The 57,671-nt window shown below is 70.9% G+C and carries 46 protein-coding genes (1 of these 46 running past the window's edge); 23 read left to right on the top strand and 23 right to left on the bottom strand.

Translation table 11 applies throughout. From position 1 onward, the window contains the following. The 5 genes from VF647_15315 to VF647_15295 all read right to left on the bottom strand — a co-directional run. Positions 1-1,314 carry the 5' end (the start) of a DUF5916 domain-containing protein gene (locus VF647_15315; GenBank protein ID HEX8453470.1) on the bottom strand. 1,452 nt of this gene lie to the left of the window's left edge, so only the first 1,314 of its 2,766 coding nucleotides appear in the window; it begins with the start codon at positions 1,312-1,314; its stop codon lies beyond the left edge, outside the window. Further along, positions 1,311-1,970: a hypothetical protein gene (locus tag VF647_15310; protein HEX8453469.1), complete on the bottom strand. Its 660-nt coding sequence runs from the start codon at positions 1,968-1,970 to the stop codon at positions 1,311-1,313. Before VF647_15310 ends, VF647_15315 begins: the two co-directional genes overlap by 4 nt. A gap of 138 nt (positions 1,971-2,108) precedes the next feature. Next, on the bottom strand, positions 2,109-4,967 hold the full coding sequence (locus tag VF647_15305; GenBank protein ID HEX8453468.1) for a M56 family metallopeptidase: 2,859 nt from the start codon (positions 4,965-4,967) through the stop codon (positions 2,109-2,111). After that, the gene (locus VF647_15300) at positions 4,964-5,359 is read right to left on the bottom strand and encodes a BlaI/MecI/CopY family transcriptional regulator (GenBank protein HEX8453467.1); all 396 of its coding nucleotides are present in this window, start codon (positions 5,357-5,359) and stop codon (positions 4,964-4,966) included. Before VF647_15300 ends, VF647_15305 begins: the two co-directional genes overlap by 4 nt. A 419-nt stretch (positions 5,360-5,778) precedes the next feature. Beyond that, positions 5,779-6,921, bottom strand: a complete 1,143-nt coding sequence (locus VF647_15295) for an aspartyl protease family protein (protein HEX8453466.1) — start codon at positions 6,919-6,921, stop codon at positions 5,779-5,781. A 139-nt stretch (positions 6,922-7,060) separates the two neighbouring features. On the opposite strand from VF647_15295, the gene VF647_15290 reads away from it, so the two are divergent. The 5 genes from VF647_15290 to VF647_15270 all read left to right on the top strand — a co-directional run bounded on the left by VF647_15290 (position 7,061) and on the right by VF647_15270 (position 12,844). After that, a complete protein-coding gene (locus VF647_15290; GenBank protein ID HEX8453465.1) occupies positions 7,061-7,699 on the top strand; it encodes a TetR/AcrR family transcriptional regulator in 639 nt (212 codons plus the stop codon). 99 nt (positions 7,700-7,798) lie between these two features. Next, positions 7,799-9,700 carry a Xaa-Pro dipeptidyl-peptidase gene (locus tag VF647_15285; GenBank protein HEX8453464.1) on the top strand — a complete coding sequence of 634 codons (1,902 nt, stop codon included), beginning with the start codon at positions 7,799-7,801 and terminating at the stop codon, positions 9,698-9,700. Positions 9,701-9,776: 76 nt separating this feature from the next. Beyond that, on the top strand, positions 9,777-11,459 hold the full coding sequence (gene ettA / locus VF647_15280; GenBank protein HEX8453463.1) for an energy-dependent translational throttle protein EttA: 1,683 nt from the start codon (positions 9,777-9,779) through the stop codon (positions 11,457-11,459). A gap of 304 nt (positions 11,460-11,763) precedes the next feature. Beyond that, on the top strand, positions 11,764-12,627 hold the full coding sequence (locus VF647_15275) for a hypothetical protein (protein HEX8453462.1): 864 nt from the start codon (positions 11,764-11,766) through the stop codon (positions 12,625-12,627). Between the two features lie 10 nt (positions 12,628-12,637). Beyond that, complete coding sequence (locus VF647_15270; protein HEX8453461.1) at positions 12,638-12,844, top strand: hypothetical protein; 207 nt, start codon at positions 12,638-12,640, stop codon at positions 12,842-12,844. Positions 12,845-13,045: 201 nt separating this feature from the next. Here the strand turns inward: VF647_15270 and VF647_15265 are convergent, their stop codons facing one another. Together VF647_15265 and VF647_15260 are read right to left on the bottom strand one after the other, a co-directional pair. Further along, on the bottom strand, positions 13,046-15,190 hold the full coding sequence (locus VF647_15265) for a hypothetical protein (GenBank protein HEX8453460.1): 2,145 nt from the start codon (positions 15,188-15,190) through the stop codon (positions 13,046-13,048). Positions 15,191-15,597: 407 nt separating this feature from the next. Further along, positions 15,598-15,804 (bottom strand): cold-shock protein, encoded by a 207-nt coding sequence (locus tag VF647_15260; protein HEX8453459.1) that lies wholly within the window; start codon positions 15,802-15,804, stop codon positions 15,598-15,600. 398 nt (positions 15,805-16,202) lie between these two features. Here VF647_15260 and VF647_15255 point away from each other — a divergent pair, with 398 nt between their 5' ends. Continuing rightward, the gene (locus VF647_15255; protein HEX8453458.1) at positions 16,203-17,531 is read left to right on the top strand and encodes an amidohydrolase family protein; all 1,329 of its coding nucleotides are present in this window, start codon (positions 16,203-16,205) and stop codon (positions 17,529-17,531) included. 90 nt (positions 17,532-17,621) lie between these two features. On the opposite strand, the gene VF647_15250 is transcribed toward VF647_15255, so the two are convergent. From VF647_15250 to VF647_15215, 8 genes are all read right to left on the bottom strand, one after another. Beyond that, positions 17,622-18,269, bottom strand: a complete 648-nt coding sequence (locus VF647_15250; GenBank protein ID HEX8453457.1) for a TetR/AcrR family transcriptional regulator — start codon at positions 18,267-18,269, stop codon at positions 17,622-17,624. Between the two features lie 367 nt (positions 18,270-18,636). After that, positions 18,637-20,271, bottom strand: a complete 1,635-nt coding sequence (pckA, locus tag VF647_15245; GenBank protein ID HEX8453456.1) for a phosphoenolpyruvate carboxykinase (ATP) — start codon at positions 20,269-20,271, stop codon at positions 18,637-18,639. A 240-nt stretch (positions 20,272-20,511) separates the two neighbouring features. Further along, entirely contained in the window at positions 20,512-21,171 is a 660-nt protein-coding gene (locus tag VF647_15240; GenBank protein ID HEX8453455.1) for a hypothetical protein, read from the bottom strand. 321 nt (positions 21,172-21,492) lie between these two features. Next, complete coding sequence (locus VF647_15235) at positions 21,493-22,608, bottom strand: 3-oxoacyl-[acyl-carrier-protein] synthase III C-terminal domain-containing protein (protein ID HEX8453454.1); 1,116 nt, start codon at positions 22,606-22,608, stop codon at positions 21,493-21,495. 343 nt (positions 22,609-22,951) lie between these two features. Then, positions 22,952-23,743, bottom strand: a complete 792-nt coding sequence (locus VF647_15230; GenBank protein ID HEX8453453.1) for a glucose 1-dehydrogenase — start codon at positions 23,741-23,743, stop codon at positions 22,952-22,954. 224 nt (positions 23,744-23,967) lie between these two features. Beyond that, positions 23,968-25,599, bottom strand: coding sequence for an NAD(P)/FAD-dependent oxidoreductase (locus VF647_15225; protein HEX8453452.1), 1,632 nt, complete (start codon positions 25,597-25,599; stop codon positions 23,968-23,970). 25 nt (positions 25,600-25,624) lie between these two features. Then, the gene (locus VF647_15220; protein ID HEX8453451.1) at positions 25,625-25,870 is read right to left on the bottom strand and encodes a type II toxin-antitoxin system HicA family toxin; all 246 of its coding nucleotides are present in this window, start codon (positions 25,868-25,870) and stop codon (positions 25,625-25,627) included. After that, entirely contained in the window at positions 25,867-26,076 is a 210-nt protein-coding gene (locus VF647_15215) for a hypothetical protein (GenBank protein HEX8453450.1), read from the bottom strand. Before VF647_15215 ends, VF647_15220 begins: the two co-directional genes overlap by 4 nt. A gap of 329 nt (positions 26,077-26,405) precedes the next feature. On the opposite strand from VF647_15215, the gene VF647_15210 reads away from it, so the two are divergent. Together VF647_15210 and VF647_15205 are read left to right on the top strand one after the other, a co-directional pair. Next, positions 26,406-31,970, top strand: a complete 5,565-nt coding sequence (locus tag VF647_15210) for a PAS domain S-box protein (GenBank protein HEX8453449.1) — start codon at positions 26,406-26,408, stop codon at positions 31,968-31,970. Continuing rightward, a complete protein-coding gene (locus VF647_15205) occupies positions 31,967-33,622 on the top strand; it encodes an ATP-binding protein (protein HEX8453448.1) in 1,656 nt (551 codons plus the stop codon). The genes VF647_15210 and VF647_15205 overlap by 4 nt, the downstream gene beginning before the upstream one ends. A 238-nt stretch (positions 33,623-33,860) precedes the next feature. On the opposite strand, the gene VF647_15200 is transcribed toward VF647_15205, so the two are convergent. Beyond that, on the bottom strand, positions 33,861-34,367 hold the full coding sequence (locus VF647_15200) for a molybdenum cofactor biosynthesis protein B (GenBank protein ID HEX8453447.1): 507 nt from the start codon (positions 34,365-34,367) through the stop codon (positions 33,861-33,863). Positions 34,368-34,496: 129 nt separating this feature from the next. Here VF647_15200 and VF647_15195 point away from each other — a divergent pair, with 129 nt between their 5' ends. From VF647_15195 to VF647_15145, 11 genes are all read left to right on the top strand, one after another. Continuing rightward, on the top strand, positions 34,497-35,264 hold the full coding sequence (locus VF647_15195) for a VTT domain-containing protein (protein ID HEX8453446.1): 768 nt from the start codon (positions 34,497-34,499) through the stop codon (positions 35,262-35,264). A gap of 137 nt (positions 35,265-35,401) precedes the next feature. Next, the gene (locus VF647_15190; GenBank protein HEX8453445.1) at positions 35,402-36,169 is read left to right on the top strand and encodes a DUF1499 domain-containing protein; all 768 of its coding nucleotides are present in this window, start codon (positions 35,402-35,404) and stop codon (positions 36,167-36,169) included. Beyond that, positions 36,169-36,654 carry a DUF2721 domain-containing protein gene (locus VF647_15185; GenBank protein HEX8453444.1) on the top strand — a complete coding sequence of 162 codons (486 nt, stop codon included), beginning with the start codon at positions 36,169-36,171 and terminating at the stop codon, positions 36,652-36,654. The genes VF647_15190 and VF647_15185 overlap by 1 nt, the downstream gene beginning before the upstream one ends. Before the next feature lie 3 nt (positions 36,655-36,657). Then, the gene (locus VF647_15180; protein ID HEX8453443.1) at positions 36,658-37,143 is read left to right on the top strand and encodes a hypothetical protein; all 486 of its coding nucleotides are present in this window, start codon (positions 36,658-36,660) and stop codon (positions 37,141-37,143) included. Positions 37,144-37,282: 139 nt separating this feature from the next. Beyond that, the gene (locus VF647_15175; protein ID HEX8453442.1) at positions 37,283-37,627 is read left to right on the top strand and encodes an arsenosugar biosynthesis-associated peroxidase-like protein; all 345 of its coding nucleotides are present in this window, start codon (positions 37,283-37,285) and stop codon (positions 37,625-37,627) included. 113 nt (positions 37,628-37,740) lie between these two features. Continuing rightward, positions 37,741-38,787 (top strand): arsenosugar biosynthesis radical SAM (seleno)protein ArsS, encoded by a 1,047-nt coding sequence (arsS, locus tag VF647_15170; protein ID HEX8453441.1) that lies wholly within the window; start codon positions 37,741-37,743, stop codon positions 38,785-38,787. A 426-nt stretch (positions 38,788-39,213) separates the two neighbouring features. Further along, the gene (locus VF647_15165; protein ID HEX8453440.1) at positions 39,214-40,419 is read left to right on the top strand and encodes a serine hydrolase domain-containing protein; all 1,206 of its coding nucleotides are present in this window, start codon (positions 39,214-39,216) and stop codon (positions 40,417-40,419) included. 140 nt (positions 40,420-40,559) lie between these two features. Continuing rightward, on the top strand, positions 40,560-41,513 hold the full coding sequence (locus VF647_15160; GenBank protein ID HEX8453439.1) for a multicopper oxidase domain-containing protein: 954 nt from the start codon (positions 40,560-40,562) through the stop codon (positions 41,511-41,513). Positions 41,514-41,519: 6 nt separating this feature from the next. Further along, a complete protein-coding gene (locus VF647_15155; protein HEX8453438.1) occupies positions 41,520-42,647 on the top strand; it encodes a hypothetical protein in 1,128 nt (375 codons plus the stop codon). A 193-nt stretch (positions 42,648-42,840) separates the two neighbouring features. Next, the gene (locus tag VF647_15150; protein ID HEX8453437.1) at positions 42,841-43,980 is read left to right on the top strand and encodes a sensor histidine kinase; all 1,140 of its coding nucleotides are present in this window, start codon (positions 42,841-42,843) and stop codon (positions 43,978-43,980) included. A gap of 55 nt (positions 43,981-44,035) precedes the next feature. Further along, the gene (locus VF647_15145; protein ID HEX8453436.1) at positions 44,036-44,305 is read left to right on the top strand and encodes a hypothetical protein; all 270 of its coding nucleotides are present in this window, start codon (positions 44,036-44,038) and stop codon (positions 44,303-44,305) included. A 109-nt stretch (positions 44,306-44,414) separates the two neighbouring features. Here the strand turns inward: VF647_15145 and VF647_15140 are convergent, their stop codons facing one another. Then, a complete protein-coding gene (locus VF647_15140; GenBank protein HEX8453435.1) occupies positions 44,415-45,035 on the bottom strand; it encodes a LysE family translocator in 621 nt (206 codons plus the stop codon). Positions 45,036-45,164: 129 nt separating this feature from the next. Between VF647_15140 and VF647_15135 the strand changes: the two genes are divergently transcribed. Next, on the top strand, positions 45,165-45,842 hold the full coding sequence (locus tag VF647_15135) for a class I SAM-dependent methyltransferase (GenBank protein HEX8453434.1): 678 nt from the start codon (positions 45,165-45,167) through the stop codon (positions 45,840-45,842). 299 nt (positions 45,843-46,141) lie between these two features. Here the strand turns inward: VF647_15135 and VF647_15130 are convergent, their stop codons facing one another. After that, positions 46,142-48,583, bottom strand: a complete 2,442-nt coding sequence (locus VF647_15130; protein HEX8453433.1) for an ABC transporter permease — start codon at positions 48,581-48,583, stop codon at positions 46,142-46,144. Positions 48,584-48,848: 265 nt separating this feature from the next. On the opposite strand from VF647_15130, the gene VF647_15125 reads away from it, so the two are divergent. After that, entirely contained in the window at positions 48,849-49,310 is a 462-nt protein-coding gene (locus VF647_15125; protein HEX8453432.1) for a hypothetical protein, read from the top strand. Here VF647_15125 and VF647_15120 read toward each other — a convergent pair. Continuing rightward, entirely contained in the window at positions 49,277-50,008 is a 732-nt protein-coding gene (locus VF647_15120; protein ID HEX8453431.1) for a hypothetical protein, read from the bottom strand. The genes VF647_15125 and VF647_15120 overlap by 34 nt on opposite strands. Before the next feature lie 717 nt (positions 50,009-50,725). Here VF647_15120 and VF647_15115 point away from each other — a divergent pair. Next, positions 50,726-51,082, top strand: coding sequence for an energy transducer TonB (locus VF647_15115; protein HEX8453430.1), 357 nt, complete (start codon positions 50,726-50,728; stop codon positions 51,080-51,082). 118 nt (positions 51,083-51,200) lie between these two features. Here VF647_15115 and VF647_15110 read toward each other — a convergent pair whose 3' ends face one another. Next, a complete protein-coding gene (locus VF647_15110; GenBank protein ID HEX8453429.1) occupies positions 51,201-51,350 on the bottom strand; it encodes a hypothetical protein in 150 nt (49 codons plus the stop codon). A 132-nt stretch (positions 51,351-51,482) separates the two neighbouring features. Here VF647_15110 and VF647_15105 point away from each other — a divergent pair, with 132 nt between their 5' ends. Then, a complete protein-coding gene (locus tag VF647_15105) occupies positions 51,483-52,046 on the top strand; it encodes a hypothetical protein (GenBank protein ID HEX8453428.1) in 564 nt (187 codons plus the stop codon). A 111-nt stretch (positions 52,047-52,157) separates the two neighbouring features. Here VF647_15105 and VF647_15100 read toward each other — a convergent pair whose 3' ends face one another. From VF647_15100 to VF647_15090, 3 genes are all read right to left on the bottom strand, one after another. Continuing rightward, on the bottom strand, positions 52,158-54,770 hold the full coding sequence (locus VF647_15100; GenBank protein HEX8453427.1) for a DUF5916 domain-containing protein: 2,613 nt from the start codon (positions 54,768-54,770) through the stop codon (positions 52,158-52,160). 233 nt (positions 54,771-55,003) lie between these two features. Beyond that, positions 55,004-57,043, bottom strand: a complete 2,040-nt coding sequence (locus VF647_15095) for a M56 family metallopeptidase (protein ID HEX8453426.1) — start codon at positions 57,041-57,043, stop codon at positions 55,004-55,006. Then, positions 57,040-57,435: a BlaI/MecI/CopY family transcriptional regulator gene (locus tag VF647_15090; protein ID HEX8453425.1), complete on the bottom strand. Its 396-nt coding sequence runs from the start codon at positions 57,433-57,435 to the stop codon at positions 57,040-57,042. Before VF647_15090 ends, VF647_15095 begins: the two co-directional genes overlap by 4 nt. Positions 57,436-57,671: the final 236 nt, after the last annotated feature.

Genomic DNA, 57,671 nt, shown 5'->3' with positions numbered 1-57,671 from the left:
ACCCAGCACCGTGTCACCGTCCACGATGCGCCGGCCGAGATAGGTGGCCTTCTCGCCCGTGGTGACCGCGTCCAGAATGCCGACGGACCAGCCGCCCCGCGTGCGCCCGCTCAGCTTGGCCGCCGCGGCGATCGTCGTCTGCTCCGGGGCGTCGGAAAAGAGCACCTCGTCCTCGCCGATCCGCCCTCCCAGCGAACGCTGCGGCCGCCGCCCGATGCGGCGCGAGTAGAACGGCTGCGTGAAGCCGTAGTTGTTGAAGGAGTTGGTGGGATGGCCGAAGCGGAAGATGTCGGTGCCCTCGGTGAAGAAGGGGCGCCGCTCCGGGAACTGCACCTCGAACGCGCTCAGGTTCACCACCGCCGGGTCCACCTCCACCTGGCCGAAGTCGGGGTTGACGGTCGCGGTCAGCGTGAGGCCGGAGGGGAGCCCGTATTTGACGTCGACGCCGGCAGACGCGGTCATGTCGTTGGCGCGGAAGAAGGGATTCGCCGGGTCCCCCTGCGGCGAGCGGTCCACGCGGGCGCTGGTGTACGGCTGGATCTCCAGGCGGCGCGGGGTGCGCAGTCCCTCCAGCCCCGCCAGGTCGCCGAAGCGCGACACGAAGCCGCCGTCGCTCTGCGTCCACGGCGACCACGAGGTGCGCTCCTCGCGCCGCGCTACGTCGCGCTGCACCTGCACGCCCCACACGCGCCCGCTGGCCGGCTCGCGCGAGCCGTAGCGGAGCTGGGACAGCGGGATGCGGTACTCGGCCGTCCACCCCGCCGAGTCCACCTGCGTCGCCACCTCCCACACGGCATCCCAGCTCAGATCCTCGTTGGTGTCGTCGAAGTGGAAGGAGTCCTTTTTCACCCCGCGCGGGTTCACGGCGAAGCGGAAGCCGGTGCGCCGGTCGTGATAGGTGTCCAGCATCACGTGCACCCAGTCCGAGTAGATCCCGGTGGCGTCGCGCCGCGCCAGCTGGGCCGCGATGGAGTCGGGGCGCGAGTCGTACATCCGCACGCCCACGTACACGGCCGCGTCGTCGAAGAGGATACGGGCCTCGGTGCGCTCCCGCGCCGCCGCGCGCGGGTTGGGATAGCTTTCGGTGAAGGCGTCCGCCACGCCGGCCGCCGCCCACGCGGCCTCGTCCAGCTTGCCGTCGATGCGCAGCGTTCCGCTCACCCGCGCGGCGCGGATGGCGCGCGTGGCGGCGCGGGCGGAGTCGGCGGGCACCTGGGCGGCGGCGGCGGGCGCGCAGGCGAGGATCAGGAGAAGCGTGAGGTGGATGCGGCGCATGGCGGCCTCGGTGGGTCTGTGATGGGTGGCGGCGCTCATCGTGCGCGGGCCAGGATCGATTCGAAGAGGTCCAGCGCCCGCGGAGTGCCGTCCTTGCCCAGCAGCTGCAGCGCGGCGCGGCGGCGTGCCGGGTCCGCGTCGCGCGTGGCGATGACGAGCCATTCCGCCTCGCCGCCGTTCTTCTTGGATAGCTCCGTGTCTGCCTGGTGCCCGCGGTCGCCGCCCGCGATGGTGGCCGCCGCGCGCCGCCCGAGCTCCTTGGATGCCATGCTCCGCGCCTCAAGCGCGCGCGCCGACCGCGCCACCCGCAGCAGCCCGCGCCACACGCCGTCGCCATCGAGCAGGAAGACGGGCACCAGCGCTCCCCGCGCGACCTGTCCATCGCTCCGCATCGCCACGTCGAGGAGGAACGCGCTCGCATCGGCCGGTGCCACCCACACCGCGGGTGTCTGTGGTGCGGGGCCAGCCGTGGCGCGCACCGAAGCCACCCGCCCGCCAGCCCCCCCCAGCGCCCCCCCCACCGGTCCGGGCCGGCATGCCGCCTCCGCATCCGCGGGGAGATGCGTCAGGTTGGGGACGAAGAGCGCCACCCCGCCGCCTGCCAGCCGCCGCCCGATCACCGCCCGCCCATCGCCGCACGCCCCCGGCGCCGCGGCGAAGTGGATCTGCACCGTGCCGTCGCGGACTGACGCCACGTGCTGTGCGATGGTCTGTGCGTCCGATGTGGTCGCGATGACGGACGCAAGTCCGGTAAGGAGCGCCAGGGCGGCGTTCCTGTGCGAAATTTTTAGCATGATGAAGCGCTTTCGGTTGAGGGATCCGGTGCGCGGGGGCTACCCGCGCGCCCGTGAGCTTCGAAGGTGGGCGATGGCGGGTTCCGCGGCGCCGCGGACGGCCATGTGCGGATCGCGCAGCAGCGGCTCCAGCATCGCGATGGCGCGCGCGTCGCCGAGGGCGGCGAGGGCGTCGACGGCGCCGGCGCGTACCTGCCAGGCGGGGTCGCCCAGCACGGAGCCGAGCGCCGTCACCGCGCGTGCGTCCGGCACCTGCGCCAGCGACGAAGCGGCGTTGGCGCGCACCCGCCAGTTCGGGTCGCGCAGGGCGCCGGCGAGCGCATCCACCGCCCTGCGCTCCCCCGCGACGCCCAGCGCCCAGGCGGCGTAGGCGCGCACCCGCCAGTCCGCGTCGCCCAGCGCGCTCACGAGCGGGCGGATGAGCTCGCCGCCGCGCACCTGCGTGAGCGCCCAGGTGGCGCGGTCCTGCACCAGGTCCACCGGGCTCGTGGCTGCGCGGTCGAGCGCGGGGCGCAGGCGGCGGATGGCGGCCGCATCCGCACCCGACGCGCCCGCAGCGTTGCGCAGCGCCAGCTCGCGCGCGCCGGGCGCCAGCGGAACCCGCTCCCCGGTCGCGGGCACTGCCTGCGACATCTCGCGCGGCGCGTCGCCCGTCTCGGCGCGCGCCCGGGCGCGCACGCTGGGCACGGGGTGCGTGCGCGCGATCTCGCGGAGGGCGGCGCGTACCACACCGCGCGCCGTGCTGGAGACGTCGTCGCGCCCCAGGATGCCGGCCAGCGCCTCCACCGCCTCGCCCTGCACGGTGGGATCGCGATCGTACGCCACCATCCGGCGCAACGCAGCGATGGCTTCGTCGCAGGCGAGCATCCCCAGCCCTTCCGCGGCCTCGCGGCGCGCCTCCTCGCCGGGATGCGCGCGGGCGATCTTGAGCAGCCCCTGCAACCCCGCCTCGCCCGGCAACCCCGCGAGCGACTCGGCGGCCTCGCGCTGCACCTCGGGGTCCGTCTCCTGGAAGGCGAGCCGCTCCAGCGCCACTGCGGCGGTTTCGGGGGGCGCGTTGCGGGCGAGCGCCTCGACCGACGCGCGCCGCTCCTCACCGGTGCCGGTGAGGTAGGCGAAGCCGTTGCCGCCGGAGCGGGCGCGCGCGGGCTTCTTCCACTCCTTGGTCAACGTGCAGGTCCCGGCGGTGCAGTCCAGCTCCATCTCCGTTTCCGGATCGGAGACCACGTGCACGCGCTGCCCGTTCGGCGCGGGGCTCGCTTCGTCATCGCCGTCACCGGTCTCGATGCGTCCGCGCACCACGGCGGCGCCGTTGCTCACGACGTTCAGCCCACCGGTCACGCGGTCCAGAAGCGCGCCCGCGCCGCGAGTGCGGATCTCGCCGTCCAGCCGCGACCGCGCGACCATCAGCCCGCCGCCCTCGGTGGCGAAGTCCACCGTGCCGCGCACCCGGTCCAGGTGCAGCCCGTCGCCGCCGGAGGTCCCGGTGAAGCGGCCCTCCACCTCGCGGATCGACAGCCCGCCGCCCGTGGAGCGCACCGCCACGTCGAAGCGCCGCGGCACCCAGATGCGCAGCTTGTCGTGGCGCCCGGCCCCACCGGGGCGCCGCTCCGTCACGCGCACCCCGCCCGCGGACGCGACGGCATCCAACCGCCCCTCGCGCGCGCGCGCGCCGGTGAACTCGGCGTGCACGAAGACGGTTTCGCGCTCCCACCCGACCACCTCGACGCCGGCCTCATCCTCCATCACCAGATCCAGCCGCCCGCCCGCCCGTGCCGCGACGGTGCGCTCCACCACGTGCTCCTGCTGACCGGCCTCGGCCGACATCCGGGGCAGCACCTTGGCAACCGCCGGATGCACCGCCGCCATCAGCCCGGAGACGACGAGCGCGACCCCGGCCGCCACGGCGCTCGTCCGCCGCGACGGAGTGCGGCGGCTGCGCACGGCGTCGAGCACCGCCAGCATACGCCCTTCGAGCTGCGACGGGCGCGCCATGCTCACCGCCACCGGCGACGCTCCGCCGGCCGGGCGAAAGGCGCGCGCGACCTCCAGCAGGTGCGCGGCGTAGCTGCGCGCGCGGGTGCCGGCCGCAAGCACGCGATCGTCGCACGCCAGCTCGCGCTCGGCGCGCATCCGTCGCGCCGCGTACCACACGCCCGGATGCACCCAGTAGAAGGCGCACGCCAGCGCCGCCAGTGTCTGCATCAGGCAGTCGCGCCGCGCCACGTGGGCGAGCTCGTGCAACAGCACCACGCGCCGCCGGTCGGCCGACCATCCGTCCGCCGCCGCGGGAAGGAGCACGATCGGGTGCCGCGTCCCCCACGTCATCGGCATCGTGGCGAGGTCGCTACGCAGCAGGCGCACGGGGCGCTCGACCTCCGCCACCCACATCAGGTCGCGCAGCATGTCCCGCCACTCGGGCGAGTCCAGCGGAGTCGCGCTCTTCGCCAGGCGCGCCACGCTCCACCGCCCCACCGCCACCCTCGCCAGCAGCCCCAGCGCGACCGCCGCGTACAGCCCGGCCAGCAGCCACTCCACGCGGATGGGCGCGGGCACCTCCGCCGGCGCCGCGGTGGAGGGAGCGGCATCCTCCGGCGCCACATCCGCCACCACCGGCCCCGCCGACAGCGGATCGGCGGGAGCGGAGAACGAGGCGGGGATCGGCTCCGTCTCGGTCAGCACGGCCACCCGCCACCCCGGCAGGAGCATCGTGAGCACCGGCAGCGACAGCACGGCGCCGATGGCGAGCGCCCAGACCATGTGGCGCGTGGCGGCCGATGCGCCGCGGTGCACCAGGCAGGCGGCCGCCAGCCCGGCGACGGCCACCACGAGCGTGGCCTTGGCCAGCAGGCCGAGCACGGCGAGCGCTTCGGCGGCGGAGATGGGAGGCGGGTTCATTCGTCCTCTGCGGGGTCGCGGGCTTCGTCCAGCAGGCGTGAGAGCCGGTGGTACTCGTCTTCGGAAAGCGGCTGGTCCGGCAGCTCCAGCAGCGCCGCCACCGCCGACTCGCGCGAGTTGCCGAAGAAGGTCTGCAGGAGGTGCTGGAGCGCGGTCTGGCTCACCTCGCCAGGCGCGGCGGTGGGGAGGTAGACGTAGCGGGGGCCGTCCTGCTCGTGGCGCAGGTAGCCCTTCTCTTCCAGCAGGCGCAGCATCCCGCGCACCGCGGAGTAGCTGGGCGCATCGGGGAGCGCCCCGTGCACCTCGGCCCCCGTGGCCCTACCCAGCCTGAACACCACATCCATGATCTGGCGCTCGCGGCGCCCGAGATCGAACTGCGAGGGAGCGGACATGCACACCTTCTATGCTAGTGTATTGACATTCTGTCAGTACACTAGCATCCCTTGCGGGTGAGGTCAAGGGTGTTGATGGAGGGAGGGCCCCCTCCCCCCGGCCCCCTCCCCCGCCTGCGGGGGCGCAGGGCGGGTGAGGGGGAGAACTGCTGCCCACGTCGCACAGATCTCGTAGCGGCGCGATTCATCGCGCCCGTGCCCGGCGCCACCCCGGCGCCCGCCACGCACACCAATCCTGTAGGGGCAGACCTACGTGTCTGCCCTCCTCGCCCGCACCACGAACCCCGCCCCCGCGAACCGAAACCCGTAGGGGCCGCCCCACGTGGCTGCCCGTGCCCGCCCCGCCTCCACCGCCTGCCGTTCCCGCGCGCGACGCCCTGTCTCCCCACCCCATCATCCAACCCAGACCCATCCGCGCATCATAGGAGAACTCTAAGTCTCAGCTCGCACTCAAAACCCGCCCCGCCCCTCCGCCACGCGACGTGCCTCGTCTCCCCGGCCAGCGCCAGCGATCCCCTGACCCGGTCCAGATCCGCACCGCACACCGCGCATCCGTCCAGCGCCGTGATCTCGTCACCCGCGCGCACACCGCACTCGGCCGCGGGAGAATCCGCGACCACGTGGCGCACGATGACCCGCTCGAACCCGGCTCCGCTCGACACCAAGTCCAGCCCGCTGGCATCGAACGAGGCGCCCCGCCTGGCGGAGCTCGCCCCTTCGACGATCACCCTCCTTCGCGAATAGTCGAAGATGATCGTCCCCTGCCCCAGAACCGGCGCGCCGATGGTGCCGTCGGCCCAGGTCGCGCCCAGGAAGCCCGCGTGCTCGCGGGCTACGGCGACGACCGGCGCGCGCACCTCGATCGAGCCCAACTCCAGGCTCTCGAGAGTGCACACGCGCCCGACCGTCGTACCGCCGGCGCCGCTCCCCAGCGGCCGCTCGATGCCGCGCCCCTCCCACCACCGCCGATGCGCATCGCCGAACGGCGCCGTCAGCAGCACGTCGAACCCGCCCGTCCCCAGGTCGAGCACCAGCCGGACCTGCTCCGCGGAGTCGTCGTGAGCGCGCAGCGATGCGCGCACCACGGGCACGCGCATGTCCAGGTGGACGGAGAGCACCGTGCCGGTCCCGTCGTACGCGAACCCGGCCGATTCGTAAAGGCGGATCTCCCGGGCCGCAGCGTCCACCTCCACCACGAATCGCTCGAAAAGCGAGAACCCCACGGTTCCGTCGATCCGCATCCCGTGCGCATCGGACACGTTGCCGAGCGGCATCAGCGCCACCGTCTCACCCGGCATCGCTAGCGAACCGATCCCGAGACGCTCCACCGTCGCGAGCGCCGCATCCACGTTGCCCACCCCGCTGGCACCGCCCGGCAGCGGGCGCTCCTCCAGCCCCAGCGTGGCGCTCCACCTCCGGTCGAGAGTGGTCACGCTCGACCCGCTGTCCAGGATCAGCGTCGCCGGGCGGTCGTTCAGCGATGCATCCAGCAGGATGTGGCGGTGCCGGAGCGTGAAGGGAATCACGTGCGCGGGCTTCTGAAGCGCGGGAGGAGCTTGCATGGGAGGGTGCCGGTAGAGGAGGGGACGCCCGTGCGGTGGACACGAGCCGGATGGCGTGGTAAGCTGATGTGATCGCTCGACCACATTGTGATCATAAGATCACAATAGGCCGACGTCAACCTCTTGGCCCCCGCGTTCGATGCCATCCACCGATTCGGATCGTCCGCTGCCCTACGTTCAGGAGCGAAGCCAGGACACGGTCGAACGGCTGCTGGCCGCGGCCGAAGAGCTTCTCGCGGAGGGCGGCGCGGAGGCAGCCACTCTGCGCGCGATCGCGGCGCGCGCGCGGATGTCGCTCGGGAACGTGTACCGCCGCTTCGCGGACAAGGACGCGGTCCTACGCGCGGTGTACGTGCGCTTCTTCGAACGGGCGGCGGAGTCCAACCGCGAGGCGCTCCGCGACGGTGCGTGGGAGGGAGTCTCGCCCGAGGCGCTCACCCGCGCCATCGTGGAGGGGATGGCGAGGGGATACCACGAGCACCGCGCCCTCCTGCGGGCGCTCATCCTCTACGCGCGCACGCACGAGGACCCCGATTTCCGGCGCAGGGCCGCGGCGCTCAACGACGCCGTGTACGATCGCCTCATGGAGCTACTCGCCGCGCGCGGGGGGGCGCTCACACCGCCGCGCGTGCGCTTCGCCATGCGCATGGCCGCCGCGACGCTCCAGGAGAGGATCGTCTTCGGCGGCCCGACCGACGACGGCCTGGACGTCACCGCCGAGCTCTCCCACGCGCTGACCCTGTACCTGGCCGCGCCGGCACTCCCCGCCGGATCGTAGACCGTCAGGGGCAACGCCCCGCCTCCCGCCCTGCCCTCCGCCACGCTATCTTGTTCCCCGCCCCGACGGGAGCCGGTGTACTCAGAGAGAAACCCGCACATGATCCAACCACGCTCGCGCGCCGCCATCGCCCTCGCGCTCACGCTGGCCTGCACCGCGACGCTCGCCGCGCAGGCGCCGGGCACCGCGCGGACCGGGCCGGTCTTCGTGAACGGCATGGCACAGATCGTCCCAGCCTTCGCCGACTCCTCGCAGTGGATCCGGCAGAACCTCTGGGTGGAGACGGACTTCGACTCCGACCGCGACGGGCGCAACGACCGCCTGCACGTGGACGTGACGCGGCCGCGCCAGACGGAAACCGAGGGCCTCAAGGTGCCGGTCGTGTACGGGTCGAGCCCCTACTACGCCGGCGTATCGCGCACGTTCGCGTTCTGGGACGTGCGCCAGGAGCTCGGCCAGCCCTCGCCCGCGCGCGGCGCGATGTCCGGTCCGCCGCACGACCCCAAGCGCACGCGCATCTCCAACGACCTCGTGCGCACCTGGGTGCCGCGCGGCTTCGCGGTGGTGCATTCCGATGCGCCGGGCACCGGCCGCTCCCAGGGGTGCGTGACCATCGGCGACACGCCCGAGCGCACGGCGATGAAGTTCGTCGTCGACTGGCTGAACGGACGCGCGAGAGGCTACACGACCGCGGAGGGGACGCAGCAGGTGACGGCGACGTCGTGGTCCACCGGCAAGGTGGGGATGATCGGCACGTCGTACGAGGGCACCCTGCCGCTGGCCGCGGCCACGACGGGAGTCGCGGGGCTCGAAGTCGTCGTCCCGGTCTCGGCGAACACGTCGTACTACCACTACTACCGTTCGAACGGGCTGGTGCGCTCGCCGGGCGGGTATCTGGGCGAAGACGTGGACGTGCTCTACGACTTCGTCGCCAGCGGCCCGACCGCCATGCGCGCGACCTGCGACCGCATCGTAAAGGGCGGCCTCTTCGCCTCGGGGCAGGACCGCGCGAGCGGCGACTACAACGATTTCTGGGCCTCGCGCGAGCTGCTGCCGCACGTCAAGAACATCAGGGCGGCGGTGCTGCTGGCGCACGGGCTCAACGACTTCAACGTCATGCCGTCGCACACGGTGCGGATCTACGAGGCGATGAAGGCGAACGGCCTGCCCGTCTCCATGTACCTCCACCAGGGCGGCCACGGGGGCGATCCGCCGTTCGAGATGGTGAACCGCTGGTTCACGCACTACCTGTACGGCGTGGACAACGGCGTCCAGCGCGATCCGCCGGTGTGGATCGTCTCGAGCACCGCGGCCGGGCCGAGGGCGCGGATGCCCGCGCCTGTTCCCTTTGCGTCGTTCCCGGTGCCGGGCTCGGCGCCCGTCGTCCTCTATCCCACGGATGGCGGCAACGGCATCGCCGCCCTCGCCCTGCGGCCGTCGCGGGGACTCGACTCCATCGTCGACGACGCGTCCGTCAGCGGCAGCGCCAGTGCCCGCGCGCCGCGCTCGGCCCATCGCCTCCTCTTCGCCACGGCGCCGCTCGCCGATTCGCTGCACATCTCGGGAACGCCGCGCGTGACGGTGCGCGTCGCCGTGGACCGGCCCGCGGCCAATCTCAGCGTGTGGGTGGTGACGCTGCCCTACGACGCGACGGAGATCGGCGCCGCCGGCCGCGCGGGCGTGGTGACGCGCGGCTGGGCCGACATCCAGAACCATGCATCGCTCACGCGCGGCGGCATCTACGCATCCACGCGCCGCGGCGAGCCGCTCGTCCCGGGCCGGTACTACGACCTGACGTTCGACCTGGAGCCGGACGACCAGGTCATCCCCACGGGGCGGCAGTTGGGCATCATGATCATGTCCACCGACCCGGAATTCACCCTCTCGCCGCGGGCAGGCACGCGGCTGACCGTGGATCTCGCGGGGACGTCGTTCACGCTGCCGGTGGTGGGCGGCCGCGCGGCGTTCACGCGCGCGGGCGGCGTGCGGCGCGACCCCTGATCCAGGCGGGCGTGCCGCGCGGCACGAAATGCGGCACCAGTGCCATCAGGACTTACCTCAACCTGTTTTCGATACGATGAGTCTGGATACGAGCAAGTTCATCTACGTCATGAAGGACCTCCGCAAGGTGGTCCCGCCCAGCCGCGAGATCCTCAAGGGGATCTGGCTCTCCTTCTATCCGGGCGCCAAGATCGGCGTCGTGGGCTCCAACGGCAGCGGCAAGAGCACGCTGCTGCGCATCATGGCCGGCGTCGACAAGGACTTCATCGGCGAGGCGTGGGCCGCCGCCGGCACTCGCATCGGCTACCTGGCGCAGGAGCCGCAGCTCGATGCGTCGCTGGACGTGCGCGGCAACGTGGAAGAGGCCGTCCGCCACCAGCGCGACGTCCTCCGCCGCTACGAGGAAGTCAACAACTCGTTCGGCGACGAGAACGCGGACATGGACGCGCTCATCGAGGAGCAGGCGCGGCTTCAGGACCAGATCGACGCCGGCAACCTGTGGGAGCTCGACCGCAAGATCGAGATCGCCATGGACGCCCTCCGCCTTCCCCCGGGCGAGGCGGAAGTCACCAACCTTTCCGGCGGCGAGCGGCGCCGCGTGGCGCTCTGCAAGGTGCTCCTCGAAGAGCCGGACATGCTCCTCCTCGACGAGCCCACCAACCACCTGGACGCCGAGTCGGTGGCGTGGCTGGAGCACCACCTCTCCGAGTTCAAGGGGACGATCGTGGCCATCACCCACGACCGCTACTTCCTGGACAACGTGGCCGAGTGGATCCTGGAGCTGGACCGCGGCGAGGGGATTCCGTGGAAGGGCAACTACACCTCGTGGCTGGAGCAGAAGCAGGAGCGGCTGGCCAAGGAGGAGAAGCACGCCTCCGCCCGCCAGCGCACCCTTCAGCACGAGCTGGAGTGGGTGCGGATGGCGCCGCGAGCGCGCCAGGCCAAGAGCAAGGCCCGCATCACCGCCTACGAAGAGCTGCTGAACGCCGACCAGCGCGAGCGCACCTCCACCGCCGAGATCATCATCCCCGCCGGCCCGCGCCTCGGTGAAGAGGTCGTCGTGGCCGACCACCTCACGAAGGCGTTCGGCGACAAGCTGCTGATCGACAACCTGGAGTTCCGCCTTCCGCGCGGCGGCATCGTGGGCGTGATCGGCCCCAACGGTGCCGGCAAGACGACGCTCTTCCGCATGATCACCGGCGGCGAGCAGCCGGACGCGGGCGCGCTCAAGGTGGGCTCCACCGTGCAGCTGGCCTACGTGGACCAGAGCCGCGACACCCTGAACGCGGACAAGTCCGTCTACGACGAGATCTCAGGCGGCCAGGAGACGCTGGAGCTCGGCAAGGTGAAGGTGAACGCGCGCGCCTACTGCTCGTGGTTCAACTTCAAGGGATCGGACCAGCAGAAGAAGGTGGGCACCCTGTCCGGCGGCGAGCGCAACCGGGTGCACCTGGCCAAGGTGCTCAAGTCCGGCGGCAACCTGATCCTCCTGGACGAGCCCACCAACGACCTGGACGTCGACACCCTGCGCGCGCTGGAAGAGGCGCTGCTGGACTTCGCCGGCTGCGCCGTCGTGATCTCCCACGACCGGTGGTTCTTGGACCGCATCGCCACGCACATCCTCGCCTTTGAGGGCGAGAGCAACGTGGTGTGGTTCGAGGGCAATTACCGCGAATACGAACTCGACAAGAAGCGCCGCCTCGGCGCCGACGCCGACATCCCGCACCGCATCCGCTACCGCAAGCTGGTGCGGGCCTGACCCCAGAGGCCCAAACAGCAGGGCTCACGCGGAGACGCGGAGGCACGGAGAGATGTTCTTCTCCGTGCCTCCGTGTTTTGGGCATTTAAAACACATAACGGGATTCACATGACGAAATGATGCGCTCAGGCAAGCTTCAGCCGATGCGGTTGCCGCACGCCTATTCGGCCAGTGGATGTACGGTCCGGTATCAATGTTGGCGGTGTTTTGCGGAACGGGGGTGATCAGCTTGTGCGCCGGAGAGGCCGTGATTATCCTCGCACTCCAAGCAGGTCGCGAGCCGTCCTCCTCCTCCAGATTGAAGATGGCGATCTTCGATGTGACGATCACCGAAGTGCTGAACGAGCGTCTTGCGGCGCTCGAGAAGCATTTCGAAGCGGATGTCATCTTTTACTTCGGAGAGATCAACCCCGGTTACATAAAGGTGTTCAGGGACTTCATTGAGCGCCTCAAGGCAGATCCCGCCGCACGGGACCGGCTCGTCGTGGTGCTGAATACCCCTGGCGGTAGCGCCGAAATGGTGGAGAAGATGGTCGAGATCATCCGGCACCACTACGCCGAAGTGTATTTCGTCGTGCCTGATTTCGCGATGTCGGCAGGAACGATCTTTTGTATGTCGGGCGACAAGATCTACATGGATTATTCGTCCTCACTTGGGCCGATCGATCCCCAAGTCTTTAACGGGAAAGACTGGGTACCCGCGCTGGGCTATCTGGACAAGGTTGAGGAGCTGATCAAGAAAGCGCAGGCCCAGCAGATCAGCCGCGCCGAGTTTCTGATTCTGCAGAGCCAGGATCTCGCCACGCTCAGCCGGTGTGAGCAGGCGAGAGACCTGACGATTACGCTTCTCAAGAAGTGGTTGGTGGAGTATAAGTTCAAGGATTGGACCGTACACCAGACCACCCCCGAGAAGCTGCACCAGCCGGTTACACTAGAAGAGAAGCGCGAACGGGCAGAAGAGATTGCGCGTATCCTGGGAAGTAACAAGAAGTGGCACTCACACGAGCGTATGTTGGGGATCGAAACGGTGCGGCGTGACCTTCGGCTCCAGGTGGAGGACTACTCGGCGGACGAGACCCTGAAGGGATTGGTTCGTGCGTACAACGATCTGATGATCGAATACATCGCGCGCATCGAGCTTCCCGTTTTCATGCACAGCCGAATCTAAGGAGATCTCGATGACTCTCGTGGATCAACTGCGCCAGATCGCGGCACAGCAGGCGAGCTCTGTCCCGGGGGAGTCGGAATATCGCGAAATGGAAGAGTTCTATCGCGAAATGGTTCGGCTCGGCATCGCAAAGAAGAACGTGTACGAGTTTCCGCATCTCGACACGACCGGCAGGAGTTTACACCGAAAACGCGTGCGCAGTGGGAAGGTGGCTTAGTTTCGTAGAGGATCCGGCCTGAACAGTTAGCCGAAGCACTGAGTTATGAAGATAGAGCGGGTTGGGTAAATTCACCCAACCCGCTCTCGTCTATGTCCTCCGGGGAACCCGTCGCCGGGCGCGAATCCGAAGGCCCCTTGTACCAACGATGATATAGTCCGCGCCCGTTGTCAACGCGTCCCGAATGCGCCAGCCACACCCCTACTTGTACCGCACCAGCGCCCACGCCACGCTCGGCAGCGGCGAACCGTTCCAGGCGGCGGCCAGCGAGTAGGCTCCGCCCTGGCCGTCGTCGTCGATGAGGAGGTAGTTGGGGCTGCTGGAGACGGGGGAGACGGAGGCGGCGTTGCCCCAGACTTCGGCGACGGCGCCGTAGTTGACGCGGGTGGCGGTGCCGCCCGTGCGGAGGACGGCCGGGGCCCCCCACCCCTGCGTCGGGTTGGGGCCGGAGGAGGCGCTCAGGAAGGCGCGGTTCTGGAAGACGTCGCTCGCGCTGGCGTCGTCCACGGCCTGGCTGAGGGTCCAGGTGAGGAGGGCGCTCCCCGGCTCCCAGCCCGCGCCCAGCAGCGGGCGGACGCGCGCGGCCAGCCCCTCGCGTCTCGCGCCCGATGCCGAGTAGCCGTACCAGCCGTCCAGCGAGCCGCGCACCACCGAGGACAGCGCGGCATCCCACGTGGCGCCCTCGCGCACCATGCGCGTGGCCAGGTCAAGGCAGAAGCTCGCGGCGCTGGCGTACCCCTGCGAGAAGTTGTCGCGCGTGCTGGCGGCGAGGAGGGCGTACGGCGCCGACGCGGGCTGCTCCACCGCGCGCGCCCAGTCCCAGTTGGAGTTGGGCTCGATCCGCAGGTAGCGGCCCACGAGCCACCAGCCCAGCAGGTCGGCGGTTCCCTCGATGGACCACGTGGCGCCCGTCTGCCACTCGTGCGCGCCGGCGGGGCGCGTGTCGGCGGCGTACTGCGCCTGCCAGGCGTGCGCGATCTCGTGCGAGATCAGGCGAAGCGCGCTGGCCGAGCTCGGCAGCGGCGTGGCGAGGTTGAGGTGCGTGACGGAGTGCACGCGCCCGTCCACCTCGGCGGACTCGCTGAAGCCCAGATAGGCGGAGTTGTCGCGCGCGGCCAGCACCAGGAGCTGGCCCGACCCGGCGCTTGTGGTAGGCGCGCTGGAGGTGATGACGCGGCGGTACATACCCGCACCCTCGGCGGCGAAGAAGCGGAGGGCGCTGTCCGCGCGCGCCAGCCACGCGTCCACGCCCCCGTCCGCGGTCTGCCCCTCGGCGGCGGCGAGCACCAGGCCGCCTTCGTAGACGGCGAGGACCCGGGTGGTGAGGAGCGTGTCGGCCGATGGGTCCATCGCCCGGAACCGGTCGCCGACGCGCCAGGGGGTGGAGCGGGCGAAGACGCGGGCATCGCGGTCGCTGACGTCCGCGCCGGCGCCGGAGAGGCTCGACCGCATCCGCTCGGGCGCGGGGGCGTGCGAGTAGCTCGGCGCGAGCGAGGATGCGCGAGCCGCGGTTCCGTCGCCGCGAACGGTGACGGTGTAGCGCGCGGGGCCGTTGAGGTAGCCCTCGTACCCGCTCTGCGCGCGCGCCGTCTGGCGCGTGTCGACGAAGGCGAGGGCGTAGCGCGCGCCCGGCTCCGGCGCCAGGAGGAGGCAGTGCGCGGCGCGCGGGGTTAGCTGGAGCGCCTGACCGACCGCCAGCTTCACGTCGCCGCGGCGGCGGCGGCGCACTTCGATGCCGGCGGCCATGTCGGCGCCCTGCACCTGGAGCGGCTGGCGCGTGGCCCCGGCGGAACAGTCCGGCGCATCCATCGAGGGGAGGGTGACGAGGAGCGTCGCGCTGTCGCCGCCCACGAGCTGCGCCGGGGTGCCGCCCACCATCACCGAGCCGGCCGCCAGCGCGTCCATCCGGTAGCCGCGTAGCCGCAGCGTGTCGCCGTCGCCGATCGCGCTCGCGCTGGCCGCGACGATGGCGGGCCTGCGCGGGCGCACCTGCACCGTCACCACCGCCGGCGCCGATCCGAACGCCGTCACCTGCAGCGTGGCCGATCCCGGCGCCGAGGCCAGGATGACGCCGCGAGCGAGCGCCGCCGCATCCAGCACCGCCGCCTCGGACAGGTGCCGCACCTCAGTGCGCAGCGAGAGCGCGGGGGTGCGGGTGCTCTGCCCGTCCAGGATGGCCGTCAGTGCCGCGCTGTCGCCGAGCGCCTCGAGCACCACGTTCGTCCGGTCCAGCCGCAGCGATGAAGCCGAGCCGCCGCCGGCGCTGGATGGACCCGTGGGGCTGCCGCACCCGGCGAGGAGCGTGGCGGCGATACCGAAACGGAGTGTGGCGAGCAAGTGGCGCATGATCTTGGCGGCACGGTGTGACCGAACAGGGGAGGCGGGAGTCCCGCACGCCCTCCATAAGGCAACCGGCGCACCGTGCGGCCACAAACCGCAACCCGTTGCGGCACAATCACATAACGATCACTCCACACCTGGCGGAACTGTACGCCGATCAGACGGCACCACCCACCTTCCATATCTAACCACTTGCGCCATCTTTACTTACGTGATCTGGTCAGGAATTGGACGCACATTGCCGCGTTCCGTAAAACGCGAGCGCCTAAAAAGAGCGCGTGCCTCCGCGGCCTCTCCTCTGCGTCTCCGCGCCTCCGCGTGAGCCCCGCTGTTTCCCACACGCAAGAAGAGCCGCCCCTCTCGGAGCGGCCCTTCTCGTTGCCCTGCCTTCGTCCGAAGACGACGGAAGTGCTTCAGACCGGGGTGACGTTCTCAGCCGCGGGGCCCTTCTGGCCCTGGACGACGTCGAACTCGACCTTCTGCCCCTCGGCGAGGGTCCGGAAACCCTGGGCCTGGATGGCGGAGTGGTGCACGAAGCAGTCCTTGTCGCCATTGTCCGGCGTGATGAAGCCAAAGCCCTTGCTGTCGTTGAACCACTTCACGGTTCCGCTGGTACGCATTCTCCGAACTCCAGTTGTTTGTTACCGACTGCCGAGGTGCGGATTGTCCGTACCAACCGACCGCCTGTGTTCTGCGGGTCTTACGCCCCCCGCTTCGGGCGCTCGCGACAGATATGAAAAGGGGAACCGGACTGTTGCGTCCAGGTTCCCATCTCACACTGGAATCAGCGTCGATTGGTACCGACGACTATCGCGCTCAACAATATCGCGTGAAAGCACCGCCCTGTCAAGAATCTTGTTGATCCGCGCCGCACGAGGCGCTCGGACGGGATCTCTGTATCCGCGCATCCCGTTGCGATGAATGCCGTTCCGGGACGTGCTCCTTTCGGCGGCGGACGGACGTTCGTACCTTGGGCCGCATCCGAAGTGCCGGCCAGAACGCCCATCCGGAGGGATCCGTGATCCGCGCAACGCTCGCCCTGTCGCTCGCCGCGGCCGTCGCCGCACCCCTCGCCGCGCAGCAGCCGCGGGCCACCAACTACCCGGTGCGCGGCACCGGCACCGTGGTGCTGCACGCCGCGCGGCTGATCGACGGCACCGGCGCCGCGCCCATCTCCAACGCGGTGGTGGTGGTGACGAACGACCGCATCCTCGCCGCCGGGCGGCGCGGGAGCGTGCCCGAGCCCGCGGGCGCGCGCGTGGTGGAGCTGGGCGACGCGACCCTCCTCCCCGGCTTCATCGACGCGCACGTCCACATCATGGGCCGCACGCTGGGCGACCCCGCGGGTGACGACGCGGCCGTGCGCGACTTCCCCGCCACCGCGGCCATCCTGGGCGTGGAGAACGCGCGGCGGACGCTGATGGCCGGCTTCACCACCGTCCGCAACGCCGGCTCGGACGACTTCGCGGACGTGGCGCTGCGCAACGCCATCAACCAGGGGGTCGTCGTGGGGCCGCGCATCCTGGCCAGCGGCCACGCCATCGGCATCACGGGCGGGCATTGCGACGAGAACGGCTTCCGGCCCGGGCTGCTGGAGAGCGACTACCGCCACGGCGTCGCCAACACGCCGGACGAGGTGGCCGCGGCCGAGCGCTACCAGGCCAAGTACGGCGCGGACGTCATCAAGATCTGCGCGACGGGTGGCGTCCTGTCGGAAGGCGACGCGGTGGGCGTGCAGCAGCTCTCCGACGCGGAGCTGCGGGCCGCCGTGGAGGAGGCGCGGCTGCTGGAGCGCAAGGTGATGGCGCACGCCCACGGCGCCGATGGGATCCGGGCCGCCGTGCGCGCGGGGGTCGCATCCATCGAGCACGGCTCCTTTCTGGACCAGGAGGGAGCGCGGCTGATGAGGCAGCGCGGCACCTACCTGGTCCCCACCCTGAGCGCGGGCGAGACGGTGCTGCGCGCGGCCGACAGCGGCGTCCTCACCGGCCAGCGGGCGGAGAAGGCGCGCGCCGCCGGCACCGCCATGCGCAACACCACCCGCATGGCCGCGCGGATGGGCGTGCCGATCGCCCTCGGCACGGATGCGGGGGTGGGTGCGCACGGCGCCAACGGCCACGAGTTCACGCTGATGGTCGAGTGGAGCGGCCTCACGCCGATGCAGTCGATCCAGGCCGGCACCCTGAGCGCCGCGCGCCTGCTGGGCGTGGACCGCGAGGTCGGCACGCTCGCCGCCGGCAAGATGGCGGACGTCGTGGCCGTCCCCGGCGATCCCACGCGCGACATCCGGGCGATGGAGCGGCCGGTGTTCGTGATGCGGGGCGGGGTGGTGCACAAGCAGCCGTAGAAAAGCCTCACACAGAGAACACGGAGGAAACTGAAAGCACAGAGAAACCCTTTGCGGTTCTCTCTGTGGCTCTGTGTGAGGCCTTTTTTACTACGCGGCGGCCATCTCCGTCAGCACCGCGTCGCCCGCGCCGGGGACGCCGGTCAGGTACTCGACGAGGGCGCGGCGCAAGCAGTCGATGAGCTGCGGGATGGGGACGGGGACGCCCAGCTTCACGGACTGGAAGAGCATCCCGTCGCGCGCCGCCAGGATCAGCCCGGCAGCGTGCTCGGGAGGGATGTCCTGGCGGAAGACGCCTTCGTCCTGCCCCCGCTGCACCAGCGCCGCGAGCGCGGACAGGTACGCCTCGTGGCGCCCCTGGATGTTGGCGCGCACCGCGGGGATCTCGCCCGCGGAGAGCCACAGGTCCACGACGGCGCGGCGTGCGGCGTTGTCGTGCGGGTCCTGCGACGACTGCTTGTAGCTCTCCAGGAACTCGATGAGCTGGTGCTGCGCGCTCACCCCCTCGCGCGGGGAGAGGATGGAGATCTGCGTCTCCAGGTAGCGGTCCGCGATGGCGAGGAGGATCGCTTCCTTGCTGTCGAAATACGGGTACAGCCCGCCCTTGGTGAGCCCCACCGCCTCGGCGATGGTCCGCATGTTTGTGCCCGCGCAGCCGTGCTCGGCCAGGCACTCCACGGCGGCCTGGAAGATGGCCTCCCGGCGGTCTTCGCGGCGCTCCTCGGTGATTCTCGGCATGCGGACGTTGCGCTTGCTGCAGGTGAGCGGGCAAAACGGCGGTTTCTACCTCTTCATTGGTATGCGTCCTACCGCCGGAAAGCAAGAGGATCGGCAGGCCCCCTCCCCCCGGCCCCCTCCCCCGCCTGCGGGGGCGCAGGGCGGGTGAGGGGGAGAACTACCCTTTGCATCGCACAGATCCCGTAATGGCCGGCGCTGCTCCGCTGCCAGGTTGGATGCACCGAACCCTGTAGGGGCCGCCCCACGTGGCTGCCCGTGCCTTCCCGTGCGACGAACCCTGCGGTCCGGCACCGATCCACGACTGCCCCAATCAAAAGCGGGCCGAGGCATCTGCCCCGGCCCGCTCTGTACGGTTCTTCGTGCCGCGTTACGCCGGCTTCGGGCCCGCCGTACGCACGGCCTCGGGGACGCGGTCGGCGAACTGCTCGAAGTTGGCGATGAACTTGTCCGCCAGGTCGCGCGCCTGCTTGTCGAAGGCGTCCTTGTCCTCCCAGGTGTCGCGCGGAATGAGGACGTCCGCGGGGACGCCCGGGATCGAGGTGGGGATCTGCAGGCGGAAGAACGGGGACTCGGTGGTCTCCACGTCGTCCAGCTCGCCGGCGAGGGCGGCGCGCACCATGGCGCGCGTGTAGGAGAGCTTCATCCTCGAGCCCACGCCGTACGGCCCGCCCGTCCACCCCGTGTTCACCAGCCACACGCGCGAGCCGTGCTCCTCGATGCGCTGGCCCAGCAGGTCCGCGTACACGCCCGGGTGCAGCGGCAGGAAGACCTGGCCGAAGCACGCCGAGAAAGTGGGCTGCGGCTCCTTCACCCCGCGCTCCGTACCGGCCACCTTCGCCGTGTAGCCGCTGAGGAAGTAGAACATCGCCTGCTCCGCCGAGAGCCGCGAGATGGGGGGGAGCACGCCGTACGCATCGGCCGTCAGGAAGACGATGTTGCGCGGGTGGCCGCCCTGCGCCTCGGGGACGAAGTTGGCGATGTAGTGCAGCGGGTACGAGATGCGCGTGTTCTCGGTGATCGAGATGTCGTCGAAGTCCACGCGGCGCTTCTCGTCCACGATGCAGTTCTCCAGCACCGTGCCGAACATGCGCGTGGTGGCGTAGATCTCAGGCTCGCCCTCGGGCGAGAGCTTCACGGCCTTGGCGTAGCAGCCGCCCTCGAAGTTGAAGATCCCCCGGTCCGTCCACCCGTGCTCGTCGTCGCCGATCAGCCCGCGCTCCGGATCGGCCGAGAGCGTGGTCTTGCCGGTGCCGCTCAGGCCGAAGAAGAGCGCCGTGTCGCCGTCCGGCCCCACGTTGGCCGAGCAGTGCATCGCCAGCACGCCCTGCTTGGGGAGCAGGTAGTTGAGGATGCTGAAGATGGACTTCTTGAGCTCGCCCGCGTAGCGCGTCCCCCCGATCATCACCTCTTTCGCGGTGAAGTTGACCAGGATGAAGGTGGTGGAGCGGGTGCCGTGCTTCTCGGGATCGGCCTCGTACTCGGGGGCGTGCAGGATGGTGAAGCCGGGGACCATCGCGTCCAGCTCCGCGTCGTCGGGACGGCGGAACATGTTGTTGGCGAAGAGGTTGTGCCACGCGTTGGGGGTGATCACCCGCACCGCCAGCCGGTACTCCGGGTCGGCGCCGGCCCACATGTCGCGCACGAAGAGGTCCTGCCCCTCCAGGTGCCCGAGCACGTCCTCGCGCAGCGCCGCGTAGTGCTCCGGAGAGATGGGCTGGTTCACCTTCCCCCACCACACGTCCGCCTCGGTGTTTTCGTCGCGCACCACGAACTTGTCGTTGGGCGAGCGGCCGGTGTGCGGCTTGGTGACGGCGTTGAAGGGCCCCCCCTCCACCAGGATCCCCTCCCGCCGGCGGATGGCGTGCTCCACGAGCTCGGTGGGGGTCAGGTTCCAGAACACGGTTCCGGGGTTCCGGATCCCATGGTTGTCCAGCCCATGCCGGCTTTCGCGCCCGAACGCGGGTGCGTCCGAGGAAGGGTTCAGCGTCGTGGCCATCGGCATCCATCTCGTGTCGTGAGTGCAGCACGCCCCCAGCCCAATGGTCGGCCGGAGGCGGTGGAGAGGGGACACTGTAGCATCGCGCGCCGGAACAGGCAAGGTGAGCGCGATTCACCACATAGGATGGGCTGTGGCGTGAGGAAGTGCGTGAGTGCGTTAGTGCGTGAGTGCGCTGGTTGTTGATGCACGAACGCCCGCCCCGGCCGAAGCGGGGGCGGGCGTCCTTGGCGAGGGCTGCGTGGATCAGTCGCCGTGGGGCGAGCCGATCTGGCGCGGGCCCGTGTAGAGCTGGAGCGTGTAGTCCGAGCCGGTGAGGTAGCCGGGGAGCTTGCGCGGGTTGAACACCGAGAGCGAGGCGACGGCGCCGCCCGTGTACCACGACGGAGCCTCGGTCACGCGCAGGTGGCAGCCGGCAAGCACCAGGCCGGCGGTGGGGACGTCGTTGCTGACCAGGGTGCACCCGCCGCGCGCCGTGACCGGCCCCTCGGGGAGGTCGAAGCGCACGTAGAACTCCTGCCGCAGGTCGGGCGGAAAGCGCGGGTCGGTGATGCGCGCGCACGCCGTGGCCGTGCCGATGCGGCGGGCGCTGCGGTTGACGATGCGGCCTTCCTGGCCGTTGGATGCCTCGGAGTAGAGCACCGCCCCGAAGCGCACGTTGGAGGTGAAGCCCGCCGCCGCGCACACCGCGGGGTCAGGCGTGACCGAAGGGTCCTCTTCGGAGCGGAAGCGCAGCACCTCCACACCGTCACGATTCGGGCCGCCGCCCTCGTCCGCGGTGGCCGCCGCGTTCAGCGCGGGTCCGCTCGGCACGTCCTGCTGCACCGGCGAGGTGCGTCCTTCGTCACAGGCCGCAAGGGCAAGCACCAGCGCCGCGGCGCCGAGAGTGCGAGTGATGGGGTTCATTTTGGGGCAATCTCCTACAGGGGAAATGGGTAAGGAACAGGGGAACAGCAGTGCGTGAGTGCGTTGAGTTTTCGTTGTCATCCTGAGGGAGCCGCCTCCGCGGCGTCGGCGTTGCTCCAGACTCTCGCGGCGACCGAAGGATCTAGCCGGCGACGCGAGAGGCCCGGGGTGAAACGCTCGGCCCCGCGGTATGCGCAGTAGATCCTTCACTCCGCGCCAGAGGCTGGCGCGGAGGCAAGGTCGGAGAGGCGCGTCGCTCAGGATGACAGAAGGGGGGGGATGCCCGCCGGGTCACGCACTAACGCACTCACGCACTTCTTTTTACAGACGTACCAACTGCGCGCCGTAGTGCACGTTGGCGCCAACGGCGGCGATCATCACCAGGTCGCCGCTGCCGAGGGTGACGACGCCGGCTTCGAGGTCCTCGGCGAGGAGGACGAGCATGCCGGCGGCGGAGGTGTTGCCGTAGCGGTCGACGTTGCAGGCCACCCGGTCGGCGGGAAGGCCCATGTCGGCGACGAAGTGGTCGAGGAGGCGCTTGTTGGGCTGGTGGAAGTAGTAGCGCTTCACCTCGTCCGTCAGCTCCGGATGGGTGGCGAGGACGTCGTTGATGCACCGCTTCATGAAGACGCGGTACGAGCGGGCCACGAGCTGGCCGTCGATCACGAAGGCGTCCTCGGCGGGCGAGCTCTTTCCGTACAGCCGCTCGTGCACGCCGCCCGCGCGCCGCACCACCAGCTCCTGGTAGTCGTTCCCCGAGATCGAGGAGACGATCCCCAGCTTCGGGTCCGGGTCCGCGCGCAGGATCACGGCGCCCGCCGCGTCGCCGAAGACGTACATCCCGAAGGAGGCATTCAGCGGCTTGCGGCCGGGGGTGTGGTTCACCTCGCCGCTCCACACGTTGCGGTCGATCAGCGCCGAAGTGCATGCCGAGCCGATCACCGCAATCGTGCTCACGGCGCCGCTGCGGATCATGCGGTAGGCCATGTCCATGATGTAGGGCGTGCCGCCGCACCCGTCGTCCACCGTCAGCGCGTAGGTGTCCACGCGGCAACCGAGGCGCCGGTGCAGCTCCATGGCGTCGTAGCTGAAGTTGAGGCGGTCCGGCGTGCAGGTCACCAGCAGCACGGCGTCCAGCTCCTTGGCGTCGACGTCGGCCATTTCGAGGGCGCGGCGAACCGCCACCTCGCACATGTCGGTGTTGGTGCGGCACTCGCCCTCCACCACCGGCGGCGCCACGGCGACGCCGGACTCCACGTCCACGTCCCACAGGAAGCGCCGCTCACGCATCCCGGTCTTCTCCTCGATCCACTCGGACGACCAGCCGGGAATCGCCTCGACCATGCGCGCGGTCTCCACCACGCGCGAGGGCACGTACGCTCCGGCGCCGGCGATCCGGACGCTGCGGGGGATGAATGGGATGGCGGGTTGGATCATCGTAGTAGCCGATTTGTGCGCAAGAGGATCGTGAGCAGCGGCCGAGACTCACCACCGCTGCCCGGTGGGTTGCCGACACCGCTGTGCACAGGCGATGCCGTGCAGTTATTTAGCGACACGCATTGTTCAAGTCAACCCCCTCGCCGCAAACAGGTGCACCCCGCCGCATCCGGTAACACAAAGACGCGGACGGGTTTGCCTGTTCCTGCGGTCCGGACGCACAAACGCCGCGGAGCCCATTTGGAGACTTCGCGGCGAGTCGAATGTGGGTCGCGTCGGCCCGCCATCCGCTGTAGAGAATCTTGACACGTCAAAAATGTTTACGCCCCAAGGGGGCGCCCGGTCAACGCTCGGGTCGCGCCGCGGAGCCGGCGAGCAGGCCGCCGTCCAGCACCAGCTCGGCTCCCGTGGTGTAGGCCGACTCGTCGGACGCCAGGTAGACGGCGGCGTGCGCGACCTCCTCCGGCGTTCCGAAGCGGCGGAGCGGGGTGTCGCGCACCAGGGCGGCCATGCGGTCGGCGCGGTCGGGGCCATCGCCCAGCATCGGCTCCCACATCGCGGTAAGGATGGCGGCGGGGAAGATGGCGTTGCAGCGGATGCCGAGCCCCTGCTCCGCGCAGTAGAGGGCGACCGTGCGGGTGTGGTTGCGCACCGCGGCCTTGCTGCTGGCATACGCCGCCGCCGCGGGGATCCCCACCAGCCCCGATCGCGACGCCACGTTGACGATGGAGCCGCCACCATTCCGCATCAGCCGGATGGCGGCGCGGCATCCCAGGAAGACGCCGTCCAGGTTGGTGGCGTGGACCGCGCGCCAGGCCTCCAGCGTGGCGTTCTCGGGGTCGTGCGGAACGAATCCTTCTTCGAAGCCGGTGATGCCGGCGTTGTTCACCAGCACGTCCAGCCGGCCGAAGCGCTCCGCGGTCCACGCCATCGCCGCGTCCCAGTCCTCCTCGCGCCGCACGTCCAGGCGGAGGTACTCGCCGCCGATGCGCGCGGCCGTCGCGGCCCCCTCCTCGTCGCGGATGTCGGTGAGGACGACCCGTGCGCCCTCCGCCGCGAAGCGCTCCGCCACCGCCGCGCCGATCCCCCGCGCCGCGCCCGTCACCAGCGCCACTTTGTCCTGTAGTCGATGCATGGTTTCTCCTGTGGTGAGGGCCCCCTCCCCCCGGCCCCCTCCCCCGCCTGCGGGGGCGCAGGGCCGGTGAGGGGGAGAACACCCTGTCCGCCGCGCAGATCCGGTAGGGGCGCGATTCATCGCGCCCGTGCCCGACGCCGCGCCAATGCCCGCAACGCGCACCGGAGTTCGTAGGGGCCGCCCCACGTGGCTGCCCGTGCCCCGTGCCGTGACGATCTCCGCGCCTACTTCAGCGCCTTCGCCACGATGCGGGCGGCGGTGCGGCCGGATGCGCCAAAGACTCCGCCGCCGGGGTGGGTGCTGGCGCCGGTAAGGTAGAGGCCCGGGATGGTGGTGCGGTAGCCGGAGAGGCCCGCCGCGGGGCGAAACATGAACATCTGGTCCAGCGACATCTCCAGGTGCATCACATTGCCGTTGTACAGGCCGAGCTCGCGCTCCAGGTCCAGCGGCGTCTGGATGTGCACCTGCTCCACGCAGTCGGGTACGTTGGGGGCGAAGCGGCCCACCGCGCGCAGGATGTCGTCCGCCGCGCGCCCGCGCTCATCGTCCCAGGCGCGCCCGCCGGCGAGGGCGTACGGGTGCCACTGCGCCCACGCGAAGAGGAGGTGCTTCCCCGGCGGCGCGAGCGACGGATCGACCGCCGTCCACGTCATGGCCACGACGGCGGGGTCGCGGGCGGCCTCGCCGCGCAGGTAGTCCGCGTAGGCGGCGTCGAGGAAGGGGGCGGGCGGGCAGAGGAGCTGCAGGCCCTGGTGCATGGGGCCCGGCGCGCCGTCGCCGCCGCGCGCGGGGTCGCCCTCCCAGCCGGCGTAGGCGGGAAGCTGGCTGGTCACGCAGCGCAGGATCATCCCGAAGCCGTTGCCGATGCGCGCGTTCGCCACCTGGTCGCGCATGGCGGCGGCTTCGGGGGCGTCCGCCAGGAGCCGGAGGAAGGTGGTGGCGGCGTGGCAGCCGGCGAGCACCGTCCGCGCGCGCACCATCCGCGTGCGGCCGCCGGTGATGGCGGGGGAGTCCAGCGGCAGGCCCGGCTCGGCGCCGTCGGCGACCTCAACGCCCACGGCTCGCCCGCCCTCCACCACGATGCGGCGCACCGGCGTCGATGTGTGGACGCGCCCGCCGTGGTCCTCGATCGCCGCCACGAGCGCGGTGGTGAGCGCGCCAGAGCCGCCGACCGCGCGCTTCACCCCGCTCTCATGGTAGAGCGGCTGCCATCCGGCCAGGGGGGCGGTGCCCAGCTCCAGCGGCGGAGGCCCGCTCTGCGCGGCGATCCACTCGATGGCGGCGCGCACGGCGGGATGGCGAAAGGTGCGGTCGATGAGCTGCCGGTACGAGCCCAGGATCGTCTGGAGCATCGCGGCGCTTTCCGCACCCTTTTTCTTCGCGAATCCGCCGCCGGTCGCCATCGTCCAGCCCAGCTTCAGCGGCGTGGGCACGTCCTGGAAGGCGCGCAGCACGGCGAGGCTGATGGGGCGCCATTCGTCCAGGAAGCGCGGGTACGCCTCCCCGTCCCGCGGCGAGATGGCGGCGATCGACTCGCAGGTGCGCGCGACGTCGCGGTGGAAGTAGATCGAGCGGCCGTCCTCCAGCGGGTAGAAGGCCCACGGGTCGCAGTCCACGTAACGGAGCCCGTAGCGCTCCAGCTCCAGCTCGGCCAGGATGGGGGTGAGGTGGATCAGGATGTGGGCGGACGACCCCACGTCGATGCGGCACCCAGGGAAGATGTCGTCGCGCGTCTGCACCGCGCCGCCCGGCCGCGCCGCCCGCTCGAACACCTCCACGCTGTGCCCGGCGCGCGCCAGGTACGCCGCCGCGATCAGCGCGTTGTGCCCCGCCCCGACGATGGCGACGTCAAGCACGAGGAGCGTTTGGTCTCACGCGGGGTCAGTCGCCGAAGAGGGTGCGCTGGAGCGATTCGCGATCCAGTCCGTGATGCGCGCCGACGGCGGCGAGCACGGCCGACAGCGTACCCACCCGCAACGGCCGGTGGTCGGGCACCGTGACGTGGTGAGTCCCGCCGACGCTGGTGGTCAGGCGCATGTGGCTCCCGGTCTGACGCGTGACTTCGTAGCCGAGCCGGCCGAGCGCCCGAGCCAGGGCCCGCCCGTCGAGGTCCCGGGGAATCCTCACGCGGCGATCACCTCTTCACGGACGAAGTGCAGGCGGATCACCCGCGGTGCCCGCTCCGCGTCGTCGAAGTGGCAGCGCACCGCGTCACGAACCGCATCGCGCAGCTCGTCCTGCGTATCCGCCTCGGTGAAGATGGACTCACCCAGCGCTCGGGCCGTGTACCCGCCTTCCGCGGCGTCTTCCACCAGGAAGATGATCTCGCTCATGTCGCTCTCCGGCCGTTGTTCCCGTCGTCCATCCGGTGCTCCCGGGGGCATGGTGTCTCCGCTGTGGCGAGCCCTTGCAGGTTTCCAGCCGAATGTGGGGGAGGAGGGGGGCGGCGGCAATGCGGGGCAAACGCGGGGCGGATTACGGCCGTGGTGAGCTTGACCCATGGACCGGCCGGGAGACGGCGCGTACATTTGTATCTTGCTCACGCGTGTTCCGCGCGCGTGGCCCGCCCGTACGAACCACCCCGCTGCAAACCCGCGCCCGCCTCCGCCTTGACCGGCGTGCGCGTGCCTGTACCCTCCGCGCCATGCGCCACATGGAAGCCGTGAGCCCATCCAGAGAGTCCGAGCGCCTCGCCGCGCTGCACGGATACGGGATCCTAGATACGCCCCCTGAGCCCGAGTTCGACGCGCTCACGCGGCTGGCCGCGCAGATCTGCGGCACCCCCATCGCGCTGCTGACGCTGGTGGACGGGGAGCGGCAGTGGTTCAAGAGCCGCCTGGGGATCGACGCCACCGAGATGCCGCGCGAGGTGTCGTTCTGCGCGCAGGCCATCGAGCAGCCGGGGCTCTTCGTGGTGGCCGACGCGCTGGCGGACCCCCGCTTCGCCTCCAACCCCGCCGTCGTGTCGCTGCCGCACATCCGCTTCTACGCGGGGGCGCCGCTGGTGACGCCCGAGGGACACGCGCTGGGCACGCTGTGCGTGGTGGACCGCGTGCCGCGCCAGCTCAGCGGCGAGCAGATGGAGGCGCTGCGCTCGCTGGCCGGGCAGGCGATGGGTCAGCTCGAGCTGCGGCGCCAGCTTCGGCTGCTGCAGGAGGCGGCAGTGCTGCACGAGCAGGCCGACGCGGAGCGGACCGCGCGCGCCGAGCGCATCCAGCGCCACAACGCGGCCCTGGTGGAGCTGTCGCGGCTGGACAAGAGCGACCTGATGGCGGAGCTGCACGCGGCCACCCGCGCCGCCGCCCACACGCTGGGCGTGGAGCGGGCCAGCGTGTGGCTCGCGCCCACCGGCGGGGCCACGGAGCTGGAGTGCGCCGCGCTCTACCGCGCCTCCACCGGCAACTGGGAGTGCGGCACGCTGCTGCGCGCCCAGGAATATCCATCGTACTTCGCCGCGCTGGCCGAGAGCCGCGCCCTCGCCGCCAGCGACGCGATGGAGGACCCGCGCACCCGCGAGCTCGCCCCGTACCTGCGGCGCGAGGGGATCGGGGCGATGCTGGACGTGCCGCTCTGGAGGAAGGGGGTGGTGGCGGGCGTCCTCTGCTGCGAGCACGTGGGGCCGCCCCGCGAGTGGGCGCCGGACGAGGAGGAGTTCGTGGCCAACGTGGCGGACATCGTCGCGCTGGCGCTGGAGGCGGCGGACCGCCGGCGCGCGGAGGAGACCGCCCGTCACGCGCAGGGGCGCGGCGCGGCCGTGGTGCGCGCGGCGCTGGACTGCGTGGTGGTGATGGACGGCGAGGGGCGCGTGCTGGACTTCAACCCCGCCGCCGAGCGCACCTTCGGCTTCTCCGCCGAGGAGGCGATGGGGAGGCCGCTCGCCGAGCTGATCGTGCCGGACCGCTTCCGCGACGGGCATCCGCTGGCGGTGGAGCGCCACCTGGAGGGGCCCGCGCGCGTGCTGGGCGAGCGCGTGGAGACGTACGCCATGCGCGCGGACGGCGCCGAGTTCCCCGTGGAGCTCACCGTGACGCGCGTTCCGCTGGACGGGCCGCCCGTCTTCACCGCCCACCTGCGCGACATCACCGAGCGCGTGGAGGCGGCGGCGGCGCTGGAGCACTCGTTGTCGCTGCTGCGCGCCACGCTGGAGTCGGCGGCGGACGGGCTGCTGGTGGTGGACCGCGAGGGCAAGGTGGTGACCGCGAACGGCAAGTTCTCCGCAATCTGGGGGACCGACCCCGACGAGGTGGCGCCCGGCAACGACGCGCCGCTGGAGCACGCGGCGTCGTGCGTGCAGGACTCGGAGGCGTTCCGGGCGCACGTGCTGGAGATCCGCAGCAGCATGGTGGGCGTGTCGCTGGACGAGGTGCGGCTGCGCGACGGGCGCATCCTGGAGCTCTACTCGCAGCCGCAGCTGGTGGGCGAGGAGCCGGTGGGGCGGGTGTGGAGCTACCGCGACGTCACCGAGCGGCGCCGCGCGGAGGAGGAAGCACGCCGCACGGCCGAGCGGATGCGCGCGGTGGCGTCGGCCGCGGCGGCGGTGGTGGGGGCGGAGACGCCGTCGGAGCTGCGCACCGTGCTGGAGGAGGCATGCCGCACCGTGCTGCCGCTGGACGCCTTCTTCATCTTCGCCTACGATCCGCGCGAGCACGCCTTCCACGGCTTCGGCGGCAACGACGCGGGGGAGTACACGCCCCCCGACGTCACCTCCGCGGCGGGAACGCCCGGCGAGCGCGTGGTCAGCGAGCGCCGCTCCCTGCTCACGCTGCGCTCCGACGACCCGGCCGGGCAGGGGGCCGCCGCCACGGGTACGAAGCGCCGCTCGGAGTCGGTGATCCGCACCCCCATCCTGGTGGGCGGCGAGGTGCGCGGCATCATCTCCGTGCAGAGCTACACGCCGGACATCTACACCCCCGCGGACGTGGAGGTGGTGGAGGCGCTCGCGTCGCTGGCCGCGTCCGCGCTGGAGAACCTGCGCCTGACCGCCGAGCGCCGCGACGCCGAGGCCGCGCTGCGCAGGTCGGAGACGCGCTTCCGCGCCCTCTTCGAGCAGTTCCCCTTCAGCATCCAGATCTTCTCGCCGGAGGGGGAGACGCTGCAGGTGAACCGCGCCTGGGAGCGCCTCTTCCGCTCGCGTCCCACGGAGCGGCGGCGCTTCAACCCGCTCACCGATCCGCAGCTCGCGGAGATCCATCCGCTCATCCGCCAGGGCTTCGCGGGCGAGGAGGTGGAGCTGCCGCCCACCCTGTTCGATCCGTCGCGCGTGGGCCAGGGGCCCGGGCGGGCGGAGCTGCGGGAGGGCGAGGGTGGGGGGCCGCGCTGGCTCCAGGCCTCCATCTGCACCGTCAAGGACGAGGACGACGCCATCCGCGAGGTGATCCTGGTGCACCAGGACGTCACCGAGGAGCGGCGCGCGCTCGACGAGCTGCGCGAGAGCGAGGAGCGCTCCCGCACCCTCATCCACACCGCGGCGGACGCCATCGTCACCATGGACGAGGAGAGCACCATCCTCTCCGTCAACCCGGCCACGGAGCGCACCTTCGGCTACACGGCTGCGGAGCTGGTGGGGCAGAAGATCTCCATCCTGCAGCCCCCCGCCCTGCAGAGCGCGCACAACGCGGGGCTCGGGCGCTACCTGGCGACGGGGAAGCGCCACATCGACTGGGCGATGGCCGAGGTGGTGGGCCGCCGCAAGGACGGAACGGAGATCCCCGTCGAGATCTCCATCGGCGAGTACCCCAGCGGGGGGCGGCGCATCTTCGCGGGCTTCCTGCGCGACATCACGGAGCGCAAGGCGGCCGAGCGGGAGCTGCGCGAGGCGCGCGACCAGCTGGAGGTGCGCGTGCAGGAGCGCACCGCCGAGCTGGCCGAGGCCAACATGGCGCTGGAGGAGGAGATCGCCGAGCGCGCCCGCGCCGAGGAGGTGGTGGTGCAGAAGAGCGCCGAGCTGCAGGCGGTCTTCCACGCCCTTCCCGACCTCTACTTCCGCATGGAGGCGGACGGGACGATCCTCGATTTCCAGGCGGGGAGCGGGATGGGGCTGTACGCCGCCGCCGACATCTTCCTGGGGCAGCGCGTGCAGGAGATCCTCCCCGAGCAGGCGGGCGAGCGCATCGGCAAGGCGCTGGCGCGGGTGGCGGCGGACGGCAAGCTGACCGCGGTGGAGTACACGCTGGACGTGGAGGGGAAGCCGCAGGAATTCGAAGCGCGCCTGATTCCGCTGGACGGGCACGGTCAGGTGGTGGGCGTGGTGCGCGACATCACCGAGCGAAAGGGATGGGAGCGCGAGCTGCGCCACCGCGAGGAGCACTTCCGCGCGCTCATCGAGAACGGGTCGGACCTCATCGCCATCATCGACGCGGGGGGGATCACGCGCTACGTGAGCCCCTCGGCCGAGCGGCTGCTGGGGTGGAAGCCGGAGGACCGGGTGGGGCGCAGCACCATCGAGACGATCCACCAGGACGACTGGGGGGAGGTTGCGCGGCTGCGCGACTACGCCATCAACAACCCCGGCTCCACCATCCAGGTGGAGTTCCGCTACCGCCACGGCGACGGCTCGTGGCGGGTGTTCGAGGCGGCCGCGCGCACCATGCGGCCGGATTCGGCGGCCGAGGGGCTGGTGGTGAACGCCCGCGACGTCACCGAGCGCAAGCGTGCCGAGGAGGCGCTGCGGCGCAGCGAAGAGCACTTCCGCGCCGTCATCGAGAACGCCTCCGACCTTGTGACGATCCTGGACACCGACGGGGTGATGAAGTACCAGAGCCCGGCGGTGGAGCGGCTCTTCGGCTTCCTTCCCCAGGAGCTGGAGGGGCGCAACGCCTTCGAGCTCGTGCACCCCGACGACGCGCCGGCGGTGGTGGAGGCGCTGACCGCGGTCGCCATGAACCCCGGCGAGACGCGCTCGGCCGCCTTCCGCTTCCTCCACAAGGACGGCACGTGGCGCCACGTGGAGTCGGTGGGCACCACGCTCCTGCGCACGGGCGCGGAAGAAGGGGTGATCGTCAACTCGCGCGACGTGACCGAGCGCAAGCGGGCGGAGGAGGCGCTGGAGCAGGCGCGCGCCGAGGCGGAGCGGGCGCGCGAGGCGGCGGAGGCGGCCAACCAGGCCAAGAGCGAGTTCCTGAGCCGCATGAGCCACGAGCTGCGCACGCCCATGAACTCCATCCTGGGCTTCGCGCAGCTCCTGGAGCGCCGCAATCCGACGCCCGACCAGCAGAAGTCCGTGGACCAGATCCTGCGGGCCGGGCGCCACCTCCTGAACCTGATCAACGAGGTGCTCGACATCGCGCGCATCGAGAGCGACCGCCAGCCGCTCTCGCTGGAGCCGGTGCGGCTGGACGCGGCGCTCAGCGAGGCCGTCAACCTGATCCGTCCCCTCGCCGCGCAGACCGCGTGCAGGGTCTCCGATCCGCCGGAGGCGCCCGGCCGCTGGGTGCGCGCGGACCGGCAGCGTCTGGCGCAGGTGCTCCTCAACCTCCTTTCCAACGGCGTCAAGTACAACCGCCCCGGCGGCTCGGTGCGCGTCACCTGGCAGGAGGCGGACGGGCGGCTGCGCATCGGGGTACACGACACCGGGCGCGGCATCGACCCGGAGCGCATGGACGAGCTCTTCGTCCCCTTCGCGCGGCTGGGCGCGGAGGAGACGGGGGTGGAGGGGACGGGTCTGGGCCTCGCCCTGTCGCACCGCCTGGCCGAGGCGATGGGCGGCTCGCTGACGGCGGAGAGCCAGCCGGGGCGCGGCAGCACCTTCTGGCTGGAGCTTCCGGTGGCGGACGACCCAAGCAGCCGGCTTCCGCAGCCCGCGCCCGCCCCGCGCGAGACGCACACCGAGGAGTACGAGGGCCCGCCGGCCACCCTTCTCTACGTGGAAGACAACCTGGCCAACCTCACGCTGGTGGAGTCGCTCCTCTCGTCGCGGCCGGAGATCACCCTCCTCTCCGCCATGCAGGGGCGGATGGGGCTGGACCTGGCGTGGGAGCACGCGCCCGACCTGATCCTGCTGGACCTGCACCTTCCGGACATGAGCGGCGGCGACGTGCTGCGCCGCCTGCGCTCGGACCCCCGCACGCGCGACACGCCCGTGGTGGTGATCAGCGCCGACGCCACGCCCGGGCAGGTGGAGCGCCTGCGCGCCGCCGGCGCGCACGAGTACATGACCAAGCCCCTGGACCTGGACCGCTTCATGGAGACCGTCGACCGCACCCTCGCCCAGCGGGGAGACCAGCCGTGACCCCGCGCACCGTGGAGGACGCCGCCATCCTGGTGGTGGACGACGAGCGGGCGAACCTGGAGCTGCTGGAAGAGTTCCTCCGCTTCGACGGCTTCGAGAACGTCACCCTGACCACCGACCCGCGCCAGGTGCCGGAGCTGTTCGAGGCGAAGGCCCCGGACATCCTCCTGCTGGACCTCCACATGCCGTACGTGGACGGCTTCGGGGTGATGCGGCAGCTGCGCGCCAGCATCCCGGCGAGCGACTACTTCCCCATCCTGGTCCTGACGGCCGACGTCACCTCCGAGACGAAGCTGCGCGCCCTTTCGGAGGGGGCGAGCGACTTCCTCACCAAGCCGCTGGACGCGGTGGAGGTGGTGCTGCGCATCCGCAACCTGCTGGCGACGCGCTTTCTGCACCTGGGGGAGCGCGCCGCTCGCGCCCGCGCCGAAGCCGCGGAGGCCCGCGCCGCCTTCCTGGCCGAGGCGAGCCGCGTGCTGAGCTCGTCGTTCGAGTACCGCGCCATGCTCTCCACCGTGGCGCGCCTGGCCGTGCCCCGCCTGGCCGACTACGTGGTGGTGGAGATGATGGACGGCGACGGCCAGAGCGAGCGGATCGCCTATGCGCACGCGGACCCGGAGCAGGAGCAGCTCCTGGCCGGCGGCGACGGGCTGTGGGGCGGAACCGTGCCGCGCAGCCATCCGCTGGTGAAGGGGTGCACCAGCGGCCAGTTCCTCCTGGTGACCGACGTCGCCTCCGAGCTCGGCCCCGACGCCGGCGACGACGACGCGCAGCGCGAGATCCTTCGCCGCCTGGCTCCGCGCTCCGTGGCGAGCGTGCCGATGGTGGCGGCGGGCGAGGTGATGGGCGGCGTGACGCTGGTGACCGCCGGCTCCGGCCGCACGCTGGACGCGGACGACCTGGGGCTCGCCGAGGAGCTGGCGCGGCGCATCATGGTGGCGGTGGAGCACGCGCAGCTCTACCACGACGCCCTGCAGGCGACGCGCGCCCGCGACGAGATCCTGGGCGTGGTGGCGCACGACCTCCGCAACCCGCTGAGCACCATCCGCATGGCCGCGCAGCTCATGGCCGACGACGTGGCGCCCGCCCATCGCAAGCCGGTGGACATGATGCTGCGCACCACGGACCGGATGAACCAGCTCATCCAGGACCTGCTGGAAGTGACCCGCATGGAGAGCGGGAAGCTGGCGCTCGACCTCAGCAACGAGAGCCCGGGCGCGGTGCTGCGCGAGGCTTCGGCGATGATGGCGCCGCTCGCGGCCGCGCGTTCCATCACCTTCGAATCGCAGATCGCGGACGAGCTCCCGCGCATTCCGCTGGACTCGTCGCGCGTTCTGCAGGTGATCTCGAACCTGGTGGGGAACGCGGTCAAGTTCACCCCGGCGGGCGGGCGCATCACGCTGGGCGCCCAGCTCCAGGCGGACGAGCTGCGCATCTCCGTCGCCGACACCGGCCCCGGCATCCCCGCGGACCAGATCCCGCGTGTGTTCGGGCGCTTCTGGCAGGCGGGCAAGACGGACCGCCGGGGCATCGGCCTGGGCCTCTCCATCGCCCGCGGCATCGTGGAAGCACACGGCGGCCGCATCTGGGTGGAGAGCGTCGAAGGCGAGGGCGCCACCTTCCTCTTCACCCTACCCGTACGCGGTGCGTGACGTAGTGGGAACAACACGAGAGCCCGCCTGCGATCTGCTGGCGGGCTCTCGTGTTTGTCGGGGTTTCCCAACAGATGGGCCTCACGCGGAGACGCAGAGACGCGGAAGAGCGGCGTCCGAAAAGCTTTCACGCAAAGGCGCGAAGACGCGAAGGAAAGACACGGAAGCTACTTTCTTGCGCGGCGTCCGGCGGGACCGTCTGTGAAGATGATCCCTAGCACCTTCGCCTGGATCTCCATCAACCCTCCACGAGCCACGCGATGTGGCGGAGCTCGGGGGCGATGAGGCGCTCCCAGGCGAGGCGGACGGCGGCGTGGGAGCCCGGGAGGGAGAAGACCACGCGGCCGCCGATGACGCCGGCGGTGGCGCGCGAGAGCATGGCGGCGGCGCCCACCTGATCCCAGCTCAGCATGCGGAAAAGCTCGCCGAAGCCGGGGATGGGGCGCTCGATGCGGCGGCTCAGGACGTCGAAGGTGGTGTCCCGCGGGGCGATGCCGGTGCCGCCGTTGAAGATCACCACCTGGGCGATCGAGTCGTCCAGTGCGCGCTCCACCGCGAGCGGCTCGTCGCGGATCAGGAGGTAGCCGGCGGGGGTGTGGCCCGCCGCCTCGATCTGCTCGCGCAGCCAGATGCCGTTGGTGTCGGTCTCCGGGGTGCGCGAGTCGCTGACGGTGACCACGGCCACGGGGATGGGTCCGTGGCGGTCGGCGAGGCGGTGGTGCTGGTCGCTGCTGGGTGTGGACATGGGCGTGCGCATTGGGATGGACGGATGCCGGGCGGCGGAGTGCCGCGAGGCGCGTGCCGCCGTGTCCGTTGCGGCGCGGAGCGGGGCCGCTACATTCAACGGTGCCCCCATGCCACGGAGCCGACCTGCATGCGACCCTCCCGCCCCGCCGCAGCCGCCCTCCCTAGCCCGCCGCGCGCGGAGCGGGGGCCGCGGCGCAGGCCGTGGAAGAAGTGGGTGCTCGCGGCCGTCCTCCTGGGAGGGCTGGGTGCCTTCTTCGCGCTGGGAGGGCCGCGCTACCTGAGCTTCGAGACGCTCAAGGAGCACCGCGACGAGCTGCTCGCCTTCAAGGCGCGGCACTTCGTGGCGATGCTGGTGGCGACGCTGGCGGTATACGCCGTGGCGACCGCCCTCTCCTTTCCGGGCGGGGTGCTGATGTCGCTCGCGGTCGGCTTCCTCTTCGGGCGGTGGGTGGGAGCGGCGATCGTCATCGTCGCGGCTACCGTAGGCGCGACGGCAGCCTTTCTCTCCGCGCGCTACCTGTTCGCGGACGCGGCGCGGCGGCGGATGGGGCCGCGGCTCCAGCGGCTGTCGCGCGGATTCGAGGCGGACGCCTTCAACTACCTCCTCTTCGTGCGCCTGGTGCCCATCTTTCCGTTCTGGCTGATGAACCTGGTGCCGGCGTTCACCCCCGTCAGCACGCGCACCTTCGTCGTGGCCACGGCGATCGGCATCCTCCCGGGGTCGTTCGTCTTCGTGAACCTGGGCGAGTCGCTGCTGCGCATCCACTCCGCGCGCGACCTGCTTTCGACGAGCGTGCTCCTGTCGTTCACACTGCTGGGGGTGCTGTCGGTGATGCCGGTGGTGGTGAAGAAGGTGAGGCATCGGAGGAGGAACAGAAGTGCGTTAGTGCGTTAGTGCGTTGGTGCGCCGCACTGGCGAGGCACGTTCTGTCATCCCGAGTGAGGCGCAGCTCAGCGGGGCGACTCTCTCAGGATGACAGATAAAAACGCACTAACGCACTCACGCACTAACGCACCCTTTCCCCGAGTTCCATGCGAGACGCAGACCTCATCAACGACCGCCCCCCGCTGCGCGGCAACCCGATGGCAGGGGTCGCGCTGGCAACCGCGATGGTGGCGGGGCTGCTGGTGCTCCTGGCCGGGCCCGGCACGCGGCTGGGATTCTGGCACTTCAGCACCGGGTTCCAGCTGATGCGGTGGGGGGCGTACCTGGCGGTGCCGGCGGCGCTCTTTTCGGTCGTCGCGCTGGTGCTGGTGCGGGGGCACAGGCGCGGGGTGCTTCCGTCGATCCTGGCGCTGGGGATCGCGGCGGGGGCGTTCCTGGTGCCGTACAGCTTCCTGGTGAAGGCGCGCGGCCTGCCGCCCATCCACGACATCAGCACCGACACGCGCAACCCGCCGCCGCTCATCGCCACGCTGCCCCTGCGCGAGCAGACGGGCGCCACCAACCCGCCCGCGTACGAGGGCGACTCCATCGCGCGGCTGCAGACGGAGGCGTACAAGGACGTGCAGCCCGTGATGCTCGCTATGACGCCCGACTCCGCGTACGGTCAGGCGCTGCGGGCCGCGCGCGAAATGGGATGGGAGATCGTTGCCGCCGAGCGCGACGAGGGCCGCATCGAGGCGACCGCGATCACGGGATGGTGGGGGTTCAGGGACGACGTGGTGATCCGCGTGATGCCCGCATCCGGAATCGCGCGAGTGGACGTGCGCTCCGTGTCGCGAGTAGGGCGGAGCGACGTGGGCGCCAACGCGGCCCGCATCCGCGCCTACGTGCGGCGGCTCAAGGAAAACGGGTAGTGCAGGCAATCCCCAACCCCTTTGCCGCGCTGACGCTGATCGTGGCGCCGGCGGTGCTCACCAACGCGTGCTCGGTGCTCATCATGAGCACCAGCAACCGCCTGGCGCGCGCCGTGGACCGCGCGCGCATCATGACCGCGGAGCTGGAGAAGGCGGGCGCGACAGGCTCCACCCCGCACCCCGGCGAGGTGCGCGAGTTGGCGGCCACGGAGCGGCGGGCGCTGATGCTGCTCCACGCGCTGCGCTCGTTCTATGTGGCGCTGGGCGGCTTCGCGGCGGCGGCCTTCCTGTCGCTGATGGGCGCCGTGCTGACGCCGCTCTTCCCCGCCTCCGTCGCCCTGCCGCTGGAGGTGGTGGCGCTGATCGTGGGGCTGCTGGGAGTGGGCGGCCTGGTGACGGGGACGCTGGTCCTCGTTCGTGAGACGAAAATTGCGGTGGAGGTGCTCCAGCAGCGCGCCTCCGAGGCCCGCGCGCACCTCCGCTAGCCCATGGCTCCGCTGATTCGCCACTCGCGGGCACTCGCCGCGCTCCTGCTGACCGGCCTGATCGCCCCTGCCGCGGCTTCCGCGCAGACGGCGGCGGACACCACGACGCTGGTGCGTGCCACCGCCGACCGGATCAGAGAGGGAATCCGTTCGCGGAGCCCGGCCGCGCTCCGGCACTACTACCTAGGCGAGCCCACGACCGACTTCGACCGGTGGGTGACGCTGCGTCTGCAGGAGGAGAACGCGCTGCCCTTTCTGGAGGCGCAGGCAGACACGGCGGACTGGGTCGTCACCCGCGGCGCCGAGTTCCGCGGCGACACGGCCGCGGTGATCTTCGAGTTCGGGGATCGCCGGCGGCCCGCGGACAGAGGAGGCATCCAGACCGGCATCGACACCTGGCGGATCTTCTTCGTTCGCTCGGCCGCGGGATGGGAGTTCGCGCGCCAGGTGCACGTCAGCACGGCGGATATCGGCGAGGTCCGCGGCTGAGACGCCCGCATCGACAGAGATCCAACGGCGCGCCGCATGTCGTACAATCGGCAGGACCAGGGTCCCCCTTTCCCACGTGCCCGGTGGGGGAGGGGTTCCTGCCCTGCGCCCATCCGCAACTCAACCAGGCGATCCGACGATGCACACGCACGCTCCCGGCTACTACGACGCGCAGGACCTGGCCCGCTTTCCGGAGATCGGCAAGGACGCGCCCGAGCTGGCGGAGAAGTTCTTCGCCTGGTACAACGCCGTCTTCGCCGAGGGCGCGCTGACGCAGCGTGAGAAGTCGCTGATCGCCCTCGCCGTGGCGCACGCGGTCCAGTGCCCCTACTGCATCGACGCCTACACCGGCGACTGCCTGCAGAAGGGCGCCGACACAGAGCAGATGACCGAAGCCGTCCACGTGGCGGCCGCCATCCGCGGCGGCGCATCGCTGGTGCACGGCCTGCAGATGCGGAACCACGCGGACCGGCTTGGGATGTGAACAGAAAGTCCTAAGTGCTAAGTGCTAGGTCCTGAGTGCCAGGGTTCTTTCAGCACTTAGCACTTGGCACTTAGCACTTTTTTACCACACTTTACGCATTCACCGGCCCCGCCATGTCCCGCGTCCTCCCGACCCTCCAGAAGCGCCAGGCCGAGCTGGCCTCCACCCGCCGCCAGAAGCAGGTTCTGGCGGGGGTGCCGGTCGCGCGGGCGTTCGAGGATGCGCTCGGCGAGGCCGGGCTGTTTCCGCTCCGCGCCACCGGGATCGACGTCTTCCAGATCAACGTGGGGCGCAAGTGCAACCAGACCTGCCGCCACTGCCACGTGGACGCCGGCCCGGACCGCACCGAGATGATGAGCGACGCCGTCGTCGATCGCTGCCTGGAGGTGATCGAGGGGAGCGCCATCCCCACGCTCGACATCACCGGCGGCGCCCCGGAGCTGCACAAGCGCTGGCGCGAGATCGTGCGCCGCGCATCCGCCGCGGGGAAGCACGTGATCGACCGCTGCAACCTCACCATTACCCAGCTCCCCAACTACCGCTACCTCCCCGAGTTCTTTGCCGAGCACCGCGTGCACGTCGTCGCATCCCTGCCGCACTACCGTCAAAAGGGGACGGACACGCAGCGCGGCGACGGCGTGTTCGAGCAGTCGATCGCGGCGCTCCAGCAGCTCAACGCGCTCGGCTACGGCAAGCCGGGGACGGGGCTGCTGCTGGATCTGGTGACCAACCCGGTCGGCACCTTTCTCCCCGGCAGCCAGGGGACGCTGGAGGCGGAGTGGAAGCGGCAGATGGCGCGGCTGTACGACATCGAGTTCAGCTCGCTGTACACGATCACCAACATGCCCGTCTCGCGCTTCCTGGAGTTCCTGGAGGAGGGCGGCGCGCTGGACGCCTACATGGAGCGGCTGGTGACCGCGTTCAACCCCGCCGCGGCCACGGGCGTGATGTGCCGCAACACGCTCTCGGTGGGCTACGACGGCACGCTGTACGACTGCGACTTCAACCAGATGCTCGACCTGCCGGTGCACCCCGCCGCCCCGCGCACCATCTTCGACTTCGACCTCGCCGCCCTCGCCAACCGCGAGATCGTGCTGGGGCCGCACTGCTTCGGCTGCACCGCCGGCGCCGGCTCCAGCTGCGGCGGGGCGACGGTGTGAGGGGCCCTCACCCCCGGCTCGTTACACTCGCCTGCCCCCTCTCCCGATAACAGGAGAGGGCTCCGCCCTCCTGTCATCGAGAGAGGGGGCTTATGTCGGTTATCAAGCACAGATCCCGTAGGGGCGCGATTAATCGCGCCCGTGTCACGGGCGGCTCCGTCACCCGTCCCCGCGCACCAAATCCCGGTAGGGGCAGACCTGCGTGTCTGCCCTCCCCTGCCCCGCCCCGATTCATGCATCACGCACGATCCTCGTAGGGGCCGCCCCATGTGGCTGCCCGTGCCCTCCCGCGCCCCGCACCCCGCACCCCGCACCCCGCACCCCGCACGCGGGTCGCAAATGCGGGCTGGCTTCACCAAGATGGAACGCGCAGGTTGTACAGGCACACGCCCGCCTCGAAGATCCCCCCCCAACGCAACCACGCCGATGCGACACCCATCGATCCGTCCACCCTTCCGCCACCTCGCGCTGATGCTGCTGGGCGCGCTTCTGCTGTGCACGGCGTGCGGTGGTGCGCGCGGAGCGGGGGCGGGGCCGTCGCCGGCGGGGTGGGAGGCGCGGCTGCGGCCGGTGGTGGATTCGCTGTATGGGGTGAGCGGGTATCCGGGGCTGTCGGTGGGGGTGGCGTTCGTGGATGGGCGCGCGTTCGGGATCGCGGCGGGGTGGTCGGACACGACGCGGCGGGTGGCGCTCACGCCCGCGCACCTCCTGCTGCAGGGGAGCGTGGGGAAGACGTACGCGGCGGCCCTCGCGCTGCAGCTCGTGCGCGAAGGGCGGCTGGAGCTGGACGCGCCCATCTCGCGCTACCTGGGACGGGAGCCCTGGTTCGACCGCCTGCCCAACGCGCGCACCATCACCGTGCGGCAGCTGATGAACCACAGCAGCGGGGTGATGCGCTACGAGTTCAAGGACGAGTTCACCCGCGCTCTCACCGCCGATCCGGACCGCACCTGGAGGCCTGAGGAGCTGGTGGCGTACGTGCTCGGCGAGCGGGCCCCGTTCGCGGCGGGGCAGGGGTGGGACTACTCGGACACCAACTACATCGTCCTGGGGATGATCGTGGAGCGGATCACCGGGCGCCCCTACTACGAGGAGGTCACCCGCCGCTTCCTTCGCCCGCTGCGGCTGCGCGAGACGATCCCCTCGGACCGGCGGGTGCTGCCGGGGCTGGCGCAGGGGTACGCGGGAGCCGGCAACCCGTTCGGCGGCACGGACGCGATGATCGGTGCGGATGGACGCTTCGCCATCAACCCGCAGTTCGAGTGGACGGGTGGGGGGATGGCCTCCACACCGCGCGACCTGGCGCGCTGGGCCACCGAGCTCTACGCCGGCACCGTGCTGGACTCCGCCACGCGCGCGGAGATGCTGCGCGGCGTCCCGGCGCCGCTCGGCCCGCAGGGGACCACGTACGGGCTGGGCGTCATCGTGCGGCCACTGCCGCTCGGGGTCAGCTGGGGCCACAGCGGATTCTTTCCCGGCTACCTCACGGAGATGATGTACTTTCCGCAGGACCGCCTCGCCGTCGTGGTGCAGATCAACACAAGCGCGCTTCCCAGGGATGCGCTGCCGCCCGGGCGCGTCGTGGGCGCCGTCGTGCGCGCGATCCGGGCGCACAGGCAAGCGGCCCCGTAGCGCGCGAGAGCGTCGTTGCGCGCACGAGTGGCGACGTTCATATTCCGCCAGAACACGGCACCGCTCCCGCCGAAGCGCTCCACTTCGGCGGCGCGGTCTGCCCCGCCTCGCTCGAAACCCGCCATCCTGGAGGGCTCCCGATGCCCGCACGCCGCGCTCCCGATCCACGACCCCGCCGTCTGACGAGGGACCTGCTGGGCATCGCCACGCTCGCGCTGGCGGTGGCCGCGGCGGCCGGCGGGTGCGCCCATCGAGGGCCGGCGGCGCCACACGCGCGGCTCTACCAGGACTCGATGGCCGATCCGCTGGAAGTGAGATCGGTGAACGGCGTGCTCAGCGCCACGCTGGACGTCTCGATGGCCGCCCTGCCGGTGACGCGCGCGTTCAACGACGACTCCGTGCGCACGGACACCCTCTCCCTGCGCGCCTACACCCTGGCCGCCACCACGGACCCCGCGTACCGGCCCAACGATCCGCGCTTCACCCCCCGCTTTCCGGGGCCCACCTTCCGGGTGCGGCCGGGCGACCTGGTGCAGATCTGGCTGCGGAACAAGCTCCCCCCGCCCACCACCGCGTCGGATTCCAACCAGGTCTGCATGTCGTACCCGGCGTCCAATCCCGCGCCGCCGAGCTCGCAGGGAGCGATGCGGGACGTGTTCCAGGACTGCTTCCACGGGCCCAACTACACGAACATCCACTACCACGGGATGCACGTCACCCCCGACAGCAACTCCACGGTGGTCGGCGACGACGTGCTGATGGTGATCGCGCCGGGCGACTCCATCCTGTACTCCTTTCGCGTGCCGATGAACCAGTCACCGGGAACGCACTGGTACCACCCGCACAAGCACGGCTCGGTCGCCATCCAGGTGGCGAACGGTATGTCGGGGGCCTTCATCGTGGAAGACGATACCGCCGGCCTGGACCGCTTCACCCGTCGGCACAACCTGCGCGAGCACCTGATCGCCTTCCAGCAGGTCGACACCACGCTGGGGCTGTTCCAGGGGCAGACCGCCGTGAGCGCGGTGACGCCGCTGGTGAACGGGCAGAACTTTCCGACGCTCTACATGGCGCCGGGCGAGGTGCAGCGCTGACGCATCGTGAACGAGAACGTGACGAGGAACAGCAAGACGCTCGAGTTCAGGTTCGAGGACCGGCCCGGCGAGGAGCCCGTGGTGGTGGAGGTGGCGCGCGACGGCGTGCAGTTTTCCCCGGCCAACCTGGCGTTCGACAACGACTCCATCCTGCTGATGGCGCCGGGCAACCGGCTCGACGTGATCGTGCAGGCGCCGCCGCGAGCCGGGATCCATAACTTCAGGGTGCGCCAGAATCCCGGGGCCGGGCGGCGCACCCGCAACCCGGTGCTCCCGCGGCGGACGCGCGCCAGCGCAGGCAACCCGGAGTTCAGCGACACGACCGCGTTCCTCATGTTCCGCGTGGTCGTCGACCCCGCGCGCAGGGCGAGCAGCACGGGGATCCCGCGGAGCATCCCGCACCTTGCGTCCTATCTGGGGACGGCGATCCAGGCCCCGCCGTCCTTCATCGCCACCAACCTGACGCCGGCGCGCGACACCGCGGTGGTCGTGTTCACGGACAGCGCGGGCCCCGGAAACGACTCGACGCCCACGCAGTTCTTCCTGGGAAGCCGGGTGGCGCCGCAGCAGAGGTTCAACGACACGGTGGTCTACGTGCCGTCCAACGCGCGCGGCGCCGCCATGCCGATGGTGCTGGACTCCACGCAGACGTGGAAGATCGTGAACAACAGCGTCAACCAGATCAACCACCCGTTCCACATCCACATCAACCCGTTCCAGGTGGATTCGGTGCACGCCCCGTACGCCCAGGACCCGTTTCTGCCGCTGTACCGGGAGCTGAACGCGGCGGCACGCAGGGGATCGCCGATCTGGCTGGACGTGCTCCCGCTGCCGACGCCCACCGTGGACAGCAAGGGCGCCATCGTCGACTCCGCGGCCGTCTTCATCACGCAGCGCTACGCCAGCTTCGCGGGGTGCAGGGACGGCAAGTGCGGCCCGCCCACCGGCCACTTCGTGATGCACTGCCACATCCTGGGCCACGAGGAGCGCGGGATGATGCAGGTGCTGCAGGTGGTGGGGCCAGGGGAACGGCTGACGAAGCCGGCGGGCCACGGTTCGCCCCGCCCTGCCGCGCGCACCGGCGGAGGACGCGGGCAGCGGCGGCCGGGCGCGCAGCCGGAGCATCGCCACTGACGGCGTGACATCTTGATCGCTCGATAGAAAAGGACGCGGGGAGCGGTTCGGGCTCTTCGCGTCCCTGTTGCTTTCTCGGCAGGCGGCGCGCGCAAACTGGACGTCTGGCCGGGAGATTGCGCGTCAACGCGAACGACGGCGGCGCCCGAAGCTGGCCGGCCCGCACTGGGCCGCACTTTCCACGAGAGGCGTGATGCAGCTTTCCGAGTTCATCCTGGCGAACCGCGAGCCGATCCTGACGGAGTGGGAGGCGTTCGCGCGGTCGTGCAAGCCGGCGAGCGGCGCGATGGACATCGAGGCGCTGCGCGACCACGCCAACGACATGCTGACGGCGATCGCCAAGGATCTGGCCACCCCGCAGGATTCGGAGGAGCAGTCGGAGAAGTCCAAGGGGAACGCCGACGACTCGGATTCCGCATCGGAGACTGCCGCCGAGGAGCATGGCGCCGGCCGCGCCCAGAGCGGCTTCACCGTGGACCAGATGGTGGCCGAGTTCCGCGCCCTTCGCGCCAGCGTCATCCGGCTCTGGACGCGCGAGCAGGGCGGGGAGCTCCGCTTCAGAGACATCGAGGACCTGACGCGGTTCAACGAGTCCATCGACCAGGCGCTCGCGGAGTCCGTCGCGCGGTACAACCAGGACCTGGACCAGGCGAAGGAGGTCTTCCTCGCCATCCTGGGCCACGACCTTCGCACGCCGCTCGGCGCCATCTACACCTCCGCCCGCTTCCTGGTGGAGACGCAGTCGCTCCAGGAGCCGGTCCTCACCCTCACCAACCGCATCGCGCGCAGCGCCAGCCGCACGGTGGCCATGGTGGGCGACCTCCTCGACTTCACCCGCGCGCGGCTGGGAGGCGGAATCCCGGTGAAGCGCGCGCCCATGTCGATCGGCAAGATGGTGCACGACGTGGTGGACGAGATCGCGGCCGCGAATCCGAAGCGCAGGTTCGAGGTGGAAACACGCCTCGAAGGGGACGGGGAGTGGGACTGCGAGCGGCTCACGCAGGCGCTGTCGAACCTGATCGGCAACGCGGTGCAGCACGGCGAGGACGGCTCCCTGGTCTGCGTGGAGGTGGAGGGCGCGGACGACACGGTCCAGATCTCCATCCACAACCGCGGCAAGCCGATTCCCAAGGATCGCCTGAACGGGATCTTCAACCCGATGAAGCCCCGGAACAAGGTGGTGGAGCCCGTGGCGGGTGGCCCGCAGGCGAGCCTCGGGCTGGGCCTGTACATCGCGCAGCAGATCGTGCAGGCGCACCAGGGCAGCATCGAGGTCGCCTCCAGCGCGGAGCAAGGCACCACCTTCACCGTTTCCCTGCCGCGTCACGGTTGAGATGGGCGCGGAGACATCGAGAGAGATCCACCCTCCTCAACATCTCATACTTTCGATGAAGAACAGAGACGAACGAATTCTCGCCGCGATAGGCAGCGTTTTCGTCGTCGGTGGCGTGGCGCTTTTCGTCGTGGTGGTCAACGCGCTGCGCAGCGGAACGCTCGACGCTCGCCGGGAATATGCGCCGCCATCGGAGTCCGAATGGATCGTGGCCGCACAGGAGCCCTTCTGGTTCTACGGCATCATCGCGCTCGCCACGATCTTTGCCGCGTACCTGCTCGTGCAAGGCTCTCGGATGATCAGAGGGACGCGCGGGAAGCGCTGACCGCCGAGAGTGATCGTCATCGAACAAACCGCAATCTCACGCGGAGGCGCGGAGACGCGGGGAGAGGCGCTGAGCTCTCTCTGCGTCTCCGCGTCTCCGCGTGGGGCCGTCAGCGGACGATTGCCAGGCGCAGCGCGAGGGCGAGGAAGACGAAACCCGTGACGCGCGGGAGCACTCCAGAGGCCACGGCGCGGCGGGCGGCGGTGCGGGCATGGCCGGCGGCGAGCGCGACGGCGACGTTGACGAGGGTGCCCGAGGTGATGAAGAGCGCCGCGAGGACGAGGAGCTGCGCGGTGACGCTCCCGCGCCCCGCATCCACGAACTGCGGGAGGAAGGCGAGGAAGAAGATCGCCACCTTGGGGTTCAGCACGTTGGTGATGACTCCCTGCCGAAAGATCGCGGGCAGCTCCGCCGGCGCCACGTCCGGCTCGGCGCCTTCGCGGGCGGGCGTGCGGAGTGCGCGCACGCCCAGCCACGCCAGGTACGCGGCGCCCGCATAGCGCAGCAGGTCGTACGCGGTGGGGTAGGCGACCAGGAAGGCCGACACCCCGAGCACCACCGCCGCCGTGTGGAAGAGCGTCCCCGTCGATATGCCCAGCGCCGAGACCACGCCCGCGCGCCTTCCCTCCCCCACGCTGCGCGCGATCACGTACAGCATGTCGGGGCCGGGCGTGACGTTCAGCGCGAGCGTGGCCGCCATGAAGGCCAGCAGGTCGGATACGGGCGGCATCTTGGGCGGACTCGGGGCGTGGGAGTGGGCGGCCGGTTGAGCCTCCCACCATGCCCAGCACCCGACTTCCACGCAAGTGCGAAGGGCTCGCGAGCCGGGATGGCCGACCCACCCTCAACCCCTCGCCAAATGACGGACGACACGCTGCGGCAGATCGAGCGAAGCTGGGAGACCAACGCCGCGGCGTGGACGGAGGCGGTGCGCGACGGTCGCATCGCCACGCGCCGCCTCGTCACCGACCAAGCTGTGGTGGACGCGGTGCTGGCGCTCGTCCCCCGCCGCGTCCTCGACCTCGGCTGCGGCGAGGGATGGCTGGCGCGGGCGCTCGCCGCCGCAGGTGTGGAGGTGGTGGGCGTCGATGCATCGGCGCCGCTGGTGGAGGCGGCGCGCGAGGCCGGCTGCGCCGAGTTCCACGTCTGCTCCTACGCGGAGCTCGCGGCCGCATCCGCCCGCCTCGGCGGCCCGTTCGACGTCGTCGTCGCGAACTTCTCGCTCCTCGGCGACCCCCTCGACGACGCGCTCCTCGGCGCACGCGCGCTGCTGAAGCCCGGCGGAACGCTCATCATCCAGACCGTCCACCCCTGGTCCGCCCGCGGCGACGAGCCGTACCGCGACGGGTGGCGCACGGAGCGGTTCGCCGCGTTCGGGAGCGGGTTCACCGAGCCCATGCCCTGGTACTACCGTACGCTGGAGTCCTCGCTCCACGCGTTGCGCCAAGCGGGCCTCGGCGTCGACTTCGTGAGCGAGCCGCTCCACCCCGAGACCGGCGACCCGGCCTCGCTCATCCTGATCGCACGGGCACACTGAGGCGCCGAGAAGCACTCGCTCAAGATCGCGCATCTCGGCCCCACGGCCGCCCTCGCCTCCACCGCCACGCCCGAATCGCACGAGCCGGCTTCAGCCGCCTTCGCGTAGTTCCAGCCGGGGGATTCATCCCCCGGCGACTCATCCCCGGCGATGCGGCGCCGGCGATTCACCCCCCCGGCGACACGGCGCCGGCGATCCGGCGCCGCCCTCGCTCGCGCAGCCTGCGAAGGCAGGCTTCCCGCGGTTGTTGCAGCGGTTTCAACCGCCGGTCCCCAGGCTCACCCAGCCTGCCCCCCCAATCACTCCGCCGCCATCGCCCGCGCGGGATCGATCCGTGCCGCGCGCCGGCCTGGAACCCAGCACGCCACCACCGCCACCCCCAGCAGCAGCGCCGTCGCGATGGCCATCGTGGCAGGATCGGTGGTGCGCACCTCAAAGAGCATCGCCTCCACCGCACTCATCGCCCCGATGGAGACGACGGCGCCCACCGCGAGCCCCGCCGCCGCGCGCACCATCCCGCGCCGCATCACCATCCGCACCACGCGCGGCGCATCGGCACCCAGTGCGATGCGCACGGCGATCTCGCGGCGCTGCTGCGCGACGGCGTACGACATCACCCCGAACACCCCCAGCGCCGCCATCACCAGCGCCGCCGCGGCGAAGGCGCCCAGCAGCCACGCCAGGCTGCGCGGGGTGGCGATGGAGGTGGAGAGCCGCTCTCCCATCGTGGCGAAGTCCCGCACCGGCACGCCGGGGTCCACCGCGCGGATCCGCTGCCGGATCGGCTCCGCGAGGCTCTCGGGCGACACGCTGGCGCGCACCACCAGGCTGAGGGTGGAGCCCGGATTCTGGCGCGCGGGCTCATAAACCGACTCGGCACCTTCGGCCAGCCCGGAGTACTTCACGTCCCCCACCACACCCACGACGGTCGACGGCGGGCACTCGCGGCACCCGCCCACGTACATGCGCTTCCCCACCGCGCTCTCGCCGGGAAAGTAGCGCCGCGCCCACGACCGGCTCACAACGACCACGGGGCGATCGGGGGAGTCGTCGCGCCGCTCCAGCATGCGCCCGTCCACGAGCGGCACGCCCAGCGCGCCGAACAGCTCCGGCGTGACCAGCGCCCAAGGTACCGACGGCTCCGACTCGCCGGGGGCGACGGGGCGCTCCACGAGGTCGAAGTTGTTGCTGTCGCCCCCGTTGTCGGGTGGGAGCGAGGTGGTGAGCCCGGCCTCTTCCACACCGGGCAGCCCCTTCACCGAGCGCAGCGCCTCGTCCCAGAAGCGCAGCATCTCGGCCGGCTCCGCGTAGGCGGCCTCGGGAAGGGAGATGCGAGCGGTGAGCACGCGGTCCGGATCGAAGCCGGGGTCCACCCGCTGGAGGTTCACGAACGAGTGGAGGAGGAGGCCGGCGCCCAACAGGAGCGGCAGCGCAAGCGCGAACTCGCCCGCCACGAGCGCGCCCTGAAAGAGCTGCGTCCCGCGTCCGGCGCCAGCTCCGCGGTCGCCGCTGCGCAGGGAGGCCGCGATGGAGCGCGACATCCCCGCCACCAGCGGATAGGTGCCGACCAGCGCGCCGCTCAGCAGCCCCGCCGCGACGCTGAACGCCATCACGCGCAGGTCCAGGCTCGCCTCCTCGATGCGCGGGAGCCGTGGACCGACGGTGGCGAGCGCCTTCAGCCCCAGCGCCGCAACCGCGACTCCTGCCACGCCGCCGAGCCCGCCCAGCACCAGGCTCTCGGTCAGCAGCATGCGCGCGAGCCGTTCGCGCGGTGCGCCCAGCGCCGTGCGCACCGCGATCTCGCGCCCGCGTCCCGATGCGCGTACCAGCACCAGGTTGGCGACGTTGGCGATGGCGATCAGCAGGACGAGGAAGACCGCGCCGCCGAACAGCCGCAGCGAGCGCCCCGCGTCGCCCAGCAGCACGTCGCGCAGGGGGACCGGCGTGTAGCGGACGGAGCGGTCCGGCGCGCCATTCGCCCACTGCGCCACCACGCGCGCGCTGATCCCGGCCAGCTCGCGCGCGGCGGCCTCCTGCGTCACCCCCGCGCGCAGCCGCCCGATGCCGTGCAGCCCGAACGGGCCGCGGCGCGTGGGCACCGGGGGCTGCAGGATCGGCCACACCTCGGCCTCCACCCCCGCCAGCTCCCTGACGCCGGGCGGCAGCACGCCCGCCACGGTGTAGCTCACCCGGTCCAGCACCAGCGGCCGGCCGACCGGGTCCGCGCCGCCGAAGTGGCGCCGCGCGAACTCGTCGCCGACCACCACCTTGAGCGCGGCGCCGGTGCGGTCGTCGCCCTCGCGAAAGCCGCCGCCGCGCGCCATCCGCACGCCCAGCGTCCGGAAGAGGCCGGCGGTGCCCCACCCTACCTTCACCCACTCCGCGCCCTCGCGCGTGGTGAGCGCCGCGCCGCCCGTGCGAAAGAGCGCGACGGATTCGAAGCTGCGCTGCTGCTCCCTGATCCCCTGCCAGTCCGCGGCGGAAAGGGTGCCGCGGTCGAAGCCGGAGTTCTGGTGGTAGATGCGCACCAGGCGCTCGGGGTGCGGGTACGGGAGGGGCGCCAGCAGCACCGTGCTCACCGCGCTGAACACCGCCGAGCTGGCGCCGATCCCCAGCGCCAGCGTGAGCACGGCGGTCGCGGTGAAGCCCGGGCTCCTGCGCAGCCCGCGCATCGCGTAGCGCACGTCCGCCGCCATCTCCGCGCCCCATCGCCGTGGTCGGACTCGGTTCATCCAGCGCATGGTCGTTTCTCCTCCGGGGGGGACGATGCGGCGCCGCGACGGTCGTCGGAGCGCACCTGCCTTGGACGCGCGAACGGTGCGGACGGTTGTGTTGGCCTCGGCCGGAATTTTCGGCGAACTTCTGGAGGAAGGGGGCGGTCGGCTCGATGCTTCGATCTGCTGGACGCGGAACTCGTTGATGCGCATTTTGTTGCCGCACACCCGGCGGCGCGGCTCCGTGGGGGCGCGGACGGCGATCATCCACCGATCAGACGGAGGGAGGCAGATGCGGCGCATCTTCCGGGGGACGGTCCTGGTCGTCGCGCTCGTCCAGGCGGGGTGCATACAGCGATGGGAGCGCGCCTATTCGGGCGCGCAGATCGCCACGGGTCCGGTGGGGATCACCCTCGCCACGCCGGGAGATCGGATGGTGTTCGAGCGGTGGCGCTTCGTGCACTACCCGCTCCCCTTCGCCGTCGGCGGCGAGAACTTCATCTGGGAGGTGGACGAGGGTCGCGTCCGCGAGGGCACCGTGCTCCGCCTCCCCGATCCCGCCGCCCGCGCGGAGTACCAGCGTATCGGCCACCCCGCCCGCCCGGGCCCTCGCGACGTGCGCGGCACCATCACCTTCGTGCGCGTCTCCGCCCGCGAGCTCGTCGCCGACCTGGACGTGGCGAGCGACTCCGCGCAGTGGAAGATGACCAAGCGCGTCCGCTACGAGCGCCGCCCCGTGCCGCCCGAGCGCTGACCCGCGGCGACGCGCCCGCGTCCAATCGCAGTGCTGAACTTGACGAGCCGCCATGCGTGGCGGCGCTTGCCCATCCGGCAAGACCGCGCAAGATTCTCGGGCGCAATAGAATACCGCTTGCCTGAATATCCCCGGAACCCATGTATCGCCTCCTTCTCGGCCAGACGGTCGGCCAGCGCTACCACATAATTTCGCTTCTTGGTCGCGGAGGCATGGGAGCGGTCTATCTCGCCATGGACACTACCCTCGAGCGACACGTCGCGCTCAAGGCGGTGACGATCGCCGAGGACGGAGAGGCAGGCGCCGCCGCCCGGGCGCGATTCCGACGGGAGGCTCGGATCGCGGCGAGCCTGCACCATCCCAACGTGGTGACCGTCCATGACTTTTTGAGCGACGAGCGACTCGACCTGGAATTTCTGGTGATGGAACACCTGGTCGGCCAGGATCTCGGCCAGCGGGTAAAAAAAGGTGGGCCACTGCCACCGGACGAGGTAACCGACATCCTCGCACAAGCCGCGGATGGCGTAAACGCCGGTCATCAGGTGGGGCTCGTCCATCGCGACCTCAAACCAGCGAACCTGTTCCTCTCCAGCCGCGGTGCGTCTGCACGTCATCACGTGCACGTACTCGACTTCGGCATCGCGAAAGCGGCGGAACAGGCCGGTACAGCCACCCACTTCACCATGTTCGGGCGGCACCCCCTCTCGCCCGGCTACGCGTCACCTGAGCAGTGGCGGGGCGTGGAAGAGATTCGCCCGTCTTCGGACGTGTTCAGCCTGGGAATGACGGGCTACTTCGCGCTTACGGGGGTGCCGCCGTACTCGCAGGAGCAACTCCTTGCAATGTCACAGGGAGCCGACCCGCCGCTGCTGGGCTTCTCTCAAGCATGCCCGAGCTTCCTGGAAGAGGCGCTACGGCGTGCGCTGGCCCCACGGCCGGAAGATCGCTTCGCAGACGCAGGGCAGTTTGCCGCCGCGCTCGCCGGAACGGCGGACTTGGCGCCTCCACCAACTCGGCAGCATCGCGGACGAAGGGAGGCAACGGCCCACCCGAACCCGGTGATTGCCGACTCCCGGCACCTCGCGCCGGGGGCGCACACGGCGTACGGCCGGAAATCGGCACACCCGTCGCACTCAACTGCTCTGGTCAACACCGCACTGGCCGCGGTCGGACTGCTCGCTCTCGCTTTCTGGATTGGGAGCGTCAGTGTGGGAGCGCCACTGATCAGAGAGGGGTTAACCGGACCGCCCGAGGGTATCGTTGGGGTTCCGCCGCCTACCGATGATTATTCGAACTCTTCGCCTCCGGAGGTCCGCTCCCGACCCGTTAAGAAAAAGCCTCGTTCCGTCAGCAACCAAGATCGTTCCGATGAGCCCAGGGGTTCGTACCCTGCGGACGAACCGGCTCCCTCCTACGTGGACACGCCCGGCCAGTCCGCTCCTCAAGACGACGCGGGTGTCTACGATATCTCCTCGGTGGAGGTGAAGCCCTCGCTCTCCAACGGCAGCGACGTGGCGCGCGCGCTGGAGCGGAACTACCCGCCGCTGCTTCGTGACGCAGGCGTCGGCGGCACGGTGATGCTCAGCTTCCGCGTGAACGAGGACGGCCGCGTGGACCCCACGACCATCGAGGTCGTGTCCAGCGACAACGAGCAGTTCTCCGAGGCGGCCAAGAAGGTGGTGGAGCGCATGCGATTCAGCCCATCCAAGGTGAACGACCGCCCGGTGAAGGTGCTGGTGCAGATCCCGATCACCTTTCAGCCACAATCGTAAGCGCGCAGCATTCCTATTGATTCCCCCCGCCGATTCCAGCTTCAGCGTACACACCGCGACCACGCGTGCCGCCGAGAGTTCGTCGGTCCCGCTCAGGTTTACAGTTAGCCTGGGGCGATCACGGAAGCGGCACGAAGGCGAGGCCGTTGTTCGGGTTCATGGGGATCACGAGCTGGTTCGCGCCGGCGTCGTAGCACATGGAGGCGGCGCTCGGGATGTTGCGGGCGATGAGCTCGGCGGGGGCGCCCAGGGCAATGCGGGAGACCAATGGAGATGGCTTCGGGTGAGTTGGCTTCCGCTCACCCGAGCATCTGCCTGGCTTCCATAGCGTCCCCGGCACTATCATCGTGCGACTGCCCCGGCGCGGCCGGGAAATCCACCCTCCAGAACGGAATCGCCCATGCGCACCTTCGTCCTTCTCGCCCTCACGGCGCTGGCGGCACCGGCGCCGGCGCTCTTTGCGCAGGCCACGCCCCCGCAGCCCGTTCCGCACCCCGTCGCCGTGTCCGCCACGGCTGCAAAGGCGGAGGACGTGGGCTCCATCGACGCGATCATCAAGGCGCTCTACGACGTGATCTCCGGGCCGGTGGGCGCGCGGCGCGACTGGGACCGCATGCGCTCGCTCTTCATCCCCGGCGGCAAGCTGATCCCCACCGGCACGCGGCCCAACGGCAGCACCGGGATGCGGTTACTCGAGGTCAACGACTACATCGCGGTCACCGGGCCGGTGCTGGAGCGAATCGGCTTCCGCGAGCGGGAGATCTCGCGCAAGGTGGACGAGTACGGCCCCATCGCGCACGTCTTCAGCACCTACGAAGGAGGCGGTGAGGCGGACACGGTGCGGACGCGCGGCATCAACAGCATCCAGCTCGTGAACGACGGCACGCGCTGGTGGGTCGTCTCCGTCTACTGGGCCGCCGAGACCGCCGCGCGCCCGATCCCGCGGCAGTACCTCCCACAGTAGATCCAAAGGGGTCTCACACAGAGCCACAGAGGGGCAAGGCAAGAACAGCCAGAGGGGTTCTCTCTGTGCCCTTGCCGTTGCCTCTGTGGCTCTGTGTGAGGCCATCCGTTTTCACCGCACCGGAATCCAGTACGTCATCTTGATCGCAAGGCGGTGGTCGCCGGGCGCGTCCAGCGCTTCCGCCAGCGAGCGCACGCCGACGGGAGCGATCTCGTCGCGCTCGCCGGCGCGGTCCTGCTGCCAGACCACGAAGAGCGAGCTTCCGCGCCGCCACTCCCAGCGCAGCACCGCGTTGCTTCGAAAGGAGCGCACGTTGAAGTCCTCCACCACCGCGTCGCGCGGGGCGCCAAAGACGCGCGTGGAGTTCCCCTCGCGCCGCACGCGCGTGGTGTCGCTTCCGTACAGCGCCAGCTCGTGGCTCCCCGCCGACGGCAGCTCGCCAAAGGTGTGGTAGCGCCCGCTGGACGCGAACGGCTCGGCGTAGAACTCCAGCGACAGGTCCGGGGTGAAGAGGTAGTTGAGGCGGATCTGCGCAAAGAACTCGCTGCGCCCCACCGACGCGAAGACGTAGCGCTTCCCGAACGTCGCCTCCGGCCCATCGTTCAGCGTAGCGACGTACTGGCGGACGGGGGTGGTGCGCAGGTAGTTGGGGTCGATGGAGAGCTGCCAGCGCGGGCCGGGGCGGAACGCGACGCCGCCGCTCAGCCGGTACGTCGCGCGCCCGTCCTCGTTCTCGCCGTAGTAGACGCGCCCGTTCCAGCGGAACCGCGCCGCGCTGCTGCTGGCCAGCCGGTTGATGACGGCCCACTGCGCCCGCGTCCCCACCAGCGGCCCGCCGCGCGACGCACTCACGCTCTGCGCGCGGGGCTGGTAGAAGGCGCTGAAGTCGCTGCGCCAGCGGTTGCGCCAGGTGCCGACCGCGTCCAGCGCCACCGCGCCGCCCATGCGCACGCCGTCCAGGTTCCACTCCGCGTCGGAGGTCAGGAACACGTCGTAGCTGCGGAAGGCGCCGCGCGGCTTCGTCTGCCGGTACTGGAGCTGGGCGTACGCGCTGATGTCGTCTGCGGTTGCGAGCTGCCCCGCATCGTTCAGCTCCAGCCCCGGCGACTCCACGCTGGCGCCGGTGCTCCACAGCCAGTGCTCGCCGCTGATGCGCGCCACGGTCAGCCCGCCCGTGTACCCCGCCATCGAGGTGCGCGACGGGTCGACCTCCAGGTGGCCGGCATCGGGGCGTTGGAAGTAGCGCGCGGAGCTCCGCTGGAGCCGCAGCACGGCCAGCGAGTCGCCGCGCACGTGGCTTCCGCCCGCGAAGCCGCTCACCTGGTACGCGCCCTTGCCGAAGCGCAGGTCCCAATCGACCCCGCCGCTCCACGCGCCTGCGGGGAGGCGCGCCGCCAGCGGGGAGCCGCCCTCCAGGTCCCGCGCCACCGCGGTGAGGGTCGCGCCGATGGTGGAGCCGCTCTTCCCGATCTGCTGCTGCACGCTTCCCACCGCGTACGCCGTGCGCGGCTCCACGTCCACCAGCGCCACGCTGTCCTCGTCCGCGTGGTAGACGCGTGCCCGCTCCCGGTCCGTGACCGCGCCCAGCAGGCCAACCGAGAGGCCGGAGGGGAGGCGCCCCGTCAGCTTGGCTGCGCCGAGGATGGTGGAGTCGTCCGGCCGCCGCACGAAGTCGCCGCTGGCCGCGCCGCGCGGCGCCGCGCCGATGCGCCTGGAGTAGAAGTAGCTGTTGCCGCCGCCCGAGAGGAGCTGGCTCCCCTCGGTGAAGAAGGGCCGCTTCTCGCCGAAAAAGGTCTCGAACACGCCCAGGTTCACCTCGGCCGGGTCCGCCTCCACCTGCCCGAAGTCCGGGTTGACGGTGGCGTCGAGCGTGAGGTTCGATCCCAGGCCCACCTTGAGATCCGCGCCGGCGCGTACGGCGCCCTCCCGCGCGTCGGTGAACGGATCGGCGGGGTCCACGCCGCTGCGCAGCGTCGCGCCGGTAGATACGTACGGCATCGCCTCGATGCGGCGCACCGGGCGCACCCCGCTGAGCCCCGTGAGCTCGCCGAAGCGAGACGCGTAGCCGCTCTGACTGGCGGGGATGACGACCCAGTACAGGCTCTCTTCGCGGCTGGGGATCCAGCGGGTGATGTTGAGCCCCCACGTCTGCTCGGGGCGCGCGATGAAGCGAAGCTGGCTGAGCGGTATGCGCAGCTCCGCCGTCCACCCCGCCGAGTCGCGCGCGGTGCGCACCTCCCAGACGGGCTCGTACTTGAAGTCCATCGACTCGCTGTCGCCGCCGTGGTAGCCGTCGATGCGCGCGCCCGCCGCCGTCACGCCGAAGCTGTACGCGGTGCGGCGGTCCAGGTACGTGTCGAAGGAGACGCGGATGTGCTCCGCCAGCAGCGGCACGTCGCGCCGGGTGAGCGGCGCGCGGATCCCCTCCGGCACCGCCTGCATCCGCGCGCCCACGTAGACGTACGCGGCGTCGAAGAGGATGCGCACCTCGGTCGCCGCGGTGGGCGCCGCGCCTTCGGTGGGGAGCTTCTGGGTGAAGTCGGTGATGGGTGTGGCGGCGCTCCACGCCTCGTCGTCCAGCCGCCCGTCGATCACCGGCGCGCGCCCGGCGATGCGCTCTGCCCGCGCCTGCTTGCGCGCGGGCGCCGCATCCTGCGCCGCCGCGGGGAGCGCCAGGACGGCCAGCGCCGCCGCCATCGTGTACCACCAGGAGAGGGATCGCATCGGTGTGCCTTTGGGGTAGCGGACCAGTGCCGAATTTTCAGCACTCACGACGGTTCAGAAAACGTTTTCCGGCATTTGAGAGGAAATGGATGTCACGCAAAGGCGCAAAGACGCTAAGGAAAGACGCAGATCAACTTTCTTTGCGGCTTCGCGCCTTTGCGTGAGACCATTTCCTCCGCCGAAAAATCAGCACTCGTGTACTGGAGCTACGGGGAGAGGACGCGCCTCTTCCGCTAGTTGGCGCTGGAGCGGATCAGCTCCCGCATCCAGGTGCGGGCGCTGGCGTCGAAGGGGCGCGCGGCGCCATCCACACGGTACTCGTACTGCAGCGCTCCGGACGCGGAAGGCGTCACCTTGAGCGACCGCGAGCTGCCCCCGTCCGCACGCGTCTCGTGCAGCGTGAACGAGCCGCCCGCGGCGATCGCGGCGATCTCGTCGCGCGCGGGGCTGAGGCGCACCTTGCGCGCGGCGAGCACGGTCCGGTAACGCTCCACTTCGTCTTCGATGTGACGGTGCGTGGTGGTGCTGTTCCAGACGGCACCGCCGGCCGCGGTCGTCGTCGTGGGGCCGGGCATCCCACCGAGCGCGGTGACGACCATCGACCGCTCGTAGTCCGACTGGATCGCCGCCAGCGCCGCCATGAAGTCGCCGCGGGTGCGGGCGTCCACCCGGCGCGCCTGCACCCCGGCGACCAGCACCTCCCGCCGGTTGGCGTCCGACGACATGGTGTGGGTCGCGCGGAAGACGGCGGAGGCGAGCGCCACATCATCGCCGTAGCGCTGCAGCGCCGCGATCAGCACGTCCCGCTTCTCCGCGTTGGAGCCCATCCCCTCCAAGGCGCGGAAGAAGGCGTCGCGCACGCGCCGCTCGCCGATCGGAAGGTGGTCGAGGGCGGCCACCAGCACGCGGTGCACGCTGTTCGCGGACTCCATCTCGCCCGCCCTTTCCAGGAACGTGACGGACTCGCCGGGGGAGAGCCGCCGGTACGTCAGCAGGTCGATCAGCACCCGGGTCCGCTCCTCCGACGAGCCGATCAACCCCACGGCCGCCAGCATCTCCGAAACGTCACCCGTGTCCCGGCCCGCGACGGTTGCGGCCGGCGGAAGCGCGGTCGTGGACGGCGCACCCGGCATGCCTTTCACCGTCCGGGCAGACGTTTGCGCGCGACCCGCCCCGGGCGCGGCCGTGGATGCTACGGGCAGCGTCGCCGACGGCATGCGCGCGTGATTCTGCGAAGCCGGCGCGGTCCGCTGCGTGGCCCGGAGCGCGGAGAGCGGCGCCGCGGCGGCCAGGGCGAGCACCACCGAGGACGCCAGCGCCGTGCGCGACACGCCGCGCCTGGGGATGGCGCGGTCCAGGATGGCCAGGAGGCGCCCCTCGAACTGCGACCGGCGCGCCATCGCGAGCGCGGCCACCGGCCCTTCGGAGCGGCCGAGCGACTGCACCAGCGTCAGCAGGTGGTCCGCGTAGGCGGAGGGACGCGCGCCGATGGCGAGCACCGCGTCATCGCAGGCGCGCTCGCGCTCGTCGTGCAGGCGGCGCGAGGCCATCCACACCAGCGGGTTGTACCAGTGGACGACCACCGCAACGTGCGCCACCCACTGCGTGAGCGCGTCCCAGCGCCGCACGTGCGCCAGCTCGTGCGCCAGCACCACCGTGCGCCGCTCCTCGTCCCACTCCGCCGACTCGCCGGGGAGCACCACCACCGGCCGGAATACGCCCCACGTCATCGGCACCGCCGCGGGCTCGGCGCGCAGCAGGGTGACGATGCGCCCCAGCTTCAGCCGCCGCGAAAGGGTGTCGGTGAGCCGCACCCACGCGTCGTCGGTCACCTCGCTGGAGCGGCGCTCGATCCACCACACGCGCAGCACGCCCGCCGCCAGCCGTACGCTCAGCGCGAGCACACCCAGCAGCCACAGCCCCGCCAGCAGCACGGTAGGACTTGGCAGCGCGGGCGCGGCGGCGGGAGCGGTCGTGCTCACCGGCGCCGACCGTACCTCGACCGCCGCCGGTGCCACGGGGTTCGCCACGACCACGCTTGCCGGCGCGGAGACTGGCGCGGGGAGGACCGCCACCTCGATGCTCGGCAGGGCGAGCTGCAGCAGCGGCATCGCGGCCGCCGCGGCGAGGGCGACGCTCCACACCAGGTGGCGCTGCGCCGCGCTCCGGTCGCGCAGCAACGCCGCCGCCAGGAATCCCAGCACCACGAGCAGCGACGCCTTGAGCGTCACCGCGAGCGCGAACTCGCCGGCCCCCGCCAGCCACTCGATCATCGGGCCTCCTCCTCTTCCTCCGCGTGCGCCTCGCGGATGCGCTCCGCCATGCGCTCCAGCTCCGCCTTGGACAGCTTCGTCTCGTCCAGCAACGCGTTCACCACCTGCTCCGCGCTCCCGCCGAAAAAGGTGCGCAGGAGGTGCTGCAGGGCGTGCGTGCGCGCCCTCGTCCGCGGCGTAGTGGGGAGGTAGACGTAGCGGCGGCCGTCCTCTTCGTGCCGAAGGTGGCCCTTTTCCTCCAGCAGCCGCAGCGCGGAGCGCACGGCGTTGTACGAGGGCGGATCTGCCAGGTCGTCCATCACCTCGGCGGCCGTGGCGCGCCCGCGGTGGTAGACGATGTCCATGATCTGGCGTTCGCGGCGGCTGAGCGCGACGGGCACGCTTGCTTCCATCAGTTGTCCCGGAGCTTAATGCGGAGAAATCAGCATATGCGGAATATTCAGCACTCGACCCGCGAAGTCAACCCTCTCGATCGGCAGCACCACCCTTCGTTAACAAACAGGGCTGTAATCGAACATGAATAGGTGAGCCGTAGTGCCGCAACGATCACGAACCCACACACGAGTCGAATCATGATCCGCATCGCCATCGGGGTTGCCGTGCTGGCCGCGTTCGCCGCCTGCGCCGG

The sequence above is a fragment of the Longimicrobium sp. genome (assembly GCA_036387335.1).
In the GTDB taxonomy this organism is placed as follows: Bacteria; Gemmatimonadota; Gemmatimonadetes; order Longimicrobiales; family Longimicrobiaceae; genus Longimicrobium.
The sequence above is the reverse complement of the archived record's forward strand: the minus strand, read 5'-3'. Positions and strand labels throughout refer to the sequence as shown.

Bases quoted from the DNA above. Each gene is read 5' to 3' on its own strand.
- VF647_15265 (HEX8453460.1), bottom strand. From the start codon at position 15,190: ATGCGCCACTTGCTCGCCACACTCCGTTTCGGTATCGCCGCCACGCTC.
- VF647_15145 (HEX8453436.1), top strand. From the start codon at position 44,036: ATGAAGAACAGAGACGAACGAATTCTCGCCGCGATAGGCAGCGTTTTC.
- VF647_15140 (HEX8453435.1), bottom strand. From the start codon at position 45,035: ATGCCGCCCGTATCCGACCTGCTGGCCTTCATGGCGGCCACGCTCGCG.
- VF647_15290 (HEX8453465.1), top strand. From the start codon at position 7,061: ATGCCATCCACCGATTCGGATCGTCCGCTGCCCTACGTTCAGGAGCGA.
- VF647_15230 (HEX8453453.1), bottom strand. From the start codon at position 23,743: ATGCATCGACTACAGGACAAAGTGGCGCTGGTGACGGGCGCGGCGCGG.
- VF647_15295 (HEX8453466.1), bottom strand. From the start codon at position 6,921: ATGCAAGCTCCTCCCGCGCTTCAGAAGCCCGCGCACGTGATTCCCTTC.
- VF647_15180 (HEX8453443.1), top strand. From the start codon at position 36,658: ATGGCTCCGCTGATTCGCCACTCGCGGGCACTCGCCGCGCTCCTGCTG.
- arsS (HEX8453441.1), top strand. From the start codon at position 37,741: ATGTCCCGCGTCCTCCCGACCCTCCAGAAGCGCCAGGCCGAGCTGGCC.
- VF647_15285 (HEX8453464.1), top strand. From the start codon at position 7,799: ATGATCCAACCACGCTCGCGCGCCGCCATCGCCCTCGCGCTCACGCTG.
- VF647_15105 (HEX8453428.1), top strand. From the start codon at position 51,483: ATGCGCACCTTCGTCCTTCTCGCCCTCACGGCGCTGGCGGCACCGGCG.
- VF647_15175 (HEX8453442.1), top strand. From the start codon at position 37,283: ATGCACACGCACGCTCCCGGCTACTACGACGCGCAGGACCTGGCCCGC.
- VF647_15190 (HEX8453445.1), top strand. From the start codon at position 35,402: ATGCGAGACGCAGACCTCATCAACGACCGCCCCCCGCTGCGCGGCAAC.
- VF647_15195 (HEX8453446.1), top strand. From the start codon at position 34,497: ATGCGACCCTCCCGCCCCGCCGCAGCCGCCCTCCCTAGCCCGCCGCGC.
- VF647_15165 (HEX8453440.1), top strand. From the start codon at position 39,214: ATGCGACACCCATCGATCCGTCCACCCTTCCGCCACCTCGCGCTGATG.
- VF647_15125 (HEX8453432.1), top strand. From the start codon at position 48,849: ATGCGGCGCATCTTCCGGGGGACGGTCCTGGTCGTCGCGCTCGTCCAG.
- VF647_15135 (HEX8453434.1), top strand. From the start codon at position 45,165: ATGACGGACGACACGCTGCGGCAGATCGAGCGAAGCTGGGAGACCAAC.
- ettA (HEX8453463.1), top strand. From the start codon at position 9,777: ATGAGTCTGGATACGAGCAAGTTCATCTACGTCATGAAGGACCTCCGC.
- VF647_15305 (HEX8453468.1), bottom strand. From the start codon at position 4,967: ATGAACCCGCCTCCCATCTCCGCCGCCGAAGCGCTCGCCGTGCTCGGC.
- VF647_15275 (HEX8453462.1), top strand. From the start codon at position 11,764: ATGGCGATCTTCGATGTGACGATCACCGAAGTGCTGAACGAGCGTCTT.
- VF647_15150 (HEX8453437.1), top strand. From the start codon at position 42,841: ATGCAGCTTTCCGAGTTCATCCTGGCGAACCGCGAGCCGATCCTGACG.
- VF647_15260 (HEX8453459.1), bottom strand. From the start codon at position 15,804: ATGCGTACCAGCGGAACCGTGAAGTGGTTCAACGACAGCAAGGGCTTT.
- VF647_15300 (HEX8453467.1), bottom strand. From the start codon at position 5,359: ATGTCCGCTCCCTCGCAGTTCGATCTCGGGCGCCGCGAGCGCCAGATC.
- VF647_15240 (HEX8453455.1), bottom strand. From the start codon at position 21,171: ATGAACCCCATCACTCGCACTCTCGGCGCCGCGGCGCTGGTGCTTGCC.
- VF647_15095 (HEX8453426.1), bottom strand. From the start codon at position 57,043: ATGATCGAGTGGCTGGCGGGGGCCGGCGAGTTCGCGCTCGCGGTGACG.
- VF647_15130 (HEX8453433.1), bottom strand. From the start codon at position 48,583: ATGCGCTGGATGAACCGAGTCCGACCACGGCGATGGGGCGCGGAGATG.
- pckA (HEX8453456.1), bottom strand. From the start codon at position 20,271: ATGCCGATGGCCACGACGCTGAACCCTTCCTCGGACGCACCCGCGTTC.
- VF647_15270 (HEX8453461.1), top strand. From the start codon at position 12,638: ATGACTCTCGTGGATCAACTGCGCCAGATCGCGGCACAGCAGGCGAGC.
- VF647_15215 (HEX8453450.1), bottom strand. From the start codon at position 26,076: ATGAGCGAGATCATCTTCCTGGTGGAAGACGCCGCGGAAGGCGGGTAC.
- VF647_15200 (HEX8453447.1), bottom strand. From the start codon at position 34,367: ATGTCCACACCCAGCAGCGACCAGCACCACCGCCTCGCCGACCGCCAC.
- VF647_15100 (HEX8453427.1), bottom strand. From the start codon at position 54,770: ATGCGATCCCTCTCCTGGTGGTACACGATGGCGGCGGCGCTGGCCGTC.
- VF647_15160 (HEX8453439.1), top strand. From the start codon at position 40,560: ATGCCCGCACGCCGCGCTCCCGATCCACGACCCCGCCGTCTGACGAGG.
- VF647_15090 (HEX8453425.1), bottom strand. From the start codon at position 57,435: ATGGAAGCAAGCGTGCCCGTCGCGCTCAGCCGCCGCGAACGCCAGATC.
- VF647_15235 (HEX8453454.1), bottom strand. From the start codon at position 22,608: ATGATCCAACCCGCCATCCCATTCATCCCCCGCAGCGTCCGGATCGCC.
- VF647_15250 (HEX8453457.1), bottom strand. From the start codon at position 18,269: ATGCCGAGAATCACCGAGGAGCGCCGCGAAGACCGCCGGGAGGCCATC.